This window comes from Vagococcus xieshaowenii, assembly GCF_004792515.1.
In the GTDB taxonomy this organism is placed as follows: domain Bacteria; phylum Bacillota; class Bacilli; order Lactobacillales; family Vagococcaceae; genus Vagococcus_A; species Vagococcus_A xieshaowenii.
This window is the reverse complement of sequence record NZ_CP038865.1, coordinates 1,189,942-1,247,612: the sequence shown is the minus strand read 5'-3', so window position 1 is coordinate 1,247,612 and position 57,671 is coordinate 1,189,942. Positions and strand designations below refer to the sequence as shown.

The following is a 57,671-nucleotide window of genomic DNA, read 5'->3' as shown; positions in this document are numbered from 1 at the left end:
AACTAAACTTGTAAAAGGTTTAAATACAGCATTTACCATCTTATCTACAGTAGGTCTTAAAACCACAATTACGATGATTACAGGCTTTATGGGTCCAGTCGGTTGGATAATCACACTTATCGGAGCATTAACCGCAGGAGTTATCTATTTATGGAAAACAAACGAGAACTTTAGAAATGCTATTAAAAATATTTGGGCAGGTATCAAAAATATGTTCTCGAGTACGATTGATAGCATTGTAGGGCTATTCGATAAGATGGCTGATATTGACTTAATGGAAGCCGGACGAGCGATTATAGACGGTTTCTTAAGAGGTTTAAAAGCAGGATATGAGAAAGTTCAAAACTTCATCGGTGGTATTGCTGATTGGATAGCAGAACATAAAGGTCCTATATCGTACGATAAAAAACTGTTAATTGATAATGGTATGTCTATTATGTATGGATTGGATAAAGGTATCTCAAACGGCTTTGATGATGTTATGAACAATGTAAACGGAATGGCGCAAAACATTCAAGGTAGTTTTTCAAATCCGCAAAACTTAACAGGCACATCAAAAACAAGTGGCGTGATTAACTTAAACTTAGGTGGTCGCAACTATCAAGCGTTCGTTGATGATATTAATAATGTTAGCGGTGCTACAGCAGACTTATATCTACAATCAACATAATTTTAAGCACGTTCTTCGGAGCGTGTTTTTTGTGGGGTGGTCGAAAAATCGGCAGGCTAGAAAGAAATGTAATAATACAGGTAATTTAACCTATACTACAAACTACTACTTTGAGATGGTGGAAAAAGGCGGAATATTATTTTGATTTAGTATGCCAAGAAATGCCAAGGTTTTCTGAGGTAGTTAATAAAGGTGTATTTCCGTTTTTTCCGTCCTTAAAAAGAGATGCTTTTAATTTATTAGGCTAGTAAATGCTAGTAATCTTTTTTAGGTTAAACAATTATTCAGATAGTTACAGATAGTTACAGACAGTTTTAAGAGGGTTTTCGCTCAAACTGTCTGATTGAAAAACGTTGTTATACCAATATCTATAACTATAGTTTTCTTATTTCAGATAGTTAAGATAGTTATTTATAAAAAGTAAAGTAAATAATATAAATATAAAAATATATAAAAGAATAGGGTTTTTGGCAAAACTGTCTGAAATGCAAATTTGGAAGTGTCACAAAGCTTAGAGAGAGTAAGCGTCACGGCACACAGACAGTTTAGCCAAACTATCTTATGAAAATGTGGAATTTGTTGGAAGTTGATTATTTTAATCTAAAAAAAATATAAACAGTTTAGCCGTTCTAATCGGTTACAAAACATGGTTACAGAATTAATAGACATATAACCACATTGTGTCGGCTCTTACTCTCTCAAGGGATACAGCGTTTTTGAAAAGTTACAAAAAAGGTTACAAAAGTCAGAAAATAACCAAAATTGAAAATAAAAAGGTAAAAATCCTGTAACTGTAACCATCTTGTAACCAGTTTTGTAACCTCTGTATCCCTTGATACATAAGGGTTTTAGACCAAAAGTTACAAAGTTACACCTAGTAAATAGAGAATACTTAAATATATAAAAAAAATCTCTATATCCTATTTTTTGTAACTTTAGGATACAGAGATATGGATTTGTTCGATTCGTTACTGATAGTATACCATTTTTGGAAGGTAAGCTCAACATGAAATTAAATAGTGGGATATGGATATATAAGGTTACAGCCGAATGGTTTACTCAGGTATAACTATCAACAAACCGTTTGAAAATATTCTTAATGTACTAAATTAGGGACAGTTGGAGGGTTAGTGGAGAGTTTAAACGCAAACCCTCCCTGTTATAAACCGTTGATACTATTGGGTTTCTAATACCTTAGGGATAGTAGGGATACTTATTTATAAAGATTAAAGTAAATAATATAAATATAAAAATATATAAAAGAATAGGGTTTTGCGGTAAACCCTCCAAAACTATCCCTAAAAAGTGGGTTGAGTCTTACGGAGAGTAAGCGTGGAGGGTTTGAGCAAACTGTCCCTGTTTTGAGGTGAATTATGAAGTTATGAGATGGCTGTAATGTTAAATCATAGAAAAATAGCATCTCTAATCTAACAAATCGGACACCCTAAAAAAGTAGTTGCTATTAGTTGCTTTAGGTGCAGGAGATGGCAAACACAAATAACGGCTAATCTTTTTTAAACTGAGCATTATAGCAAACAGTAGGACTAAACAAAAGTGTGGGATCATATCTAATTTAGGGGTGTGAACACTGTTCATAACCTAGACTAAGAATTGCTTAGTACAGGGATAGCGTGAAAAGTAATGTATCCTAATTGATGAAACGAGGATACCGAAATTTTCGGTGCTGTTATAAATAGGGGTTGCGGAAAACTACGCAGGGTTATAGGAAAAGCCAAAAGTGGCGTGTCCTAATTGAAGAAACGATGATAGCGCAAAAATGCGCAGTCCTAAGTGAAGTTGTCTAGTTTTGGACAGGCTAAGGAGCGAAACAATGTTTCTAACCTTCTGAATGGAACTACTAATACATGCAGGTAAGACCTGATGGAACAATTAATTACCTCAGATACCTAATAGGAACATTATTCCTATCAGATACATAACAGGGTTACAATTTGTATCTTTGTATAGATACCTGAAACGTACATTATACGTATTAGATACCACTCGGATGTTAAAGCTGATACGAACATTATTCTTATCAGATACCACTCGTACAATTAATACGATTCGCAAAAGGTTGCGAAAGTTGTTCTTAGCCTTTAACACGTTAACAAGCTGTTGCAAACAATCCTTGCATGAGGTTATAAGCTGAATAGCGTAATGTGTAACGCAGGTATTCCCCATAAGTGGGGAAAATTAAATTCTGCCAGTTGTGGCAGAAACATATCAGAAGGCAGGTCGAAATAATCGACTTAGTTGTTATTCGCCATAAGTGGAGAAAACAGCCGTTGCCATAAGTGGCAATGATTTAACCAAGCCAAAAATGGACTGGTTAGCCGAAGCCAAAAATGGACTGGGCGCAAAAACACAGCTGATTGACTTGGTAGAAAATATCTACTAAGTGTATTAAGTTAAAGTGAGTACAATTGAGGTATAACAAGCATGAAATAGTAGGTTTTGGAGTTGTTATTATGTAAAGTAATCGAAACTAGTATATTGACTATTTTTGTAATAAATGGTATATTTTTGTTGAAGAAGCAAACTTCTTCTTTTTGGTAAGTTAAACTTACCTCACAACATTTATTAAATTAATATGTGTGTTCGATTTAATCGAAGACTTGATAGTTGGTACGTCAAGTTGCCTGAAGGAGGCCTAGTAACCTTTCGGAAGTCCCAACAGGAGACGCATCCTGTTCGTACCATACGTATGATAATAATTGCCCTTCTATTTTTAGAAGGGTATTTTTTTTAGGGAGAGACTAATGGAATCGTTGCCTACCAACCACAAAGAAGTTATAGTAATCGAATCACTACCAACAGATTATAAAGATGTTAGATTAATAGACATTTTACAAGACTACGAATGTAATTTTCATGGTAAAACCTGCTTAATAAGGACTAATTATTCTGAATTAAAAGAATTTAAGGTTGCGTTTTTTATAGATGGATTACCACATTTATTAGGGTTGCACTATGTTAGTAAGAATAAAAGCGGTACAAAGATACTAGATGAAATTAGAAGATATAAAATGACCTCGTCAAGCATAATGAAGCATCATAATTTTGGGCCACAAGATATTAAGAATCGAATCATGTTATATTCGTTCTTGTATGAAGTGTTTTTAGACCAAAGTGTAAAAGTTTGTATACCTATGGACCATGCTAACCCTAACCCTATGAAATTGGATTGTGTATTTACAAGAATGGGAACAAAAGAAGAAATAGTTCTAGGTCTTAAGAGAGCGAAAGAAGATGGTATATTTAAACCTGCTACCTTACATTCCAATAAGAAGGCTAAATATACTTTGATGAAACGATCTAAAGTAATAAGCATAGAATGGGAATAAAATAAACCGCCATCTCTGACGGTTAATCTTGCTCAGGTCTAAATAAGTTTTTGAATACGATAATGAATACGGTTTTGAATACGGATAGTTTATTTTAGTTTATAACTAATTTTGCTAAATGTTGATAAATCAACGCTAGTTTATACTAGTTTCTACTATATAATATACCTAAAAGTTACACAGATAAATTGTCTATAATAGAAATATAAAAAGAGTTGAGGAGTGACGAACATGGCATTTGAGCAAACAACAGCAGTATTAGGTTCACCTGTTCAATACAAAATGAGCCCCCAAGCGAAACGATATACGTTTAAAGATTTAGGTTTTACAGAAACTAAACAAGGTAATTTACAATTTGATCGCGCCTTAGATATGACCGTGAGCAAAACTGGCCCTCGTTTTAAAATAACGGTTGCTAAAGATTTAGCCACATTTAAAATGAGTGTGACCACACCAAATGGTTTAAAACAAATTAATATTTTTGAAAAAGAAGAACACGCTGAATTACGTCAAAATTTAGAATATATGCTAAATGAGATGGTAAATAGAGACTGCTTTGAAGTAGTGGAATAATTGGTAGCCCATGAAGATCTATTCTTCGTGGGTTTTTATTTTATTAACAATCAAAACGTGCATTTTTTCAGCAAACAGTATATAATGGGTTGACTGAAATTTCCGACCTTCAAATCAGATAGTTTCAGAATCTAGAAGAAATGATGGTGATAAACATGACAGACAACAGCAAGATTCGTGTCGTTGTCGGCATGAGTGGCGGAGTGGATTCTTCCGTTACGGCTCTACTATTAAAAGAACAAGGATATGACGTAGTAGGGATTTTTATGAAAAACTGGGACGACACTGACGAAAACGGTGTGTGTACCGCAACTGAGGATTATAAGGATGTGGCAAAAGTTGCCAACCAAATTGGGATTCCTTATTATTCAGTAAACTTTGAAAAAGAATATTGGGATCGTGTGTTTGAATACTTCTTGGCTGAATATCGTGCTGGACGTACGCCAAATCCTGATGTGATGTGTAACAAAGAAATTAAATTTAAAGCCTTTTTAGACTATGCGATGGAATTAGGGGCTGATTACGTGGCAACAGGTCACTACGCACGTGTTGTTCGCGATGAAAATGGCGTGTCACACATGTTACGTGGCGTTGACAATAATAAAGACCAAACATATTTCTTGAGCCAACTTTCTCAAGAACAATTAAGCAAAACCATGTTTCCATTAGGTCATTTACAAAAGCCAGAAGTACGTGAAATAGCTGAACGTGCAGGGCTAGCAACGGCTAAGAAAAAAGATTCAACGGGAGTATGCTTTATCGGTGAGAAAAACTTTAAAGAGTTCTTAAGTAACTATTTACCAGCAACTCCAGGTAATATGGTGACAGAAGATGGTGAAGTGAAAGGGCAACATGCTGGCCTAATGTACTACACAATCGGTCAACGTCAAGGACTTGGTATTGGCGGTGGTGGTGCCTCAAATGAACCATGGTTCGCTATTGGCAAAGAATTAGCAACGAATACGTTAATCGTTGGACAAGGATTCCATCACCCGACGCTGTATTCAACCCATTTAGATGCCAGTGAGATTCATTTTACTCAAGATAATTGGACGCAAAAAGAATTCAAATGTACAGCTAAGTTCCGCTATCGTCAACAAGATATCGGTGTGACGGTGCAACTAGATGACCAAAACCCAACCAAAGCACGTGTGATGTTTGATGAGCCAGTACGTGCCATTACACCAGGACAAGCAGTTGTCTTTTATGATGGCGAAGAATGTTTAGGTGGCGGTATGATAGACTTGGCTTATGATGGAGAAAAATTACAACAATATATTTAAAGAAATAGTAAAACGACCTATGTTTCTAGTCAAATGACAGAACATAGGTTTTTTTATTGTTAAAAAATGGTAAGAAATCGGTAAAAAATTAGTAGAAAATCATCTAAAAATCTAGAAACTAATGACAAAATGTTTGTTATGAATTATAATAATCCTCGGTTGTTTATTTGAAGGAAAAGGAAGGGAAAGCAGTGTTAAAGAGAAAAAGTACGGTACTCGGTATTATCCAAAAAAACTCTAAGTACCTAAGCATTGTGGAACGCTATAAAATCTATCAATTCAATAAAAAAGTCAATGATAAAGAATACTGTAACCGTGCGACTGAAAAACACTCACGTGGCGTTTCAAGCTTGCATAATGACTGGTCTAAATTATTTGATTAATAACATATTTAATTAAGAAGAATAACTATTTAAGAACAAAGATGTATGGCAATGGTCCATATGTCTTTTTTTATTTTGTAAAAATTAAAAACTAAAGCACTTTCATGTCTATCAACAGTTTATAATGATTATTATCTAGAAACACCCCTGTTTTTAGGCGAAAGCCTTAAAATTACAATGTTTTGAGCGTTCAATCATTGAATTTCATTTTCAATTAAGATACAATTAGTTGTATCACAATGATAAAATATAGTGACAATGGAGGGAAATAATACATGGCAGTTTTAGAAATAAAAGATTTGCATGTTAGCATAGAAGATAAAGAAATATTAAAAGGTGTTAACTTAGTTATTAACACAAATGAAATTCACGCTATCATGGGACCTAACGGAACGGGTAAATCAACATTATCAGCCGCTATTATGGGGCACCCAAACTATGAAGTAACCCAAGGGGAAGTCTTATTAGACGGAGTTAACCTATTAGAGTTAGAAGTTGATGAACGTGCACGTGCTGGTGTCTTTTTAGCAATGCAATACCCAAGTGAAATTCCTGGTATCACAAACGCAGAATTCATGCGTGCGGCAATGAACTCAGGTAAAGAAGATGAAGATAAAATTTCTGTTATGGATTTCATCACAAAATTAGATGAAAAAATGGCATTATTAGACATGTCTGAAGAAATGGCAGAACGTTATTTAAATGAAGGATTCTCAGGTGGCGAGAAAAAACGTAACGAAATTTTACAATTATTAATGTTAGAGCCAACATTCGCTATTTTGGATGAAATTGACTCAGGTTTAGATATTGATGCGCTTAAAGTGGTATCAAAAGGGATTAACGAAATGCGTGGAGAAAACTTTGGTGCGTTAATTATTACCCATTACCAACGCTTATTAAACTACATTACACCAGACGTGGTTCACATCATGATGGATGGACGTGTCGTTAAAACAGGCGATGCTGATTTAGCACGTCGTTTAGAAGCAGAAGGTTATGCAGGTATTAGCGCTGAATTAGGAATCGAATTAACTGAAGAATAAGGAGTGACAAAAATGACAGATACTATCAAACAAACGTATCTTGATCAGGTCAAAGCATTCTCAGTTAAGCAAGGTGAACCTGAATGGATGTTAAATCACCGTTTAGTCGCTTTGGATAAAATCGATGAATTAGCTTTACCTGTAATTGAACGTGTCAAAATGCATCGTTGGGACTTAACAGACATGCGTGGCTGGGAACCAACGGATTCTACAGATGAAACAGAAATCGTAGTAGATGAAAAAACAAACCCAACATTAGTACAAGCGTATAATCAAACATTAATGGCTCATTTACCAGAAGAGTTATCGGCCAAAGGGGTTATCTTTACAGATATCTTTACAGCAATGAACGAACATGCTGATTTAGTTAAAGAAGCGTATATGACATTAGCCGTTAAATATGACGAAGATCAATTAACAGCGTTTCACGCTGCGTTCATGAATAGTGGGATGTTCTTATATGTTCCTCGTAATGTAGCAATTGAAGAGCCTGTTGAAGCAGTCTTCTATCAGTTCGCTGATTCAATCGCTAACTTCACGCATCATGTGTTAGTTTTAGCTGATGAGAATAGCCAAGTGACTTACCTAGAACGTTACGAAACAATTGGTGAAGGTAGTGCTAAAGCTATCGGTAACATTGTTGTAGAAGTAGTAGCTAAGCAAGGGGCACAAGTGAAATTCTCAGCGATTGATCAATTAGGCGAATCAACTAATACGTATATGAATCGTCGTGCACATATCATGCGTGATGCGTCAGTTGACTGGGCGATTGGGGTCCTAAATGATGGTAATGTGGTCGCAGACTTTGATTCAGATTTAGTTGGACAAGGGGCACATTCTGAAGTAAAAGTGGTCGCGTTGAGTGCTGGGCGCCAAATTCAAGGAATTGACACACGCGTGACTAACTATGCGCCACATTCAGTTGGACATATTTTACAACATGGTGTCATTCGTGAACGTGGGACATTAACTTTTAACGGAATTGGTCATATTATTAAAGGAGCAGTGGGCGCTGATGCACAACAAGAAAGTCGTGTGATGATGTTATCAGACAAAGCACGTGGTGATGCTAACCCAATTCTTTTAATTGATGAGAACGAAGTAACCGCAGGACATGCAGCCAGTGTTGGTCGCGTAGATCCTGAAGAGATGTACTACTTAATGAGTCGTGGTTTAGAAAAAATGGAAGCAGAACGTTTAGTCATTCGTGGTTTCTTAGGCAGTGTATTAACCGAAATTCCTGTCAAAGATGTACGTGATGAACTAGCTGACGTGATTGAAAGGAAGTTAATGTAGAATGAAAGCTATTGATAAATTGCGCGAAGATTTTCCTATTCTATTTCAAGAAGTGAATGATGAACCATTGATTTATCTTGATAATGCAGCAACCACTCAAAAACCTAAGCAAGTGTTAGAAGCGTTAAATCAGTACTATCAACAAGATAATGCCAACGTTCATCGTGGGGTTCATACGTTAGGTGAGCGTGCAACTTCTGCATATGAAGGGGCACGTGAGAAAGTCCGCCAGTTTATCCAGGCCCATTCTACAAAAGAAATTCTTTTTACACGAGGCACAACAACTAGTCTAAACTGGGTTGCAAGAAGTTTTGGTGATCAATTTGTTGAAGCAGGCGATGAAATTGTGATTTCTTATATGGAACATCACTCGAATATCGTGCCGTGGCAACAATTGGCAAAACGTAAAGGCGCCATTCTTAAATATATCGCGTTAACCTCTGAAGGAGAACTTGATATGAACGATGCGCGTGAAAAAATCACCAATAAAACAAAAATTGTTTCACTGGCACATGTCTCTAATGTGTTAGGTGTAACAACGCCTATCAAAGAACTTGTTCAACTAGCACATGAAGTGGAGGCTATTATGGTAGTTGATGGCGCTCAAGCTGTTCCCCACATGCCTGTTAATGTCCAAGAATTAGACGTAGATTTTTATGCCTTTAGTGGGCATAAAATGTGTGGACCGACAGGAATCGGTGTCTTATATGGCAAACAACATTGGTTAGAAAAAATCGAACCGATTGAGTTTGGTGGCGAGATGATTGATTTTGTGTACGAACAAGATAGCACGTGGGCTGAATTACCTTACAAATTTGAGGCAGGCACACCTAATATCGCAGGTGCGATAGGATTGGGAGCTGCTATCGATTATTTGACAGCATTAGACATGAGCCAAATTCATGCTTATGAACAAGCTATTGTTGAATACGTCTTGCCTAAGCTTCAAGCAATTGAAGGGGTGAGTGTTTACGGCCCTTCAACGACCGCTAATCATAGTGCTGTCTTATCATTCAATATTGACGGCGTTCACCCTCATGACGTAGCGACTGCGATGGATATGCAGGGAGTAGCGGTTCGAGCAGGGCATCATTGCGCGCAACCTTTATTGAGCTATTTAGAGGTTAAGGCGACCGCTCGTGCCAGTTTTTATTTTTACAATACATTAGAAGAAGCAGATAAATTTATAGACGCAGTGATTGCTACAAAGGAGTTTTTCAACCATGGGATTATCTAGATTAGACATGCTATATCGACAAGTTGTTTTGGACCACTCAAATAGTCCGCGACATTACGGGTTATCTGAAGATATGACGCATCAGTTGGAGTTAAATAATCCAACATGCGGCGATGTGATCACCTTGCAATTAAAAATTGAAGAGGATCGTGTCGTTGATGCGCGTTTTGCCGGAAGTGGCTGTTCAATTTCAATGGCAAGTGCCAGTATGATGACAGAAGTAGTTATTGGCAAAACAGAAAAAGAAGCCATGGCATTAGCCGAGGATTTCTCTGAATTAGTCCAAGGTAAAGAAGTAGCTAATATTCAAGCATTAGGCGACGCCAGTCTATTAAAAGGTGTCTCAAAATTCCCAGCGCGTATTAAATGCGCAACGTTGGCTTGGAAAGCGTTAGAGCGAGGCATTATTGAAAAAGAAGCCGCAACAACTGCTGAACAATCACATTGCGAAGAGAAGGAGTGAAGACAATGACGGATGTACCTGTAGTTGGCGATTACCAATTTGGTTTTCGTGATGATGTCAAACCTGTCTATACAACAGGTAAAGGACTAAGTGAAGAAATTGTACGTGAAATTTCACGTGTTAAAAATGAGCCAGAATGGATGCTTGATTTCCGTTTACGTTCATTAGAAGCATTTAATAACATGGCGATGCAAGAGTGGGGACCTGATTTATCAGATATCGACTTTGATGCGATTACCTATTACAAAAAATCAAGTAACAATCCAGCGCGTGATTGGGAAGATGTTCCAGAAAAAATAAAAGAAACCTTCGAGCGTTTAGGGATTCCAGAAGCTGAACAAAAGTATTTGTCAGGTGCTTCAGCGCAGTATGAATCAGAAGTGGTATACCACAATATGAAAGAAGAATTTGAGAAGATGGGTGTAGTATTTACAGACACAGATTCAGCGTTAAAAGAATATCCAGATTTATTCAAAGAATACTTCTCAAAATTAGTTCCGCCAACGGATAATAAACTAGCAGCACTTAATTCAGCTGTATGGTCAGGTGGAACCTTTATCTATGTACCTAAAGGCGTTAAAGTGGAAGTACCATTACAAACTTACTTCCGTATTAACGACGAAAACATGGGACAATTTGAACGTACATTAATTATCGTTGATGAGGGCGCAAGTGTGCATTATGTAGAAGGCTGTACGGCACCTACCTATTCAACGAATAGTTTACATGCGGCGATTGTTGAAATCTTTACGTTGAAAGACGCTTATTGTCGTTACACAACGATTCAAAACTGGTCAGATAACGTCTACAACTTAGTTACAAAACGTGCGCGTGCAATGGAAAACGCAACAGTTGAATGGATTGATGGTAACATTGGTGCCAAAACAACAATGAAATACCCAAGTGTTCAACTTAATGGCCGTGGGGCTCGTGGTACGATGTTAACAGTGGCCTTTGCGAATAAAGGACAAATCCAAGATACTGGTGCTAAAATGATTCATAACGCACCAAATACGTCTAGTTCGATTGTTTCTAAATCAATCGCACGTGGCGGTGGGGAAGTAAACTACCGTGGACAAGTAACATTTGGTAAAGAAAGCCAAGGATCAATCTCACATATCGAATGTGATACGATTATCATGGATAACTTATCGAAATCAGATACGATTCCATTTAATGAAATTCATAACAGCCAAGTCGCTTTAGAACATGAAGCGAAAGTCTCAAAAATCTCTGAAGAACAATTGTACTACTTGATGAGCCGAGGTTTATCAGAAGAACAAGCAACCGAGATGATTGTCATGGGATTCGTTGAACCATTCACCAAAGAATTACCGATGGAATATGCGGTGGAATTAAATCGATTGATCTCATATGAGATGGAAGGTAGTGTAGGTTAATTTCTAAATAAGCTATAAACGTTGTTAAATCAGAATTTATAGCTTATTTTTTTTGCCTAAAATTACTTTGGATACGCCCTTTGATACATTTGAGTTATATATTTTTAATATAGGGTGTGTCCATTAATAGCTAGTATTATAAATTCTAAGGGTGTAAGAGTTTATTTATTATAGATTAAAAATCGATTATTACTCACACAATTTCTAATTTAACAATCGAATCTTCAGATCAAATAACCCATTAGTTTTTAAACAATCTGTTTACTTTCTTAAAAATACCCGTTATAATGATTTATATAAATAATAAATATTAAATATCATTATCTTTTTGTAGGATAGTAATTGCAAATGCAAGCTGGACCTATTTAGATAAGAGCAACACAAGATTTCTTTGTGTGCTTTTTTCTAGATAGGTCTCTTTTTTTTGAAAGGAGGTTATCATGAGAATCAAAAAGAAGCTAAATAATAATGCGGTTGTAACTATTGATGAATTAGGAAATGAGGTGATTTATACAGGAGTTGGAATTGGTTGGGAGAGAAAAGTTGGAGATCCTGTTGATATCGAAAAAGCAGAAAAAAAATTTACTATTGATAATGATGAAATCAGAAACAAACTACAACATATCTTGGTAGACGTTCCATTAGAAATATTTGATTTGGTTGATAATATAGTCTCGTTATTAAGAGGTAGTTATGGACTTGAAGTTAGTGATACATTATATGTGACATTATCAGACCATTTAACAATGTTACTTAAAAGGAAAGAAATTAATCTATTGATCGACAATCCGATGTTATTCGAAATTAAAAATTTTTATCAAAAAGAGTTTAGTATTGCATTGGATATTTTAGATTTAGTTAATGCTACTCTAGAATGTGATTTTAATGAAGATGAAGCAGGTTTTATTACTTGGCATATAATTACAGCAACTACAAGTTTGGATTTTTATAATGTTCATAAATCCACGAGGCTGATGAATGCAATATTAAATATTATCAAATACCATTTTGAATTAAACTATGATGAAAATTCAATATATTATCAAAGATTTATTACACACCTGAAATTTTTTACAATCCGAGTAATGAATAGTGAAGAATCAACTGAAAAATTTAATGATTTGGCAGAAGTAATTCAAGAAAAATACAAAGAAGCATACTCTTGTGTAGAAAAAATATCCAAATTTATAGAAGAGGAATATTCATATAAAGCAAATCAAGATGAAAAAATATATTTAACACTGCATGTTCAAAGAATATTAGATAAGGAGTAATGAATATGACGAATGAAGAACTAGCAAAAAAAATAATTGTTAATGTTGGTGGGGAAGAAAATGTTTCTAGTGTATATAATTGTGCAACTAGATTGAGATTTATATTAAAAGATAAAAGTAAGTTTAATATTGAAGAATTACATAATGTTAAAGGAATAGTAGGTGTTGTTCAAGCAAATGAAGAGTCTCAAGTAATTATAGGACCAAAAGTAGAAGAAATATTAAGAGAAATAACCAAGCAATATTCAGGAATAAATGATGGTGAATCTAAAAATTCGTCAAAACAAAATGAAGAAAAAAATATTTTTGCGAAAATGTTAGACGCTTTAATTGGAATTTTTGCTCCATTAGTTCCAGCTTTAGCCGGAGCTGGTATGGTAAAAGCTGTTCTAGCTGTAATGGTATTAGCAGGTATGTCTAAAGAAACTCAAAACTACTATATATTGAATTTGATTTCAGATTCAGTTTATTATTTTATGCCAATGTTGTTAGCGGTTTCAGCTGCTAAAAGATTTAGGACTAATCAATACTTTGCTCTTGCTATTGCTGGGGTATTACTACATCCCAATTTTACAGCTTTAGTGACGGAACAAACACCTACTCATTTCTTTAGTATGCCAATTACACTGGTAAACTATGCTTCTACAGCCGTACCAATTATTCTTTGTGTTTGGTTTATGTCATATGTTGAGAGATTTGCAGAGAAAGTTAGTCCTAATATTATTAAAGCGTTACTTAAACCGCTATTAGTATTATTAATTACTGCTCCAGTTTCTCTTATTGTCATTGGGCCAATAGGAACCTGGTTAGGAAATATCTTGTCAGGAGGGATTAACTTCCTGGATGGACATGCTGGATGGTTGGTTCCAACTGTTTTAGGTGCAACAATGCCATTGCTTGTTTCGATAGGTATGCATGTTTCTTTAACGCCTTTAGTTCAATTATCTTTAGCTTCAAAAGGATATGAAACAATCACAGGACCTGCTATGTTAGCAAGTAATATTTCACAAGGTGGGGCTTCATTAGCAGTTGCTTTAAAGACTAAGAATAAAGAGCGAAGACAACTTGCCTTATCATCTGGAATTACTGCCTTGTGTGGTATTACAGAGCCAGCCTTATATGGTGTAACAATGCCGCTAAAACGTCCACTAATTGCTGTAATGATTTCAGGTGGTGTTGCTGGTCTATATGCTGGTATTACGGGAGTAGTTAGAATTAGCTTTGGCTCTCCTGGGTTCCCAACTTTACCAGTCTTTATTACAGAAGACCCTAAAAATCTGATTAATGCTCTTATTACTATGGCAATTGCTTTAGTTCTATCTTTTGTACTTACTTATATTTTAGGGTTTGAAGATGGACAAGAAGAGTTAGTTGATATGAAAGGCAATGAAACAGATACAGAAGTTACTACAAAAGAAATTGATAGTGTTGTAGAAGGTACTGTTGTACCATTAGAACAATCAGGTGATCAAACATTTGCTTCTGGAGTGTTGGGTAAAGGCATTGCTATAGTTCCTAATGATAATAATTTTTACGCACCTGTATCGGGTAAAGTCTCTATGTTATATGAAACGGGACATGCAATAGGAATTCTAACAGATGATGGAGTAGAGCTCTTGATTCATATTGGAATTGATACAGTAAAACTACAAGGAAAATATTTTGATGTTAAGGTTAAAAAAAATCAAAATATAAAAGTCGGAGATCTACTAGTAACAATTGATAAAGAAAAGATTGAAAGTTTAGGTTATAGCCTAACTACACCAGTCATAGTTCTTAATTCTGATAAATACCTTGATGTAATTGAAACCAAGGAAACTTACGTTTATCCAAAAGAAAAGCTTTTAACAATTATAAAATAGGAGTGTTAATATGATTAAAAAATTTCCAGATAGTTTTTTATGGGGTGGCGCAACGGCAGCTAATCAATATGAAGGTGCCTATAATGTTGATGGTAAAGGATTGGCTACATCTGATTTGTTAACAGCAGGGACAGTTGATTGCCCGAGAAGGATTACTAAAAAAGTTGAGAATAATGTCAATTATCCTAGTCATGAAGCAGTAGATTTTTATCATAGATATAAAGAAGATATAGCTTTATTTGCTGAAATGGGCTTCAAAACATTTCGATTTTCAATCGCTTGGAGTCGGATTTTTCCTACGGGACTTGAAGAGAAACCAAATGAAGAAGGTTTAAAATTTTATGATAAAGTGATAGCAGAATTAAAAAAATATAATATAGAGCCTCTAGTGACTATCTCGCATTATGAACCACCATATGAGTGTACCAAAGAATTTAATTCATGGGAAAGTAGAAGAATGATAGATAGTTATATGAGGTTTGCTACGACTATTATGGAACGTTATAAAAATGATGTTCGCTATTGGATTACTTTTAATGAAATTAATGCCTTAATGAGACCTATAGGTGCTTATTTAGAAGCGGGAATGTTAGTAGATGATACCGGAGTTTTTAATAATACAGAGGTAGATAGTAGACAGTTAAGATTTCAAGCTTTACACCATCAATTTGTTGCAAGTGCTAGGGTAGTTGAACTAGGAAAAGAAATAAATAATAAATTTCAATTTGGTTGTATGATAACTTATCATTGTAATTATCCATATACGTGTGATCCTCAGGATGTATTTTTAGCACAACAAGAAGATCAAATGGGAAATTTTTATTGTTCAGATGTTCAGGTAAGAGGAGAATATCCATATTATGCCAAACGTTATTGGAAGGATAATAATATAACTATTAATATGGAGCCTGAAGATTTAAAAATAATAAAAAGAGGGACGGTTGACTTCTATTCAATGTCTTATTATCAGCCAACTACTGTTTCTTCTAAAGATGAAGGGTTAGAAACAGTTTATGGAAACATTGTTGGGGGAATAAAAAACCCTTATTTAGAAGCTAGTGAATGGGGATGGGAAATAGATCCACTAGGTTTACGATATTCATTGAATAATATTTATAGTCGTTATCAAATTCCAATAATGGTGGTTGAAAATGGACTAGGAGCTAAAGATGAATTTATTAACGGAACGGTTCAAGATGATTACCGAATTTCTTATTTAAATGATCATATAAACGCTATGTGGGAAGCTATTCAAGATGGAGTAGATTTAATTGCCTTTACGTCTTGGGGTTGCATAGATCTTGTTAGTGCATCAACAGGTGAAATGGAAAAAAGATATGGCTTTATTTATGTAGATAAAGATAATGAAGGAAAAGGAACACTGGATAGATTTAGAAAAAAATCTTTTTATTGGTACCAAGATGTAATTAAAAATAATGGTTTGTAATACAGAAAGTAGGAGGCTGTATGAATAACTACATTAATAAATTTCTTGAAGATAATGAGAAAAAAATGATTTCTATTAGACGCTATTTACATGAAAATCCAGAACTATCATTTAATGAATTTCAAACATCTAATTATATTTATGATTATTATTCGACCAAAGATTGTTTAGTTGAAAAGGATCCGAATAGTAACGGGATTGTAGTAACAATAAATGGACAAAAACCAGGAAATGTTATTGGAATTAGAGCAGATTTTGATGCGCTAGCTATACTAGAAGAAACAGGATTATCCTTTTCATCAAAAAATAATGGAGTAATGCATGCGTGTGGTCATGATGGCCATACCGCGTACTTAATGGTGCTAGCAGAAGCACTAATTACTTATAAAGATAAGTGGAATGGAACAATTAAAATTATTCATCAAGCAGCTGAAGAAATACCACCGGGCGGTGCACAATCAATTATTAATTCAGGGCTAGTTGACGATGTGGATTTTTTTATTGGAGCACATTTGTGGAGTTTATTACCATTAGGCACTATTTCATGTACTCCAGGTAGTATAATGACTAGACGTGATCATTTTAGTGTTCTCTTTAAAGGGTGCGGAGGTCATGGAAGTGCTCCTCATTTAGCAAAAGATACTAATTTGGCAGTTGCTTTTTTTCAGACAGCTGTTCAATCAATTATTAGTAGAAGAGTTGACCCTTTGGAACCTGCAACATTAACAATTGGAAGTGTAGAAGGCTCTGGAAGTTTTAATGTGATTCAAGAAACTGTCAAAATTTGTGGTGATATTCGAACTTTTAATAGCGCTACAAGCAAAAAAATTAAAGAAGAATTTGTTCGAATATTAAAAGGTATTTCGATAATGTTTGATATTGAATTTGAACTTGATTATAATCATGATTATGAAGAGGTATATAACGATCCAATAAAAATGAGTGATGTCACTAACATAATAAGAGACATTAATATATCAAATCACATTAATATATTGACTGATTATAGAGTTACTGCTTCGGAAGATTTTTGTTACTATCGAACAATTGCCCCGAGTTGTTTCTTGCTAGTTGGAGCCAAGCCAGAAAATGAAATTGGCTATCCTCACCATCATCCCAAATTTAATATTGATGAAGGTAGTCTTTTATTAATATCTCAAGTGATAGGCGAGATAGTTTTAAAATTAATGGAAAAAGTTGATTAAAATATATAAATTATATAATCTTCATATGAATTTGATTTTAATAGACATATTAATCTTATTATTTCAAATAACATCTTTACTAATACTTCAATGAAAGACAGTATGGTTTAATTTTACTATAGCCAAAAACATTATTACTTCAATGTTATTGGCTATTTATTATTGATTAATTGTAATTAGTTACGTTTTAGATTAATGCTACAATAAAAATTATAGGTTAATTCTACTATTAGTAAATTATTTATTATTACAATAGTTTCTTTTGAAAAGGCTTGCAAAAAAATAAAATATTGATATAATGAACGTGTAATGATGTTATTTCAAACATCAATGTACAAAAAAATGTATATTAAGAAAGAGGGATTATTTATGAAGAAAATTGTAATTGGTGGTCAAATCGATAAAGAAGAGGTAAAAAATCTTGTTGAAAAATATTCTGAAGGAAGATTTGAAATCGAAGTTAAAAGTGATCTTGACGCGGCCATGGCAGTAAAAAATGGTCAAGCTGACTATTATTTAGGTGCTTGTAATACAGGTGGTGGTGGTGCCTTAGCCATGGCGTTAGCATTGCTAGGACATGATAATTGTGTAACTGTTTCAATGCCAGGAAATGTGATGTCTGAAGATGATATTAGAGCTCAAATCAAATCTGGAAAAAGAGCATTTGGTTTTACTGCGCAACATAAAGATATCGTTATACCAATCATTATTGATGAGCTTGGTAAATAAAAATAAGGAATAGGTGAAACAAATGACGTCTACGAAAATTATTGAGTTAATCGCCATTGCACTCTTAGGTGGTATGAGTTCGATATTAGCGAACAAGGGTATTGCCGTTTTTAATGATGGCTTAAGACCGATTGTTCCTGAATTTTTAGAAAAAAAGATTGGTAAGAAAGAATTAGCAGCAACAAGTTTTGCACTAAGTTTTGGTTTAGTAATTGGTTTTGGTATTCCTGTTTCAATTGGTGCTTCAATCCTATTAGTTCATAGTGTCTTGTTGATGACGGATATTATTGGTTCATGGGCTCCAGAAGGTAAAAAGGGATTAGTGATATCGGGGATTGTAGGTGCTATCTATGGTGTAGCTTTAGTACTTGGTTTACAAGCAGTTGTTGATTTATTTGCTAAAATGCCAGTAAACTTTATTGATTCATTATCTCAAGTTGGATCACCAGTAGTCATTTCTTTTAGTATTTTTCCAGCGGTAGCGGTAGCTAGTCAACACGGCTTTAAGAAAGGTGCAATTTCATTTATTGCCACATTGTTAACATTATTTGCTGTTAAGCAATATGGTACATTTAATCTTGCAAATGGTGCGTCTTTAACTTTAAGTGCAGAAGGAATGTCATTACTCGTTGGAATGATTTTCATGATCTACTATGCTATTAAAGTAAAAGGTGATGGTAGTAATTCAAATGAAAGTTTAGTAAGTGTATTCTTAGAACGTGTTAATAGAATTAAACGTAATTGGATTTGGTTATCATTGATGGGTGGACTGGTTTCGGCAGCATCTAGTCTATTAATTATTGCAGGGGATCCTATTTCTCTTAACTTGTTATCTGAAGGTAAATACAGTGAGGCTGCATTAGCGGCTTTTGCTCGTGGAATTGGATTTATTCCTTTAGTATTTTCAACAGCTATTGTTACAGGTGTGTATAGCCCAGCTGGTACAACGTTTGTTTTTGTAATTGGTATTTTATTAAAAGATAATCCGATTTTAGCCTTTATAGTGGGTGCGTTAGCAATGTTTATTGAAGTTCAACTGTTATCATTGATGGCAAAAGCATTGGATAAATTCCCAGGTATTAGAGAAATGGGAGAACATATAAGAACCTCTATGAATAAAGTTTTAGAAGTTGCTTTATTAATTGGTGGCGCAATGGCTTCAGAGTCGATTGCACCGGGAATTGGTTATTTCTGGGTTATTGGGTTACTGTTGCTAAATAGAAAAGCTAAAAAACCAGTTGTTGATTTAGCAGTGGGACCTATTGCTGCAATTACTTTGGGTATTATTGTAAATATATTAAACTTGATTGGTTTATTTACCCCAGTAGTTGGTGGATAAGGAGTGTAATTACATGGTACTAAAAAAAGGCATAACATACATGCATGAACATACCACTATCGATTTATCTCGATTAAAAAATATTGATGATACTAATTTAAATTGTTATGAAGAAACTGTAAAAGAATACAAAAAATTGTATTCTAAAGGTGTACGTAATATTGTTGATGTTACCAATATGGATATGAGAAGAAATCCTCAATATGTAGAACGAGTAGCAAAAGAAACTGGTATGAATATCGTTCAAGCAACAGGTTTTTATCAAGATAAGTTTTTACCAGATTTTGTAACTGATTATTCCATTAAAGACCTTTCTGATTTTATGGTAAAAGAAATTAATTGTGGAATTGCTGATACAAATATTAGAGCTCAAATTATTGGTGAAATTGGGACAAGTAAGAACGTCATGACTGAAAATGAACGTAAGGTGTTTTCAGCATCCGTGTTAGCTCATAAAGAAACTGGGGTACCAATTACTACTCACACGACTCTTGGAACTTATGGACATGAGCAGGTTGAGTTTTTCAAAAATCATCAGGTTGAGTTGTCAAAAGTAGTTATTGGACATGTAGATTTAACAGGTGATATTGACTATATTCTACATATGCTGGATCAAGGTGTCTATGTTGAGTTTGACACAATTGGTAAAGAAAATTATCAACCAGACAAATTGAGAACTGAAATGTTACTAGAAATTGAAAAAAGAGGCTTTACTGATAAAGTATTTCTTTCAATGGATATAACAAGAAAGTCAAATTTAGAGTATATGGGTGGCATTGGCTATTCTTACTTGTTAGATACATTTGTGCCATTGGCATTAGAAACAGGTGTTTCAGAATCGTTTATTAATAAAATGCTGGAAGATAATCCAATAGAATTTATGAATAGAGGTTAAAAAATGAATACGTATCCATTGAAAAGTTTAACTTTAGAGGAAGCGACTAATTTACAGTTTAAACTGGTAGATTCAATAACTAGGTTTTTTCCTGGAAATGAAATTCTAACACGGGGTGATTTAGGTGTAGTTAAAGGTTTAAATCAACCAATAACTACTAAAAAAACTGAAGAGACTTTAGCTCACTTTTTCGGTTGTGAATCAGCATTATTGGTACGTGGATCTGGTACTAATGCAATTAGATTAGCTTTACATAGTGCCGTTGGAACTGGTAAAACGATATTGGTTCACCAAGCACCAATTTATCCAACCACTAAAGTATCTATTGATATGTTAGGCATTAATACGATTGAGGCTAACTTTAATGATTTAAGTGAAGTGAAGCAATGTCTGAATAAACATGAGATTGACGGTGTGTTGATTCAAGTGACTCGTCAAAAAATTGATGATTTTTATGATTTAGAAGAACTTATAGGAACTATCAAATCTGTCGATAAAACAATTCCTATTGTGACAGATGATAATTACTCTGCTTTAAAAACTAAAGGAATTGGTAGTCAATTAGGAGGCAATTTAGCCTGTTTTTCAACATTTAAGTTGTTAGGTCCTGAAGGCATTGGATGTATTGTAGGCGATAAAATTTATCTTGATAAACTAAAACAAGAAAATTACTCTGGTGGTGGTCAGGTACAAGGTCATGAGGCTTTAGATGTGTTAAAAGGGCTTATTTACGCACCGGTTTCATTAGCTATTTCTTCAAAGGTTAGTGAAGAATTATGTGATAGAATTAATAAAGGAGAAGTCCCTGGATTAGAAAGTGCCTTTGTTGTTAATGCTCAATCAAAAGTTGTAGTTATCAATTTAAAAGAAAACAACGCCAAAAAAATTATTGAAGCAGCAACAACTTTAGGAGCACTTCCTCATCCGGTGGGTGCAGAATCAAAGTATGAATTTGCGCCGTTAGTCTATCGAGTATCGGGAACATTCCGTTCAGCAAATCCTCTAGCTGAGGACTCAATGATTCGGATTAACCCAAATAGAGCTGGTGTGGATACAATTATTCGAATACTTAAGAAAGCAATGAGTATTGTATAGAGAAGAGGGATCAAATGGGCAATAAGTTCTTAACAAAAAAAGGCATAATTATAAATCAACTTGCTTCAGATTTTCTACAATTAAAAAAAGGGGATAGAATGCCAAGTATTTCGGAATTTCAAGAACATTATGGTGTGGCAAGAGGAACTATTCAAACTGCAATTAAGTATTTAAAAGATGAAAAAGCGATTGCTTTGGTTAGCAGAGGGCATCTTGGTACTTTTATCGAAGAAATTAATTATCCTATTTTGCAAGAATATGCTCTTTCTGAATCTATTTTAGGAACTATGACATTACCTTACTCTAAATTGTATGAAGGTTTAGCCACTGGTATTTATGATGAATTTAGTAAACATAATTCAAAGTTAAATCTTGCTTATATTAGAGGGTCAAAGGAAAGGGTACGTTCAATATTAATGAAAACTTATCGCTTTGCTGTAGTCTCAAAATTTGCTGCCAATCAAGCGATTAACCAAGGTGAACCAGTTTGTATAACGGTTGACTTTGGTGAAAAAACTTATCTTAGTCAGCATGTTCTTTTGTTTTCTGATTCCACGAAAGAAACAATTGAAGATAGTATGCGTATTGCAATTGATTATAGTTCGTTAGATCAGCAGTTATTGACACAAGAAAATATAGTAAACAAACAGGTTGAATTGATTGAAATGCCAGGACATCAAATTATCTATTCATTAAAAGAAGGAATTATTGATGCAGGGATTTGGAATTATGACGAGATAAAGGATAAAAATCTCCATGAACTCAAGGCAGTAATGTTGAAGAACACGCTTATTGAAACAGATTTGAATACTTCTGTGATTATTTGTCATGAAGAAGATAAATCAATGCAAGCTTTTTTCAATAAAATATTTGATAAAGAAAATGTATTGAAAATACAAAAGCAAGTGAAAGATGGAGAAATTATTCCCAGATATTAAAGGAGTGCACAATGATTAAACAGAAACTAGAAATTTTAGTTAGTACAGACGTTATTAGCAAAGAGACACAAGATTATTCCTTAGAAGTTTTAGAATATTTATTGAATAAAGAGATTATTAAAGAATCTGCAGAGGCTGAAGTTTTTTTAACACATTTGGCGATGGCAGATGCTAGACGGGTTAAAAATGAAGCTGTTGCTAGTTTAGATGAGTTTATTATTTCCGATATTATGATGAATCCAAAATATGAAAAAGCAAAAGTTATTTGGTCAGAATTAGAAAAGATTAATGGAAATGAATTTGAAGAATCGGAATTAGATTATTTCTACTTACATATTATTAATATTCTTAAGGAGGATTAATATGTTTTTAGAACTGACTAAACGTAGGAATCCCAAACTTATTGAGGCAGCGTCTCAACTACATAAACAAGGATTAATCTTACCAGATACGTACGTGTTAGATTTAGATATGATTACTCACAATGCTAAGGTGATGAAGGAAAAAGCAGACAAGTATAAATTAGAACTTTTTTATATGACGAAACAGTTTGGGAGAAACCCATTAGTATCTCGGAAAATTGTTGAAGCGGGTATCAGTCATGCGGTGGTCGTTGATTTTAAAGAAGCGCTGATAATGATGGAACATAATTTGCCCATAGGTAATGTAGGTCATCTAGTTCAAGTACCCAAAAACATGTTAGAGAGAATAATTGCGTATGGACCCAAATTTATAACTGTATTTTCTAATGAAATGTTGAACAATATAAATACTGTTGCTCAAAAATTAAATAAAGTACAACAAGTATTAATCAAAGTTGTTGAGCCTACAGATGAAATATATGAAGGACAGTTTGGTGGCTATCATTTAGAGGACTTAGAAGAATTAATAGCTATAGCTAAGAAGTTAGATAATATTAAAATAGCTGGTATTACCTCTTTTCCTTGTTTTTTATTTGATGGTGAAAAAGAGTTGAAGCCCACAAATAATGTGAAAACTATTAATACAGCTAGAAATATATTTAAGAAACATGGCATCGAAGTTCAAGAACTAAATATTCCTTCAGCTACTTGTTGTACTACAATTCCACTAATCAAGGGAATACAAGGAACACAGGGAGAGCCGGGTCATGCTTTAACAGGTACTACGCCTCTTCATGCAAAATTAGATTTAGAAGAATTACCAAGTATGGTATACGTCAGTGAAATCTCACATTCTTTAGATGGTCATTCATATTTTTATGGAGGAGGGTATTACCGAAGAGGGCATCTTGAAAATATTTTAGTAATTGATAAAGATGAAAATTATTCCAAGGATACAGTAGCACCATTTGGAAATGAAAGTATTGATTATTATTTAGAAAGCAATAAAGTTCATCCAGTTGGTTCTACGGTCATCGCGGCATTTAGAACGCAAGTGTTCGTCACTAGAAGTGATGTAGCGGTTGTATCAGGTATCAGCTCGGGAACTCCAAAACTTGAAGGAATATATAACAGTTTAGGGAATTTAATTAGAAGGTGATAAAATGAGTAGATTTATCGTAATAGTTTTGGATAGTTTTGGGGTAGGTGCAATGAATGATTGTATCGAAGTAAGGCCTCAAGATATTGGAAGTAGTACTGCTGGTCACATTATTGAACAAAATATTGAAATTCAGCTACCTGTTCTTGAAAAATTAGGATTGATGAATGCATTGGGATATGAAATCGGTAAACATCATTTCAGCACAACCTCTAATTATGGAACTTCTAACCTTGCACATCATGGAGCAGATTCTTTTTTAGGGCATCAAGAAATAATGGGGACTACGCCGAAAGTTCCTTTAATTCAACCTTTCAATCAAAAAATAGATATTGTTGAAGAAAATTTACACAAGCATGGTTATAAAGTAAGACGTGTTGGAGATAAAGGAACTGAAATACTAGTTGTCAATGAATATGCTACAGTTGGTGACAATTTAGAAACAGATTATGGTCAGGTGTATAATGTAACTGCTAGCTTAGATTTAGTGAGTTTTGAAGAGTTAAAAAAAATTGGATATGCAGTTCGTGAAGTTGTAGAAGTATCTCGAGTGATTACCTTTGGAGGAGAACAAATCACGTTAGATGATATTTTAGCTGCTAGAAAAACAAAAAATAATGAGATAGCAGGAGTAGATGCACCAGAATCTGGCGTCTACAATCATGGATATCAGGTAGTTCATTTAGGTTACGGTATTGAGAAAAATGTTCAAACACCTACAATTCTTGACAAAGCTGGGATTACTGTTTCTTTCTTAGGTAAAATTGCTGATATTATTCAAACGGATAGTAAGCGACTATTTCCAGGAGTTGACTCAGAATATCTTTTTGATTGTTTGATTTCAGAAATTGAATCTATCGAAACAGGTTTTATTGCTCTTAATATTCAGGAAACAGATTTAGCGGGGCATGCTGAAGATGTTAGTAGATATTCAGATCGTCTAGAGCTTAGTGACAAACGAATAGGAGAATTATTACCATTATTAAATAAAGGTGATATATTAATTGTAATGGCTGATCATGGAAATGACCCAACAATCGGACATAGTAATCATACAAGGGAACGCGTTCCGTTATTGATTTATAGTCCAGGAGTTCAAGGGAGAATGATTGGTGAACGATTAACTTTAGCTGACGTTGGTGCCACAGTCTCAGAATTCTTTGGTGTATCATCGCCGCAAAATGGTCATTCTTTTCTTAAAAATATAATAAATAATTAGCTTGGATAATATCCAGGCTTTTTTTGGAGGAATTATGAAGAGGAGAAATAATCGTATTAAAGAATACGCTAAAAAAACATTTGTTGCAATAAGTAATCCATACAAATCAGTAATTAAAACTTACCCTAATTCTATTGATAATATTAGTGACAGTAACGGGTATTATTTTGGCACTAAGAATGTAAGTCTTATTTCTAATGACTTGATTAAAAAAATGGAAACGTTAAATTATTTTCATCATACAGTGGATAAAGCTAGTCATTCAGGAAGAGCTATAGATATTGATTTGAAAAATCCAATTACAGGTAAACCAATGACGGGTTCTTCAAGTGGTACAGCAATAAACGTATTTTTGAGAATTAATGATGTAGGAGTGGGTACGGATGGTGGAGGCTCTGTACTTGCCCCTGCTATGAGTTTAAATTTATTTGGTTTTATTCACCCAACCATAGGTAAAGATCCAAGTTTTCTTTACGAGAAAAAAATTTCAACAGATGGGATTGTATTTGCTCCTTCAATTGGGTTAATTTCAAGAGAATTATTTCATATTGAAAAATTAGTTAGTGGATTATTGGAGATTGAATCTTTTCAATCAAAATTACATAATTCGATAACCGTATTAATGGATGAACAGCTGGATGAAAAATTCATGCAAAAAAGTAATTATAAGATAGAAAAAAAGAATATGAATAATAAATATAAATATTCTAGAAAAGACTTGATTGAAGAGTTAGATTCTTATTTATCTGATTACGATATTGTGATTTCTAAAGAAGGACCAGTTGATCTTAATGGACTTGGTGATACAATTTATGGACATTTCGACAATGAAACAAAAGAAAAACAAAAACTTGCAAATAAAGGTTACATTCGTGTAGCAAATATGCTTAATGTTATTGTTTTGACAGTACCAACTAATGAGCTAAGTACTGGATATGTTATAATGGCTAAAAACAATATAGAGAATATCCAAAAAATATTTGAAATAGCTAATAAATTTCAAATAAATGAAGATGGATTGATTGAAAGTTATTTTGGAAATTTAAAAAACTATTTTGAAAGAGGTATATAAAATTAGTTAGCTAAAATTATGTTTTATATAAATATTAAAAAGGATTCAAACAACTTCTCTACCTGCAAAATTGGATTCGTTTTTGGGTACGTTTTGATTGCTATCAAGCAATATCATGTAGCAATAGTATCAGTATTTTCTAATCAGAGAGTGCTGATATTATTGTCTTTATTAGTTAATTATCTTCCAAGTTTTCATTGGAAGGTAGCGTGGGCTATTTTCTATATATACGCTCTAAACGTTGTTAAATGAACGTTTAGAGTTTTTTTTTGTCTCTTCGTCAAATGGTTTTGGATACGTTTGAGCTACAATCACATGTTTTTGAAATGCCATTAAAAATACAGTCTTGAGTATTTTAAATTTAATCGTTCCTATTTTATCGTTGCTAGTCAAATAATAATGTATGATAATCAATATAATAACAATTGTTTTTTGAGAGGGAGTATAATGATTAATTATTTACAATTATTTGATAAATGGTATCCAAATACTTATGGTTTAAAGTATTATCCAAAAGAATGTACAAAACATTATCTAAAAGAGGAGCGAGATTCTTTATACAATAAATTAACTAAGAATGAGAAACAACTAGTTAATGATCAAAAAAAATATCGATTACGTTCTGTTTTTTCTACGAAAAGGTATTTGGAAAATACAGAATGGGAATTTGATAGATTAGAGGTAGATTGGAATTATCAAAAGAAGGTAAGCAAGAATTTACGGTGCAAATGTGGTTATCCATTAAAGTATCAATACGTAATTAAATCAACTAAATCTAATCAAAAAATGGGTCTTGGAATTACTCACTTTAAGGATCATCTTAATATTTCACAAAAGGTTGCTGATGAAATAAAAAGAGGAATTAATAGAATAGATGTTTCAATGGATGAATTACTTTGGTTAAAAGACAGAAAATACGAATTTCCTGAAGATTTATGGAAAAAATATAATTTTGCTTTATATCGAAATAATTCATACAATGAACCAGTTAAATTGAATAAGACATTAGGAATAAGATTCTCTGAATTTAAACGGACAAATTTTCCGATTTTTACAGCAGATTATCAAGCAATTTTACAAGAAATAAGAAAAGTAGATTTGCATTTGATGGAATACAGTCCAAATTTAAATCCATATAGAAACGTTTTTGAATCGTTTATGCTTGATACCAAAGATAATATGGAACTGGTTCTATTTGAACCAGAAGATGATTTTAAACAGCAGTTGAAACAAAACAAAATCACAAGAAAGGAAATTGAAGCACATATTGAACTAAAATACACGCCTCAATATTTTGAACGCCTAGCTAGAAATTTAGATGGCTGGAATATAAAAAAAGAAAAAGATGTCGTGACTCGCGTGAAATCTTTTTTTAAAATGAAAAAAGTAAAGCTTGATGAAGATAAATTAATTATTGATGTTTTTACAAAGTATAAACAATATGGCTGGTCGGATAATTTTTTCTTATGTTTACCTTTAATTTATAGAACCGGATTAAAGAAAGCATCTAGTAATCTTATAAAGAAACAACCTGTCCAATCTGCAAAAGCTTCTAAAACATTAATTAATCATGAAGTAACAAAGGAATTAAATGAAGAAATCATAATGAATTCAAGAGAAGCATCCATTAATAAATTTAAAATATATCTTGATGAATTTTTAACAGCAATTGAAGATGCTAGAAGTCAAATAATAGCGAATAATATAGGACGTGAAAATTATTTTAAATTGATTGAGAGCAAGAGAGAAACTCTTTTATCGGATATTGAACTAACTAGGGAATTTATGGATGGTCATAATTTAGTAGAATTTCCCTTTATAAAGTTTGGAGATGTTTTCTTGTATTATGATTCGCAAGCAACACTGTATCAAAAAAACTTTGTTCTTCTGTCGACAAGCCATCCCAAACAGTCAATTGGTAATTTTTTAGAAAAAAAATCAATTGCTTCAATGAGGGGGATTTATGATAGTGTATGGCATGTATCATCGAACAAGATAGCATTAGGAAATAGTTATTCTTATGAAAAATTATTTAGTATCTTGGAAAAATTAAATAATGGCAAAAGTCATGTTGATATTAATGAGCAAGAAGTTTTACCTGAGAATGAATCGCTTAAAATAAATGATTCTTTAGAAGAAAAAGAAGGAATACTCGAATATATAGAAAAAACTTTTGTTTCAAAAAATATTATTCTAACAGGTCCTAGTGGTGTTGGAAAAACTTATTTAGCAAAAAAAATAGCCTCTGAAATGATTGGTATTTCAATTGAGGAGTTAAATAATCATGACCAATTTGAATTTATTCAATTTCATCAAGATTATGCTTACGATGATTTTGTTGGCGGTGCAAAATTAATAATTGATGAAGAACAAAAAATGCAGTATAGAATTAGACCAGGCATTTTCACTGAATTTTTAAATCGAGTTAATTTAAACGAAAACCATGTAAGAACAGATTTTTTTGAAGAGTCGTGGGATGCTTTTTTTGAAAAAGTTAAGAATAATTTTAAAAATACAGAAACAGCTTCTTATGAAATAAAGAATACTAGCGGGGAAGTAATTCAAATACAACCTTATTTCCAAGCAGAAAATCAAGGGGTAAGGATTAAAGGGCAAAATAGACATACCTATACTAAAGATGATTTATATCAAATATATTTAAATAATGATTCTCCTTATAAAAATAGAGAAATTGATTATTCAAAACTGATTATAGAGGAATTAAAAAGACATTTTGATTTGAATGATTATTATGACATGGGAAAAATAAGTCAACCAAAACCTTTTGTATTTGTTATTGATGAAATTGATCAAGGTAACTTTATTAATATTTTTGGAGAATTAAGTTTTGCTATGGAAAGAGAGAATAGAGGGGTAAAAGGAAAAATTATTTCAAAATATCAAAAATTATTAGGTAGAAATAATCAGCACTCATTTATTCCAGAAAATGTATACATTATTGGAACTATGAGTAGTATCAATAACTCCCAAGCGAAAAAGCAGGAATTATTTAGGAAATTTAGAGTTTTAACAGTTCCTTCAACCATGCCAGAGCAATTGGAAAAATTAGATTCATTACCTCAAGGAAAAGAAACTATTAATCGAATGCTTTCATTAAATAAAGCTATTAGTTCAACAATTGAATTAGATGAAAAACATCATATTGGTGTCGGATATTTCTTGAAAATAGAGGAACTACAAGGAGATTTTGAATTATTATGGGAAGAATATATAGAACCTGTATTAAAAAATTATTTAGGAACCACTAAAGATCATCAAAAATTATTAGTGAATTTTAAAAAAGCGTATAATAAAGTGTGAAAATTTGGAGGTTGTAATTGTTGTTTTTTAATAACGTTATGATATAAATTTCTTTAAAAAACATCTCTATTAAGCAATATCATACAGCAATAGTATCAGTATTCTCAACTCAGAGAGTGCTGATATTATTGCTTATATCATTTAATTATCTTCCAAATTTTCATTGGAGGGATCAGTGGGCTTATCCTAAACATAATATAAATCAAATAGATCGGAACACTATTAAATCAGTGTTTTGGGCTTTTTTTATATGTTTTGAAAACCACCTGCTATGCGGGTGGTTCAGGGAGCTTCCAGCGTGGTAACAAAAAAAACTCCTAAAATGATAAGATAAAGTTGGTTTCCCGACCACAACATCAAATCATTTAGGAGGTGTCTTTTATGAGAAAAGACAATCAAAGTTTATCACATACAACCTGGAAATGTAAGTATCATATAGTATTTGCACCGAAATATCGACGCCAAATCATATATGGAAAGTATAAAAAAAGTATCGGAGAAATATTAAGAGCATTATGTGACAGAAAAGGTGTAGAAATTATTGAAGCTAACGCATGTAAAGATCATATCCATATGTTGGTAAGTATTCCACCAAAAACGAGTGTCTCGGAATTTATAGGATATTTAAAAGGAAAAAGTAGTTTAATGATATTCGATAGACATGCCGAGTTGAAATATCGTTATGGGAATAGAAAATTTTGGTGTAGAGGATCAATTAACCTTATTCGAAGAATACGATCCGTTTACAGGACAAAAAAATAAGAGAAAATAAAGTGATTCTTTAAGAATCAGTGAGTAAGTGTGGTGCAAAAGGGAGACCAATCGGTAGGCCTTTTAGGCCCAGGCCGGTAAAAGAGGCTTTCAGCCGCAGAGCAAACCTCCAGTTCACACTGGAGGTTTTGATTAAGGCTCTTCGTCAAATGGTGTTGATGGCGTCTAAATCCGATAAAATTAGTTCGTTAGGTGAAGAGTTCGTTCTTCACCTTTTTTGATTTCTTTTTAGGGATTAACTGGAACATTAATCCTTGAATAATATAAATACGATCGCGTAATTTTTTGAAATGACGATAGCCATAAGAAATTCGTTTAATTAGTTTAATCTTATTGTTTAATCCCTTGTTCGTACTTGTTAAAGAAGGTTAATTTCTTTCTGAACCATAAGGGCAATTCTTGAGGTAGCTGAACCGTTTCATAAGCCAATTTTAAATCATCATTATATGTAAGTAATTCATGAATTATTTCTTGTTGAAATAATTCACGTTTGAAGAGGGAATGATAATGTTGAGACGTATTATCTAATGAATCAGTGTCTTTTAAAAGAAGCTTCCAATAGCGTTTTAAGCGGCGATATTTCTTCATATCTTCCGATTGGTGATTATGTAAGCTGTTCATTATTTTTACTCTAAATTGATTGAAAGTACGGTTAATATGTTGGACAATATGGAAACGGTCCGTCACAATTTCAGCGCACGGAAAGACGGTTTTTAGTAATTGTGCATAACTGCCATTCATATCCATCACAAGGTATTTAACTGCTTTTCTTGCTTGACGAGAAAAGGTCATGAAGTAGTTCACTAGTTTTTGTAAACGTCTGTCTTCAAGGATTTCAAACAATTCATTTCTTACGCCATCTACGCAAATAAAACTCATAGAGCCTTCACAAGATTTCATTGATTTAAACTCATCTATACATAGAATACTAGGTAAATAATTCTTATTAACGATGCGTTGTTTAGCTAGTTCTTTTTGTACGCGAAGGATTGTTGTATCTGAAACAAAATAGCAATCTTCGATATCTTTACGTGAAGAAACACGTAGTAATTCATGCATGATTTGGTATTTCAGTTCCCTAGAAATGTGGTGATTCTTTTCTACGATAGGCGTTGAGGCAATAAAAGTAGAACCGCAGGTATAACAACGGAATCTAGAACGTTTAAGCTCTAGATAAGTAAGTTTATTTCTAAAGGGTGAAAGTTGTGTTTTAGTGGTTTTATGGCCATTTTTCACAACAAGTAGGGCGATAGGTTAAAGTTCCTTTAATTTTATTAGCTTGGATAGGTTACACTTATATAGACAGAAAAAATAAGGTGTGTGACAATATAAAAAATACACTGAGGAGAAAAATACCATGTCTAATAAAAGAGAAAGAAGAACCTATTCCAAAAAATTTAAACAACAGATGGTCGATTTATACCAATCAGGAAAACCGCGTACAGAAATTATTAAAGAATATTAATTACCCCCGGTGTTTTATAAGTGTCTGAATCAACTTACAAATCATTCAAAATGAAATTTGTTTATTCTAAAAACTTTAAAACCAAACAAGAATCAGCGGTTGAACTGTTTGATTATGTGAATCGGTGGAAAAACTGGCGTCTGCACGGCGCATGGGTCTATAAAACGCCAGAGGGGTATAAAGAAGAATTTAGTGAAACTTGCTTTGAGGGTGATCACCAATATGATACTCTTCGATGAGCGATTAATATTTATATGGCTTAATCTCATCGCGAATATTTCATATTTGTAGAGTCTCAGGCTCAAGATCAATCGGGTAATAGAAAAATTGAAAAGACACCTAATAAAATTTGTTTAAAAAAGTGTTGCCATTCCAAATTTTATTGGTTATTTTCTCATCCTAGTCCGTTGTTTAAACTTCTTTAATTTATACAAAATGACATTATTTGAAGTTAACTTCAAATAATGATAAAATTAATATTAAATAGAAGTTTACTTCGAAGGAGTGATAGAGATGTTTCAAAGACCTACTTACCTTAAGCAACTTATCCAATTTAAAGATTCTGACTTCATAAAGGTTATTACAGGAGTACGCCGTTCTGGAAAGTCAGTCTTATTAATGCTTTTTAAAGAATACTTACTACAAGAAAATGTACCTGAGGATCACATCATTTACATGAATTTTGAAAGCTTTGACTATCAGACAATTACAACTGAAGAAAAATTTCGTGAAAAATTGAATGAATTAATCCCAAAAGATAATAAAAAAATTTATTTGTTGTTTGATGAAATTCAAGTTGTGGAAGGTTGGCAGCGAGTTGTTAATGGTATTCGAGTTAGTTTCGATAGTGACATTATAATTACAGGTTCAAACGCAAACATGCTATCAGGTGAATTAGCTACACTTTTAAGTGGGCGCTATATTGAAATTCCAATTTATCCATTTTCTTTTCATGAATTTTTAAGCGTAAAAGGAATTGAAGCAGATTCTCGTAGAGTAGATGCTGCTTACGATGAATACGAAAAATATGGTGGATTTCCTAGCGTTGTCATTGCAGAAGAATCCATTAAAGATACTATTTTATCTGGAATTTTTGATACAATCGTTTTAAATGATGTTGCGTTAAGAGCAGGTGTAAAAGATCCTACAGCCTTAAAATCAATCATTAGCTTTTTGTCAGATAATGTTGGTCAGTTAGTTAATGCATCAAAAATTGTGAATACTTTAAAAAGTGAAGGTGTTGAAACAACTACTCATACTGTAAATCGTTATTTAGATTTGCTTGAGAATGGCTATTTATTTTATAGAGCAAAACAATATGACATTCGAGGACGAGAATACCTTAGAACTAATGGGAAATACTTTATTGTAGACTCTGGATTACGTAGAAATGCTGTTGGCAGAAAAGACGGTAATTATAGTAATCGTTTAGAAAATATTGTTTACATAGAATTAAAGAGAAGAGGTTATACTGTAGATGTCGGAAGACTTGATAGTAAAGAAATCGATTTTGTTGCAAGAAAACTAGATGAAACTCTTTACGTACAAGTGGCATATGAATTACCAAATAATACACATGAAACGGATAACCTTTTAAATATCAAAGATAATTATAAAAAAATAGTGGTAACGGGTAGATATCATGATGTAGAGCAAGTAGACGGAATTCCAATTATTTATATTGCAGATTGGTTATTGGCAGAGTAGTCAAGTAACTTTGTTCGGGTGGTATCTAACGGCTTTGACAAGAACAAGCCAGGAAATTACATTATTACATATGAAGTAGTAGATAAACTTGGGGAAAAATATAGATTTAATAGAAAAGTTTTTGTTCTTGAAAATCCAGATAACTTATCAGGTGATACAGGAAGTAATGAGTCAGATAAGGATGGCAACGAATTGTCGGAAAACGGCCCAACAGATGGTAATGATTTATCGGATTCTGTGGGTGTTGAAGATAACTTAGAAGGAAATGAGGGGAATAATAGCTCTGATCAAGCCATGTCAAATGATTTAGAGTTTAGCGAAGTAGGTATTAAAGATAAAAATGTATTAAATGAAAATCTACCTCAGACAAATGGAAAATATAGTAATTTTGCTATATTAATCCTGAGCACGCTAGTCACATTCTTACTTGTTTTGAAAAATAAATTAAAGAAAATGAATAATTAAATTAATTATTGAAATAGCTCCTCAAAAACAAAATGCCATACAAAATGCCATTTGTTTAATTTTACATTAATATTATTGATTTTATGTTTAGACATCGTCCTTAATAAACGCTGATATTAAGCTATTTTTACTCTCTATTAGTATTGAAAAATCTAATGGAAGGCTCCGTGGGCTAGCCTATAGCATGATATAAATAGGCACTATAATAAATAGGACTGCTGATGGATTTTTCCTTCTTCAGTCCTATTTTTGTATTTAGTCAAAACAACAAAAACCATGAAATTAGCTGTCAATTATATGTCAGTTTTGATGATTAAGAAAATGAATGGATCAATTGATATAAAAAATATTAATCAACGAGCAACCGTAACGATTACATTAAAAAATAATTTAGAGAAAGTAAATGAGGAATATAAAAAGCAGTGATTACTTAATAGCTCCTTCCTTCTACAGTTTGTATAATCCCACAATTCTTGATACAATTTATAAAAAGAGGTGGTTTAATGAAGGGTGGAGGGATAAGTTTTATCAACGTTATATTAGCGGCGTTTTAAAAATCATAATTGGAAAAGAGGTTACTTCTTTGAAAAGTAAATTATTAGGTTTAAATATGATATACATGATTATTGGTACATTACTGATTGCATTTGGGATCCAGTTCTTTTTTGTTCCATTTAATATTATTGCAGGTGGGATGAATGGTATAAGTATTTTATTCTATAAGTTATTTGATATCTCTCCAGAAGTTACATTATTTTGGTCCAATTTTCCGTTACTTTTAATTAGCTTTGTATTTTTAGGCAAAAAATATACAGTTAATACAATATTATGCTCTTTTTTACTCCCACTATTTGTTAAGATGGTTAATGTATTGCCAAGTTACCAAGACAACGGACTATTAGCCGCTGTTTTTGGCGGAATAATTTCAGGTTTTGGTATTGGTTTGGTATTTAAGGGAGGAAGTTCAACAGGAGGCACCGCTGTTTTTGAGCAAATTTTCCATGATTATTTACATATTCCACTTGGATTATCAGTTTGGATAGTGGATGGTTTAATTGTATTAAGTTCATTTATCTTTTTTGATACAACGACGGGTTTATATTCATTAATTTCATTATATTTAATTGGTAAGATTGTTGATTTTGTACAGACGGGTGGCTCAGCTGCAAAAACAATTTTTATTGTCACCAAAAATGCAAGCGCATTAATTGATAGACTTTCAACGGAAGACGATATTGGTATTACTAAACTAAATAGTACAGGTGCCTTTGAAAATGCTCAAAGCATGTTATTGATTTGTACCTTAAAAAATGAAAAAATAGTCTCTGTAAAGAAAAAAATTAAAACAGTTGATGAAAAAGCATTCTGTTTTGTCATTGATACAAAAGAAGTATTAGGAAATGGTTGGTAACATTAAATCGGTCCATTAGTCATATGGTGACTTTTATAAGAACACGATTTTACAAGATGTCTGATAGAATTGAAAACTTTTCAGTTTTGTTTTGGGATAATATCGAAGATTACTTTATGGGAATACTACCGGAAGAAGTTAAAGAGTTATTTTCTAAGAAGTAATTAATGATAGTTAAATAATTGTTAGAAGAGTAAGACACAAACGTGCTTTGCTCTTTTTTTAGATTACGTTCAGCTTCCTAGTTAGACGTACTAATATGGTATAATTAATATCAAATATTATCATAAAAATGAGACTAAATAATTTAGGTGGTGAATCTATTGGCTAGAAAACCAGTTTAACAGAAAAAAATTAGAAAAAGCTATTAAAGGGACAGCTGGTGTGGTTACAGTAGTTGGCATGGCAATTCTGGTTAATAATGAAACTTAGTTTATTTTTAAAAATGAAGTTAAAGTATCATGCTAATTGAAAAGTTAGCCCAGTATATTGAGGGATATGGTTGATTTTCAGCAGATAGGGATATTATCGAATCCGGTGATATAGTATTATTTAAGATGAATACTGATTCGATTACTCTAAAAATAGATGATTAAATTTCATTTTATTTCACCATCAATTTAATATATAATATAACGATGCTATAAATTATGAAGGAGTTTTATTAATGAAGAAATTAGTTCGAGTTAGTATGATTTATATGATTACAGGTTTATTTTTTGGTGTGTTTTACCGAGAAATGACTAAAATTTTTGATTACGAAGGGCCTACGCAATTAGCTGGGTTACATACGCATACTTTTACGTTAGGTATGTTGTTCTTTTTAATTGTGTTATTACTTGAAAAAAACTTTCATATTACACAAGAAAAGAATTACAAGAAGTTCTATGCCTTTTACCAAACGGGATTAGGTATGACCTTAACGATTATGTTAGTTCACGGTACCATGAGTGTGATGGGATATGAAAGTTCTCCAGCACTTTCCGGTATAGCAGGCTTAGGACATATTTCTCTAACAATTGGTCTTGGCTTTTTGTTTAATGTGCTATTTTCTGCCGTTTCAAAATTAGAAAAATAAAGAGTGCAATAAAAATAGGATGATGCTTAGGCTTCATCCTATTTTTATATTTAAAGAGAAAACGATAAAATCTCTTATTACTTAACGATGTCTTAAAATTCGTTTTAAGAATGCGCTGAATCTTATTAATATAACAAATAGTTACGATGTTTTTGTTTTTCTATTGATAAACTAGGCTATAATATAATAGGTGTTTTCTCATTTGATAAGTTATTTAAATAATATTAGTTATTAAAATTAGCATGTTGCACTATATTAGTGAGATTTATGGAATTAACAAAGTAAAGAAAGCGTTTTACAATTAACTTGTAATCAAGATGATTATGGCTTTGGAAGGTGATGACAGTGTTACTATCTAGGGAAAAGAAAATATTAGATTATTTACTACTTAATAGGGAAGAAATAATCACAACAACTAAATTAGCTGAAATTGTGGGGTGTAGCGAGCGAACGATAAAAACTTCCATTAAATTGATCAACGATACCTTTGAAGGTGAGCCGTTTAAGATACAAACAAAAACTGGAAAAGGTATGTGGCTCAAATGTGACGAAAAAGATTTGGACAAATTAATGAGTTATATCCAAGAACCTATTTTAGATTCACTGACGATTAGTTTAATCACTATTTTGTTAAAAAGTAGTGAGCCTATATCGATTAAAGTATTAGCTGACAAAACTTATTCAAGTTCTAGTGCGGTTCATCGGGAATTGATAGAAGTTGAAGACTATTTAAAAGGTTTTGACATACAGCTAATGAAAGAATTAAGAAAAGGAATCTCATTAAAGGGAAAAGAAGAAAGTAAACGAAATTTGATGGTCTATTTGACCAAAAAGAAGATTCAGAAACAAAATCAAACTAATTACTTGATTCAAATTCAACAAACCATTCCTAATATAGAAATAAAAAGTGTTCAAGCATGTTTAGATGACACAATAAAAGAATATAAGCTTTTGCTCTCAGATAACACTTATTATGACGTGTTGATTTATACAATGGTTGCCCTTCTAAGAATGAAAGAAAAACAGCTAGTACAAATTGATGACAAAGAAATTCATAAATTAAAAGAGACACATGATTGGAAAGTAGCCGATAGTTATACAAAAAAATTGGAAAATAAATTTAGTGTGACACTCCCAATAGCTGAAATTGCCTTTTTTACTATTCATTTTTTAAGTGCAAAGGCCAGTAAAGTAAGTTTGAATGAGCACGAACTCAATCAATATTTCGTGGATGAAGTGTTAGACGCTCAGTTATTAGAATGGTTAAAGGAAATAGAAAGTCATTATTCTTATAATTTGCATGAAGATAAGTATTTCATCAAAAGTTTGTTAATGCATTTGAAACCTTTATTAAATAGGGCTTACTATGGAATAACTATTTCGAATCCCTGGCTTGAACAAATGAAATCTGTTTACGGTGAATCGTTTGAAATGGCCATTGAATTAGTAGTGAAAATCGAAACGGCATACGGCTACAAGATTAAAGAAGAAGACATTGCTTATATCGCCATGCATATCGAGGCGGCAATCACGAGATTAGAACAACTGAAATATAAGAAAAAGAAATTATTAATTGTCTGTGCCTCAGGTATTGGCATGAGTAATTTCATTAAAGCAAAAGTAGAACAATTATTTGGTAATTATATAGAAGTTTTAGACACGGTATCTAGTGTTGGCACCGACTTTGACAGTTATGCGAGTGATCTAATTATTACAACAGTCCCATTAGAAGTGAACGGGAAAAAAGTGATTCAAGTTAGTCCACTGTTAAATCAAATGGAACAAAAAAACATCATGAATGCGTTGGATATTTCAAAGCAGAGTCAATCAGTTTTAAGCCAATTTGTCACAACAGAATTAATAGAAACAAAGATCAATGCTAAAACGGTTGAAGAAGCAATCAAAGCAGCTGTCACGCTTCTAGAAAATAGTCAATGTGTAACAGAAGATTTCTATGAAAAAGTGATAGAAAGAGAAGATATTTCGCCTACAGCAATCGGGAATAAAATAGCCATTCCTCATGCAAGTAATGATGCAATCAAAAAAGAAGGGATTGTCTGTATCACGCTAAATAAGCCAATTAAATGGGGAAAAGAATCTGTTCAAATTGTCTTCCTTCTAGCCTTAAGTACAAAGAGTAAAAATCAATTTACTGATATTTTTAGCGAACTATTAACGATTTCTCAAGATTCAAAAAAAATAAAAAAAATAATTGATGCACAGAGCGCTGAAATTATTGAAAGCATTCTTGCATAATAGGAGTTGTGTAATGGATATTAAAGAAATGTTGGAACCAGAACTAGTTAAATTCTCTTTTAAAAGTGATACAAAAGAAGAAGCAATCGAAAAAATCGTTGATTTGATGAATGAGAACGGCTACTTGTCAGACAAAGAACAGTATCTAAAAGATGTATACGCAAGAGAAGCTGAAACAGCCACTGGAATGGGAATGGGATTAGCCATTCCTCATGCTAGAAGTGCAGGCGTTAAGAAAACATGTTTCTCTTTGATTCATTTAGAAAAGAAAATCAAATGGGAGTCACTAGATGATCAACCAGTAGAGTTCATCATTATGTTAGCGGTTCCTAAAGATGAAAATAGTGAGTTTTTATCGTTATTATCGGGTCTTTCAATGAAATTAGTAGACGATGAATTTAGAGAAAATTTATATGCTGCACAAACAATTGAAGACGTTTACCAAATATTTGAATAAAAAATAAATCATATACATTCAGGAGGAAATTATAATGAAAATAGTCGCAGTTACGAGTTGTCCAGTAGGAATCGCCCATACATACATGGCGGCAGCAAATTTGAAAAAGGCAGCTGAAAGCAAAGGCATTACGATTAAAATTGAAACACAAGGAGCTCAAGGGCCAGAAAATGTGATTACAGATGCAGATATTGCACAAGCAGATGCAGCAATTATCGCATCAGATGTTTCTATAAGAGATTCAGATCGTTTTGATTCATTACCAACGTTAGAATGTGGCGTTCAAGAGGCTGTGAAAGATGCTAATGGCATTATAGAAGAGGTTATGGAGGCGATTTCTTAATGGCTAAAATTGAAAGAAAGAAAAAGCAAGTAAAGGTTAAATGGACCACGCAAATGAAGAATTCTTTCATGACCGGTGTGTCCTATATGATTCCTGTCATTGTGGCAGGAGGAATTATTACAGCCATAGGTAAAGCAATTGGTGGGTATGATATTGCCACTAATCCAGATATGATTGGTACGTTTGCGTATAAAATCAACTTTATTGGTGTTGAAGCGATGCTGTTTGCGGTGCCAGTTTTATGTGCGGGTATTGCCTATACAATAGGTAATCGTCCAGCCATTGCACCAGCCCTTGCGATTGGGTTGCTTTCTCAAGAGATTAAAGCAGGGTTTATTGGTGGGATGCTTGGTGGGTTTTTAATTGGTTACATGGTTAAATGGATTAAAACATGGAAAGTGCCAAGTTGGTTAACAGGAATGGTGCCAATTTTAATTATTCCAGTATTTGTAACATTAACAGTAGGGGCATTATTCCAATTCGTTTTAGGTGCTCCCATTGCATTATTCACTAAAGTTATTGAAGATTTCCTGAATTCATTACAAGGTGGTTCTAAATTCATCTTTGGTTCAGTGTTAGGTGGTTTCTGGGGAGTAGACTTTGGTGGTCCGATTACCAAGATTGCCTCATCTTTTGCCACAGCCTTGAATGCACAAGGAAACTATGCATCAACAGCAGCAAAAATGGCAGCGGGAATGACACCACCACTTGGTATGGCTTTAGCCGTATTCTTCAATAAGAAAAAATTTACACAGGCAGACATTGAAAATGCTAAAGCAGCAGTACCACTTTCATTCTGTTATATTACTGAAGCAGCAATTCCTTTTGCTATGCAAGATCCAATTCGCGTACTTTGTTCAACAATTCCAGGAGCAGCACTAACAGGTGGCTTAGGAATGTTATTTAAAACTGAATCACCAGCGGTACATGGGGGCGTGTTTGTTATTCCTATGATGACGAATCCTCTAGGGTTTATCTCAGCTTGGTTGATAGGTTCAGTGGTTACCGGTTTAATTTATGCAACAATTAAGAAACCATTACAACCAGCAGAAGTATTAGCTTATGAAACGAAACAAAGAAAATTTTTCGGATTAATGCCTGCTAGATAAAAAGGAGCAAGAATATGAAAAAAGTAAACTATGGTATTGTCAGTACAGCTACCATCGTGCCACGTTTTGTTGAAGGCGTTCGACAAAGCGAGCATGGTGAAGTGGTGGCCATTGCGGGACGTTCGATTCAAAAAGCTAAAGAATTTTCTGAAGAATTATCTATCCCTAATTATTACGGTAGTTATTCTGAAATTATGGATGACCCAGAAGTAGATGTCATCTATATTGCAAATTACAATGGCGGCCATTATGAAGTTGCAAAGGAAGCCTTAAATAAAAGAAAAAATGTCTTATGTGAAAAACCAATTTGTAGTCATCCAGAAGAAGTCATAGAATTGTTCGATCTCGCTGAAAAAAATAATGTCTTTCTAATGGAAGCTCAAAAATCAGTCTTTTTACCGGTTCATCAATACGTTAAAGAATTGATTGATGATCAAGTACTTGGTAACATCCAGTGGGTAAATATTATTAGTTGTCATACGGGAGCTAAACGTGGAGAATGGTTTAAATCCCTAGATAATGGTGGTGGCATTCTAAATGGTGCAGGCACTTATGCACTTGAATTTATTTTATCAACATTTGGTGAAGCTTTCACAGATATCAAAGGCGTCATGACGATTAAGCCACCTATTTCTGACGATGGTGTAGTAATTAACGGTAGAATTGGCGAACAAACAATGGTCAGTATTTTAATTAGTAAAGATATCGTGGTGGATAGTAGAATAGAAATATATGGCGAAAAAGGAAAGATAACGATTCCTAATTTCTGGAAATCAGATAACTGTCAAGTTGAGTTATACGACAAAGAAACCATTAACAAAAAATTTCCAATGAAATCAGAATTTTTATTTGAAATCAATCATGTTAATGAGTGTCTTTTACAAAATAAACAGACGAGTCCTATTATGACGCCAGCTATTTCAATTAAAGCGAGTCAAATTGTAAACGCTATTTATAAAGAGCAATTACCTAAGTTTATAGAAAAAGAGGATAGAAGCGTATGAAACAACAAGTTGGTGTAGTCGGTATGGCGGTTATGGGAAAAAATTTAGCTTTAAACATTGAAAGCAAAGGCTATCATGTGGCGATTTATAACCGAACAGCAGAAAAAACAAAATTAGTCATTGAAGAAAATTCAGATAAAAATCTATGGGCGGCTTATGACATAGAGGAATTTGTTAATAACTTAGAAACACCTCGACGTATTATTTTGATGGTCCAAGCAGGAAATCCTACCGATCAAATGATCAATCAACTTCTTCCATTTTTAGAAAAAGGGGATATCTTAGTAGATGGCGGTAATACATTCTTCCAAGATACTAGAAGACGTCATAAGGAATTAGCTGATTCTGGTATTCATTTTATTGGAATGGGTGTCTCTGGTGGCGAAGAAGGTGCATTAAAAGGACCTGCTTTGATGCCAGGAGGAGAAGAAGAAGCCTATCGTTTAATTGCCCCAATGTTAGAAAAAATCGCTGCAAAGGCAACAGATGGGAAACCTTGTGTCGCTTATATGGGTGGAGATGGCGCGGGTCACTTTGTTAAGATGGTTCATAATGGGATTGAATACGGCGATATGCAGCTAATTGCTGAGTCTTATGACTTACTTCGTAAATTAAGGGGTGTCTCAATAGAGTCAACTGCCGATATTTTTAAAGAATGGAATGAGGGAGAATTGGATAGCTTCCTAATTGAAATCACCTCTAACTTATTAACTAAACAAGACGAAAAGGCACAACAGCCGTTAGTTGAAATGATTTTAGATAGTGCAGGTAACAAGGGAACAGGTAAATGGACAAGTCAGAGTGCATTAGATTTAGGTGTAGCGTTACCTCTGGTTACTGAAGCCGTTTTTGCACGATACATTTCTACGATAAAAGACGAGCGAGTCATTGCTAGTAAGTTATTATTTGGCCCAACAATTGTAGAAGACAAAGATAATGATGAATTGGTCGAAAAAATTAGACAAGCGTTATATTTCAGTAAGATCATGAGCTATGCTCAAGGGTTTGCCCAATATAAAGTGGCTAGTGAAACGTACAATTGGCAGTTGAATTTTGGCGAAATTGCTCAAATATTTCGTGAAGGTTGCATCATTCGTGCCCGATTCTTACAAAAAATTACAGAGGCCTATGAACGTAATCCTGAATTAGATAATTTATTGTTAGATGAATACTTTATCGATATCACGAAACGTTATCAAGAATCTGCAAGAGAGGTAGCAAATTTAGCAATTGCATCAGGAATTCCTGTGCCAACATTAAGTTCAGCTATTTCTTATTATGATTCTTATCGCAGTGCTCAATTACCTGCTAATATTATTCAAGCACAAAGAGATTATTTTGGCGCACACACGTTTAAAAGAGTCGATATGCCAGGCGATTTTCATGCTAATTGGTATTAATGATTAATAATATAAAAACCAGAAGTGTTGTGAATTCAATTCTTCTGGTTTTTATATACACATTTTAATATTATGTATCGATTAAAAGCTAAATGTTTGCGTTTTCATTCTTAATGAGGGTAAAATGAATATATAGTTAGGATAGATAAACGCCAATATTCACGTTTAATTTGAGGAAATAGGAGGGATATTATGGGGCTTGTTTGGTCATTAATTGTAGGTGGTATCATCGGAGCAATTGCAGGTGGAATAACTAATAAAGGTCAATCAATGGGGTGGATAGTTAATGTTATCGCAGGATTGATAGGTAGCTCAATTGGACAATCTATATTAGGTTCGTGGGGACCATCGCTTGCTGGAATGGCATTGATCCCTTCCATTGTAGGTGCCGTTATCTTAGTTGCGGTTGTTTCTTTCTTTACAGGACGTAAATCATAAATAGAAGAAATGGAGGAATCATCATGACAGATAGAGGGACAGTAGATAAATTAAAGGGTAAAGCTAAAGAAGTTGCAGGAGATATTACAGGGAATGATAAACAAAAAGCAGAAGGATTGGTAGATCAAGCAGTTGGGAAAGTAAAAGAAGTGGCATCAGAAGTGAAAGATAAAGTCGAAGATGTTAAGGATAAGTTTGAAAAATAATTTTTAGCTTACTAATTAACTACGTGCTAATCTAAAGAAATAAACTAAATGAGGGATCTTCTATTGAAAAACTAAGCCTATTTGTTGAAACTGCATTCAAATTGCTCCACTAAGGAGTAGTGTGCCAATTTTCAAGATGGGTGAATATTTTTCGGTAGGGGGTCTTTTTTGTCTTCTTACTGGATCTTTTTTTAATCGTTTGGAATTTTTCTTAGGGAAAAGATGGAAAAGGATATGTTTAATATTAAAATAAAAATCCGTCTCTTTCATGCTACTAAAACATGAAAGAGACGGATTTTGTTAGCTGCTAATTTATAACTAAAAGTCGAAATTATCGGGATCAGCACTTACTCGAGTATTTGTATTTAAACTATTCATTATATTCATTTCTTCATCTGTCAGTTTAAAATCAAAAATTTCTCCATTTTCAATAATACGTGATTCTGTGATGGATTTTGGAAGTGCAATAATGTCTCGTTGAATAATCCATCGTAAAATAATTTGGGCAATCGATTTGCCTTTATTAGAGGCTATTTCTTCTATAGTAGGATGGTTAAGTAATTTTCCATGTGCTAAAGGTGAGTATGCTTCAACAACAATGCCTTTAGCTTTACAATAATTAACTAATTCTTCTTGGCTTAATTCAGGATGTAATTCAATTTGGTTAACCATAGGAACAATAGTCGCGATCTCTAACACATCTTCTAAATGATGTTGATGGAAATTTGAGACACCAATTGCCTTAACTAAACCTTCTTTATAAAGAGTTTCCATAGCGCGCCAAGTTTCAACATATTTACCTGCTGTTGGCCAGTGAATGAGATATAAATCTAAATAATCAAGTTGTAAACGTGCCAAACTATCTTTACAGGCTTGAATCGTTGTATCATATCCTTGATCAGAATTCCAAACTTTACTAGTAACAAAAATATCTTCACGAGCGATGCCGGATGCTTTGATACCAAGACCTACTGCTTCTTCATTTTGATAAATAGCAGCAGTATCAATTAAACGGTAACCGTTTTTTAAGGCGATGGTGACGGCATTACTTGCTTCTTCATTGTTTTTTACTTGCCAAGTACCTAATCCAACTTTGGGAATGTTTAATTCATTGCTTAATTTAAAATATTCAGTCATTATTACTCTCCTTTAATCTTTTTCTCATTTAATCATAACTTTTAATAGGAAAACTAGCAATTCTTTTACATAATAAAATATTAGTAAAAAATACTTTTATTTGTTTTAATGGCGCTTACATTGTGGTAGACTAATTATATGGACATGTAAGGGTTTACTTTTAACAAAAAATAGGAGGTAATGTATATGAAATTCTTTTTAGACACAGCAAATGTAGAAGATATTAAAGAGATTAACGCGTTAGGATTGGTAGATGGTGTGACAACTAATCCAACAATCATTGCTAAAGAGGGCCGTGATTTTGAAGAAGTGATCAAAGAAATTTGTAGTATTGTGGATGGACCAGTCAGTGCGGAAGTTATTGGCTTAACTTCTGAAGAAATGATTGAGGAAGCACGCTCCATTTCAAAATGGGCAGATAACGTCGTAGTAAAAATCCCAATGACACAAGAAGGACTAAAAGCAGTTAATGTACTATCTAAAGAAGGAATTAAGACGAACGTTACATTAATCTTTACGGTTTCACAAGGCTTGATGGCGATGAAAGCAGGAGCAACTTTTATTAGTCCATTTGTTGGTCGCTTAGAAGATATTGGTGTTAATGCAAATGAGTTGATTGAATCTTTAAGAGATATTATTGATATGTACGGATTTGATACAGAAATTATTGCTGCAAGTATCCGTAATACAACACACGTTGAGAATGTTGCATTATTAGGGGCTCATATTGCGACTATTCCTAGCAGTCTATTTGCTAGTATGATGCATCATACGTTAACTGATTCAGGGATTGCGACCTTTTTAAAAGATTGGGAAACATTTAAACAACAATAATGATAGTCTAAAGGAATCATGAAAATCATGATTCCTTTTTTGTCATTTAAATGTAAATAGCTTATGATAGAAGTAGTTAAGTCAATAGGAGCGACGATAGGAAGGTAGACGAATTATATTGAAAAAAATTATGAACAAAATCAGGGGCTATTTTACTGGAGAAGGCGTCACAAGTAGTGAAATTTTTACTATATTATTACCGGTGATGATTGATCAGTTTTTTTTAGTTAGTTTTAATTTTATCAATACCGCGATGATTAGTTCTTCTGGACAAGAGGCCATTAGTGCGGTCAATATGATTGGGAGCCTTAATATTTTTCTAGTTCAAATTTTTTCAGCTATTGGACTGGGAGGAACGGTATTAATTGCCCAGACTTTTGGGAAAAAAGAATTCAAAAAATTAGGAAAGCTAAGTGCGGGTGTTATTCATTCAACATTTATTGTCGGAAGTATCATTATGTTATTATTTTTGATTTTTCATCAGTTTATTTTAGGTTTGTTATTTGGTACTGCTGATGATTTGGTGATGCACAACGCACGTATCTATTTTATTGGGATATTATGTAGCTATCCGGCTCACAGTATTATAGAAGGAATTAATGGTAGCTTAAGAGGGATTGGAAAGACCAAAGAGTCCTTAAAAAATTCTTTAATTATGAATACTCTTTATTTAGCCAGTAATTTTGTCTTTGTCATTGTGTTACATCAGGGGATAAGTGGTTTAATTATTTCACTGTTACTTTCGCGTTATTTGACGTTAGGCGTCGCGGGTATGAATTTATATCGTCAGAGCCATCAATTTAATTTAACGAAACAAGATATTTTATCAATCCAACCGAAAGAAGATAAAGTGATTATTCAAACGGCGATCCCTTTTGCTGCTGAATATATGTTTTTTAACGGTGGTAAAATTATCATGCAAATAATGATTGTCAGTCTAGGGACTTCTTATATAGCTGCAAATGCGATATCTGTTTCATGGATACAAATGGCCGAAATTATCCCCAGTGCCTTATCTACTGCGTTAGTGCCAATTATAGGGCAAGCGGTAGGAAGGGGGAGTATTCACGATATAAAAAAATTAACGAAAACTTTTGTTCTTACAGGAATGGGATCGTTTGTCCTTATTCATTTGGTTATGTTGCCACTATTTCCATTTGCGATGAAGTTATTTAATGCTCCGTCTGAATTGATTCCGTTAATTTTTAGGATATATATTAATACCTTGATTATGCACGTTTTATTTTGGAGTCCAAGTTTTATCTTACCTTCAAGTTTGAGAGCTATTGGTGATGGTGTTTTCACCACAAAAGTTTCATTACTCACTATGTGGTTATTTAGAGTAGGCGTGGGTTATGTAGTGGGCATTAAGCTAGGGTATGGTTTGATAGGATTATTTGTTATTATGACGTTGGAATGGGGGATTAGAAGCATCGTCTTCATGTGGCGCTTTAAGACAGGTAGATGGCAAAAAAATATTAATTAATAAGAAAAACTCTCGTATAAACAAAATAATAACGAGAGATTTTTTTGTATCCCCTTACAAAGTTGTTTGATATAATAAAGTATACAAATTTTTAAAGGAAAATAGGCATAATATTTTGTAAGAATAGATGTTACTAAAACTATTTTGAAAGCGTAAACAAAACGCTGGTAGTGTAACTTACCCATGCTGATGAATTTGATGTAAGAAAAATTAGGAAGAGTAATTAAATGGAGGGATTTAACGATGTATCAACCTAACAGTAAACGATATGATCATATGACGTACCGTAATCTTGGAAACTCTGGATTAAAGGTATCTGCTATCTCATTAGGATTATGGCATAATTTTGGTGACGTGGATAGCTTGAATAATCAGAAAAATATTATTATGAAGGCCTTTGATGAAGGCATTACACATTTTGATTTGGCTAATAATTATGGGCCACCTGCAGGTTCGGCAGAAATTAATTTTGGTCGCATATTAAGAGAAAACTTGAAAGGTTACCGAGATGAACTTATTATATCATCAAAAGCAGGTTATTATATGTGGCCAGGGCCATACGGAGAGTGGGGATCAAAGAAAAGTTTAATTGCTAGTTGTGATCAAAGTTTACAACGAGTTGGGGTAGATTATTTTGATATTTTTTATCACCATCGTCCAGACCCTAACACGCCACTTGAAGAAACAGCTCATACGCTAGACTTATTAGTGAGACAGGGGAAAGCCCTATATGTAGGTGTTTCAAATTATCAACCAAAAGAAACAAAAGAAATAAGCAAATTATTAAAAAAATTAGGCACGCCTTTTGTTGTTCATCAACCTAAATATAATATGTTCAATCGTGAAATTGAAGATGAGTTATTGGATGTGTTGGAAGAAGAAGGACTAGGAGCGGTAGTATTTAGTCCATTAGCTCAAGGCTTATTAACAGATCGCTATTTACATGGTATTCCTGATAATTCAAGAGCTGCCCGTGATGATAGTCCTTTTTTAGATGAAGAGCGTGTCTTGGATACGTTGTATAAAGTGAAGGCTTTAAACGAGGTGGCACAAAATCGGAACCAAACATTAGCAGAGATGTCCCTTGCTTGGAATTTGAGAAAAGAGGGTGTATCAAGTGTAATTATTGGTGCAAGTAAAATGTCTCAACTTGAGAGTAATTTGAATGCTTTGAATAATTTGTTATTTAGTGAGGAAGAAGAGCGTAAAATTGATCAAATATTAATGGCTTAAATAAATAAACAAAGGGAAGTAAGTACACAAGAGACTTTCCTTTGTTTATTTTTTATAATTATACTTCCGTTATTTGATTAGTTATGATTTTCATGTCATAATAACGATAAGATTAAGTATACAGGGGGAAATAATGATGAAACGTACAAAAATGATTAAAAATATTCTTAGCTTAGTGCTAGTTGCAGTAATAGCTGTAATAGCAGCTTTTGTTTTGTTTGAAAGAATTGAGAATGGTTATGTAGGGGTTCGCTACTCAATCAATGGTGGGGTTCGAGATGAAACATTAGGTCAAGGAATTAAATTCGTTGGACTAGATAAAGTGACACAATATCCAATTCGTCTGCAAACAATTCAAGCTGAAAATATGTCAATTGCTACATCAGATGGAAAAAAAACAGCTGTAAATATTAAATATGATTATAAAATTGACCCAACAAAAACTTCAGCAATGTTTAAAGAATTTGGTAACATTACCTCAGCGGATATTGAAGAAGGTTGGTTAAAATCTAAGTTACAAAAAGAGGCACGTGAAGTTTATTCCAAATATACTATTTTAGATATTCTTTCAGGGAAATCATCGGAAGCAGAAGCACAGTTATTAACTAATTACTCAAAAGCAGTAGAAACTAAAGGTTTTGTTGTTGAAGATGTTACAGTTGGTGTTCCTGAAATTGATGAGGAAACACAAAAATCAATTGATGCGATTGTCTTATCTGGACAAGAAAATGAAAAAGCTAAACTTGATGCAGAAACGAAAAAAACACAAGCAGACGCTAAAGCATATGAAACGACAAAACAGGCAGAAGCAGAAGCTGCATCAAACAAGAAAATTGCCGATTCAATTACTGAGAATTTGATTAAGTACGAAGAAGCACAAGCCCGCAAAGAACATGGATGGGTAACAGTAAATGGGGCAAGTGCGGTTATAAAAGAAGGTGAGTAAGCATGTTGTTCTTTATTGGTAAACTATTTGTTTTACTTTTATTAATGATTGCCGTAGTGAATATCATTCTAATGAATAAAAAAGAAAAAAAGAATGAAAAAAAAGAAGATAACACCGACTCTTCAGAAGATGGTTGGTCAGATTTTTAACTAAAAAGCCAGAAAAGATGGAATATGATATGCTCCCTATAAAGTAGACACGGAAAAAAACAAAATTCCAAATCTACTTTATAGGGAGTTTTTTTATGGTTAAAAGAAGACGTTATTCGAAAGAAGAAAAATTACGTGTTTTAACAGAAATCAGGAAAAATAATCATAGTATAAGCGAAGTGGCAAAAAAATACGCGATACATTATACCACTATTGTAAAATGGTTATATCACTATGAAATGTTTGGTTTTCAAAGATTAAAAAATTTTTCAAGTAGGAAAGCATATACTAACGAAGAAAAACTTGAAGCTGTTTTAGCAGTAGTAGAGGGCAATATGTCTATTAGACAAGCTACAAAGACGTTTCAAATATCTTCCCATTCTGTACTAAGTAATTGGATTTTAAGCTATGCTAATAGTGAAATATTAAAAACTACTAGTAAAGGATGTCCATCCAACATGCCAATTAAAGGACGAAATACAACGTATCAAGAGCGAATTGAAATAGTTCAATACACTATAGCAAACGATTTAAATTACAATCAACGGAAACCTACGGTGTCTCTTATCATCAAATTTATTCTTGGGTAAAGAAATATCAACAATTGGGAGAACAAGGTCTTAAGGACAATCGTGGGCGTAGTAAATCAGTTGACTCGTTAACCGAAGAAGAATGTCTAAAATTACGTATCAAAGAGCTAGAAACAAGAAATAACTATTTAGAAATGGAAAATACCTTCGCAAAAAAGTTACAAGAGATACAACGAAGCAATCAAAATTAACATTAGTACGTAACGTTGATCTCTATCAAACTATCTTTAGCCTAAATAAAGATAAGAACTACTCAATTACTGATTTATGCCAAATAGCTGGAGTCTCTCGTTCAGCTTATTATAAATGGCTTAAATGGACACCGTCACAGAAAGAACGTGAAGATGAACAATTAGCAAAAGAAATTAAGAAAAAATATGATAGTAAAAAAGGAGCCATTGGTTATCGACAAATTAGAATGCAACTGAATCACTCTAATAATAACCCATTGGTTATGGAGACCGTGGAAAAAGCATTTAAAAAGAATCCTGGAGCTAAAGCACTTCTTCATAGTGATCGTGGTTTTCAATATACGTCTCATATGTATCAGCAACTATCTGAAAAATATCAGTTTGCCAAAAGTATGTCTCGAGTAAGTCGTTGTTTAGATAATCAACCTATCGAGCGCTTTTGGGGAACTTTTAAGGAAGAAAAATTCTATCGAGAAAGTTATTTGGATTTCAAGCAATTGAAGCGGTCAGTTAGTGGATATATCCGATATTATAACAATTATCGTTATTCAGAAGGATTGAACGAATTGGCACCAAATGAATTCAGAAAGCAAGTAGCATAAAAAAACAGGAATCGAAAATTTCGATTCCTGTCATAAAATATTTTTTGTTTTTTCTACTGTCCACTTGACGGGGAGCATATCAATACTAGTCTTTTCTGGCTTTTTAATTTTTTTAATCTAATGACCCAGTACCAAAAAAATATGATATACTAATGCATAGTAATGTAAAAGATGTGAAATGGAGGGTTACTAAATGTTGAATTTTTATTGGTATCCAAAATGTAGTACGTGTAAAAAAGCGAAAGCATGGTTAGATGAACATCAAGTTGACTATCACTTAATCGATATGATTAACGATCAAACACCTACAAAAGAACAAATTTTACACTGGATGGATAATAATGATGCTGAAATACATCGCTATTTTAATACATCAGGAGTTATCTATCGTACAGAAAACTTAAAAGAAGTCATTTATACAATGCCTAAAGAGGAAGCAGCACAAATGTTATCAGAACGAGGCATGTTAATTAGACGACCTATTCTAGAAAATGGCGATAAAGTGTTCTTAGGTTGGAAAGAATCGGAATACGAAACATTACTGTAGGAGACTAAAAATTATGGAAAAGAAAATTGCAGATAAATATTTATGGATTACTAAAGAAGAACAAGGCTACCGTTTAGGTTTTACCAACGAAGGCCAAGAAGAGTTAGGAAATATTACTTTTGTTTCACTCCCTAAAGTTGGACGTGAGCTAGTTCAAGGGGAACCTTTTGCTGATGTAGAAGCTGAAAAAGCGGTGACGGAACTAGTGAGTCCTGTTTCAGGAAGAGTAATTGAAATCAATGAAGCAGCGTTAGATACACCGTCTATTTTAGATAGTGAAATGGAAGCCACTGCATGGTTATTGGTAGTAGCTGATGTCGATGATACAATTTTTGCAAGTTTATAATTGACTTAATGAGAAATTATTGATAGAATGATTAAAAATTAATGAAATGCAGTGAAAAGAAAAGTACAAGTAAATGAAGTTTATAGAGAGTCCTTTGTTGGTGAAAGAGGATAATGACGTTATCTTGGAAAATGGTCTTTGAGCAGAATGGATGAGCTGATAAGTAAATCCATTACGGTAACATCCGTTAACATGTCACAGTATTTAAAGAATGATTCTTGCGTACTGGTTGAGGTTGCTTTCGTGAGGAAGTAACGAATTAAGGTGGTCACACGAATACTCGCTTTCGTCCTTTTACTTTTTTTATAAGTAAAGGGACGAAAGCTTTTTTTATTAGGTTTAGGGGGGATTTAAATGCCAATTATTGAGTTAAAGAATATTACGAAACAATATGAGAGCAAAAAACGAAATGTTTTAGCGGTAAATCAAGTAGATTTTAAAGTTTATAGAGGTGAAATTTTTGGAATGGTAGGCTATTCAGGGGCTGGAAAAAGTACCTTGTTGCGTTTGTTAAATGGACTAGAAAAGCCAACTTCAGGCGATATTCTAGTCAATCATCAACCGGTAGCTAAGTTGAAAGGGAAGATGCTTCGTAATTTCAGACAAGAAGTCGGTATGATTTTCCAACATTTTAATTTGTTATGGTCACGTACAGTTTTAGAAAATATTATGTTGCCAATGGAGTTAACAAAAGTACCTAAAGCAGAACGTCAAGCTAGAGCGATGGAATTAGTTGAGCTTGTAGGACTTAAAGGTCGCGAGCATGCCTTTCCAAATGAATTATCAGGTGGGCAAAAACAACGTGTGGGAATTGCTAGAGCCTTAGCTAATAATCCTAAAATTTTACTATGCGATGAAGCAACTAGCGCTCTAGATCCACAAACAACTGACGAGGTGTTAGATTTATTAAAAAAAGTTAATGAAGAATTAGCCATTACAGTTGTCTTGATTACGCATGAGATGCATGTCATTCGTAAAATATGTGATAAAGTTGCTGTCATGGAAAATGGTAAAATTGTTGAATCCGGTAGTGTAATAGAAGTGTTTAGTCATCCTAAAAAAGACGTGACTAAGCGATTTGTTCAACAAGAAACAGTGCCCGAAGTAAGTGAAGAAAATAGTCTAGCGTACTTTGAAAGGAATTATCATGAAGGCAAAGTGGCAAAATTAACCTTTACTGGTGAAAAATCAAAATTACCGATTCTATCAAAAATAATTCGTGAATTTCATGTGGACATTAATGTCATTCAAGGGCAAATTCAAGAAATTAACCAATCTTCTTTTGGTACACTAATTGTTCAATTCGTGGGAGAAGAAAAAGAAATCGAACGATCAATCGTAAAGTTAATTTCAGAAGGTGTGAATGTGGAGGTAAATCAAGATGCAAACTAAAAGCTTTATGGAAACATATTTTGACTTAAGTAAATTAGATGGCGAAAAGTTTCTAACGGCTTTCAAAGAAACGTTTTATGTGACCGCTATCTCTATGATTTTTATTATTATATTGGGATTACTATTAGGACTGCTATTGTTTGAATTTTCTAAGAAAGAAGGAAAAGTAGCGAACATTCTTTATACAGTGTTATCGATCATCAGTAATATTTTTCGTTCGATTCCGTTTATTATTTTAATTATTTTGTTAATTCCCTTTACTCGTGCAATTCTTGGAACATTCTTAGGAGCCAAAGCAGCTATTCCAGCATTAGTTATCTCTGCGACACCATTCTATGCACGTTTAGTTGAAATGGCCTTTAGAGAAGTGGATAGCGGGGTTCTAGAAGCATCTGAAGCAATGGGCGCAACTAAGTGGCAAATGATTAGAAAAGTATTGCTACCAGAAAGTTTACCAGCGTTAATTTCGGGTGGAACAGTGACAACAATTACGATGATTGGTTTTGCGGCAATGGCAGGAGCAGTTGGTGGTGGTGGTTTAGGTCAATTAGCCTATTACCAAGGTTACATGCAAGATGATTTAACGACCACTTTATTTGCAACAGCTTGTATTTTAATATTAGTGTTTTTAATCCAATTTATTGGTGATACGCTAGTAAAACGTATTGATAAACGTTAAAAAAGAAAGGAAGATTATATATGAAGAAAAGAGTATTAACATTTTTAAGCTTAGCGGCCTTAACAATTGGTTTAGCAGCTTGTGGTAGTAATAATAAAGAAAAATCAACAGATGATAACGTCTTGAAAGTGGGCGCTTCGCCGACTCCTCATGCAGAAATTTTAGAACATATTAAACCTAAATTAGCTCAAGAAGGTGTTGAACTAGAAATAGTTGAATTCCAAGACTACATTTTGCCCAATAAAGCCCTATCTTTAGGCGAACTTGATGCGAATTATTTTCAGCATATTCCTTATTTTGAACAAGCAGTGAAAGATAATGGCTATGATTTTACTAATGCTGGTTCAGCCCATATTGAATTAATGGCTTTTTATTCACAATCTTTGAAAGATATTAAAGAATTAAAAGATGGTGCGACCGTTTTAGTAAGTAATTCGTCCACTGACTGGGGACGTGTGATTACGATATTACAACAAGCTGGATTGGTCAAAGTAAAAGACGGTGTGGATTTACTAACAGCAACGTTTGATGATATTGAAGAAAATCCCAAGCAGTTAGTTTTCAAATATGATGTCAACCCCGAGCTATTGACCACAGCGTACAAAAATAATGAAGCAGACTTAGTAGCAATCAATGCGAACTTTGCTGAAACAATCGGCTTAGCACCAGAGCAAGATGGGGTGTTAGTTGAAGAAAATAATTCTCCATATGCTAATATTGTGGCCGTTAATACAAAAGATAAAGATAATGAGAAAATTAAAAAATTAATGGATGCATTACACGATGAGGATACACAAACATGGATCAAAGAAAAATGGAATGGAAAAATTATGCCTGTAAAATAATTTTTCAAGGGAGTGACAAATAAAGTCGCTCTCTTTTTCTTTTTATTTGTTAAGGGAGCGTTTTAAAAATAGGATGAACTGCTTGCTTTTTTTTGATAGGTTATTTAAACTGACAGTAATAGATTGAAAATTGAGGGTGAATAAATGAGTTATCAGGTAATCGAGATGTATGGTGAAAATGAGCCCTGGTGGTTTTTTAAAGGGTGGGAAGACGATATTGTCAGTCGACATGAGTTTGTGACATTTGAAGAAGCAACTATCTATTTACATAAAATTATGAAACAATTAAATGAAGATTATGAACAGATGACGTTTAAACCAAATTTTATGGTAGCGTTCTGGAATGAAGATGAAGTACGTTTTTGTGAAGAATGTGATGACGATTTACAATTATATCGTGGAGTTTTAATGTTAAAAGATGGAGAAAAAATAGTTGTTGATGGAAAGGAACAAAATGAAAAAATTAGTATTAGCGGAGAAGCCAAGTGTTGCAAGAGATTTGGCTAAAGTTCTCGGCGCAAATGAAAAACATAAAACATATATAGAAGGTAAACACTACATTGTGACATGGGCTTTAGGTCACTTGTTAACCTTGAAAATGCCTGAAGATTATCAAAAAGAATGGCGCGAGTGGTCGTTTGATACGTTACCAATGATCCCTAAACGCCATGGAATTAAACCGTTACCAAAAACGACAGGTCAATTAAAAAGTTTTCAGCGGTTAGCCAATCGTTCAGATGTCAGTGAAGTGATTATAGCAACCGATGCTGGAAGAGAAGGAGAACTAGTAGCACGTTGGATTCTAGAATATGCCAAAGTCAAACAACCAGTTAAACGTTTATGGATTTCTTCTCAGACTGAAAAAGCGATTAAAGATGGGTTTAATAAGCTTCAATCAGCAAAAGCCTTTGATGATTTATATGAATCAGCTGTCGCTCGTTCTCAAGCAGACTGGCTAGTAGGCTTGAATGTGACACGTGCGTTAACTGTTAAATATGACGATAATCTTTCAGCAGGAAGGGTCCAAACCCCTACACTAGCTTTAGTAGATAAACAAGATCGTAAAATCGATACGTTTAAACCAGCCACGTATTATGTGATTCAAGCTAGAAGTCAAGAGTTAGAAACGAAAGTGATGCAATCAGAGCGAGTTCTACAAGCAAACGAACGAAACCAAGTAGAAGCCATTCTAAAAAAATTACCTGTTACTGCAACGGTTAATCAGATTAAAGAGAGCGTTAAGAAAGAAAAAGCACCGCTTCCCTATGATTTAACCGAGTTACAGCGTGAAGCGAATCAACGATATGGCTACTCTGCAAAAAAAACACTGTCTATTATTCAACGATTATATGAAATTCATAAAATTGTCACCTACCCACGTACCGATTCAAAATATTTAACTAATGACATGCAATCATCTATGAAAGAACGTGTGTTAGCCGTTAAAGGTTATTTTTCAGAAGAAGTACAACCAATTATTAAGAATCACTTCAAAATTGAGCAACCCGCTGTATTCCAAAATAACCGTGTTACCGATCACCATGGTATCATCCCAACGGAACAAGTGGCTCGAAGTGAAAAATTGGACTTAGAAGAAAATCGTGTGTATCAATTAATTTGTAAACGATTTTTAGCGCTATTCTACCCTGCGTATGTAGAAAAACGTCAACAGCTCTTTGTTTCTCTAGGTGAGTATTCATTACAATTCAAACAAACAGCAGTTGTTGATAAAGGATGGAAGCTAGATAATACAACAGCTAGTTCGATGACACAGTATGAAAAAGGCCAAACATTGTCTCTTAGCTATCAAGTGAAAGAAGAAATCACAACAGCGCCAGCTCCTATGAACGAAGGACAATTACTAGGGAAAATGGAGCACTTTAATTTAGGAACACCTGCAACGCGAGCGGAAATTATCGAACGTTTGATTTCAAGTGAGTTAATAGAACGTCAAAATAATCGTTTACGTGTGACACCAAAAGGTAAACAAGTCTTATCATTGGTTAATCCTGCTTTAGTATCACCTGAATTGACCGAAAAATGGGAAACTAAGCTAGAAGCAATTGCTAACGGCGAATTGAAACGTCAAGCGTTTATTAAAGAAATCGAACAAGAAACAACTCGATTAGTTTCTGAAATTAAACAAAGTGATAAAACTTATAAAAATCATGCCATCACTTCCAAAAAATGTCCTGAGTGTGGGGAGTTATTAAAAGAAAAGAATACAAAAAACGGTAAACTATATGTTTGTACAAACCAAAGTTGTTCTTACAGTAGACGAAAAGATCCAAAATTAAGTAATAAACGTTGCCCACAGTGTCATAAAAAAATGGAAATTCATTCAGGTAAAACAGGGGACTTCTTCAAATGTAAGTATTGTGTGATTACAGAGAAAGTTTCGAGTAAACAAGAACGTAAAAAGAAAATGAGTAAACACGAAGAGCGCAAATTGGTGAAAAAATATAGCCAAGCGCAAGAGCCTGAAGAAAGCCCATTAGCATTAGCATTAAAAGCGGCAATGAAAGAAGACTAAAGAATGAAGGGACTGTGTATATTTCTATACGCAGTCTTCTTTTATGATATAATGAGTAAGAAATTAAAGGTTAAGGAGGCTGACATTTGAGCAATAAAAAAAAGAATACACTTTATATAGGTATTGGGATATTGTATGTTTTATTTGGGATACTAAGTTTTTTTTCGATAGGATTTGTTGGCCGATTAATGACAAATGTTTTACGTTTTTTTGTTGGTGAAGCATATGGTGTACTAGCGGTTATTAGTATTTTATACGGCTTGTTATTAATGTTATTAAAGAAGGAACTTCATTTCAAAAAGAAATCATTGTTTTGGGGAGCTTTTTGTTTGTTGTTAGCTATTATTTGTTGGCAGCAATTACATATTCCTGGAGCAAAAGAAAATAGTTACATTTTATCTGATGTTTTCAATGGTTTATACCGAGATATTCAATTAAA

Annotated in this window: 57 protein-coding genes, 1 pseudogene and 1 other annotated feature (2 of these 59 only partly in view); of the genes and pseudogenes, 55 read left to right on the top strand and 3 right to left on the bottom strand. The window is 33.4% G+C overall.

Annotation, left to right across the window (positions count from 1 at the left end):
• The 26 genes and pseudogenes from E4Z98_RS05990 to tnpA all read left to right on the top strand — a co-directional run.
• On the top strand, positions 1-670 hold the final stretch of the coding sequence (locus E4Z98_RS05990) for a tape measure protein (protein WP_135253342.1). The gene continues 1,025 nt to the left of window position 1, outside the view; only the last 670 of its 1,695 coding nucleotides appear in the window; its start codon lies beyond the left edge, outside the window; its stop codon occupies positions 668-670.
• Positions 671-2,942: 2,272 nt separating this feature from the next.
• A complete protein-coding gene (locus E4Z98_RS10255) occupies positions 2,943-3,071 on the top strand; it encodes a hypothetical protein (protein ID WP_280529203.1) in 129 nt (42 codons plus the stop codon).
• Between the two features lie 361 nt (positions 3,072-3,432).
• Complete coding sequence (locus E4Z98_RS05985; RefSeq protein ID WP_135253341.1) at positions 3,433-4,017, top strand: PBECR4 domain-containing protein; 585 nt, start codon at positions 3,433-3,435, stop codon at positions 4,015-4,017.
• Positions 4,018-4,248: 231 nt separating this feature from the next.
• Complete coding sequence (locus E4Z98_RS05980) at positions 4,249-4,590, top strand: cysteine desulfurase (RefSeq protein WP_135253340.1); 342 nt, start codon at positions 4,249-4,251, stop codon at positions 4,588-4,590.
• Positions 4,591-4,745: 155 nt separating this feature from the next.
• Positions 4,746-5,873 carry a tRNA 2-thiouridine(34) synthase MnmA gene (mnmA, locus tag E4Z98_RS05975; protein ID WP_135253339.1) on the top strand — a complete coding sequence of 376 codons (1,128 nt, stop codon included), beginning with the start codon at positions 4,746-4,748 and terminating at the stop codon, positions 5,871-5,873.
• A gap of 191 nt (positions 5,874-6,064) precedes the next feature.
• Positions 6,065-6,256: a hypothetical protein gene (locus E4Z98_RS05970; protein WP_135253338.1), complete on the top strand. Its 192-nt coding sequence runs from the start codon at positions 6,065-6,067 to the stop codon at positions 6,254-6,256.
• 275 nt (positions 6,257-6,531) lie between these two features.
• Complete coding sequence (sufC, locus tag E4Z98_RS05965) at positions 6,532-7,299, top strand: Fe-S cluster assembly ATPase SufC (protein ID WP_135253337.1); 768 nt, start codon at positions 6,532-6,534, stop codon at positions 7,297-7,299.
• 12 nt (positions 7,300-7,311) lie between these two features.
• Entirely contained in the window at positions 7,312-8,595 is a 1,284-nt protein-coding gene (gene sufD, locus E4Z98_RS05960) for a Fe-S cluster assembly protein SufD (protein WP_135253336.1), read from the top strand.
• Between the two features lies 1 nt (position 8,596).
• On the top strand, positions 8,597-9,832 hold the full coding sequence (locus tag E4Z98_RS05955; RefSeq protein ID WP_135253335.1) for a cysteine desulfurase: 1,236 nt from the start codon (positions 8,597-8,599) through the stop codon (positions 9,830-9,832).
• A complete protein-coding gene (sufU, locus tag E4Z98_RS05950) occupies positions 9,819-10,295 on the top strand; it encodes a Fe-S cluster assembly sulfur transfer protein SufU (protein WP_135253334.1) in 477 nt (158 codons plus the stop codon). Before E4Z98_RS05955 ends, sufU begins: the two co-directional genes overlap by 14 nt.
• A 5-nt stretch (positions 10,296-10,300) precedes the next feature.
• A complete protein-coding gene (gene sufB / locus E4Z98_RS05945) occupies positions 10,301-11,695 on the top strand; it encodes a Fe-S cluster assembly protein SufB (protein ID WP_135253333.1) in 1,395 nt (464 codons plus the stop codon).
• A 440-nt stretch (positions 11,696-12,135) separates the two neighbouring features.
• Positions 12,136-12,969 (top strand): PRD domain-containing protein, encoded by an 834-nt coding sequence (locus E4Z98_RS05940; RefSeq protein ID WP_135253332.1) that lies wholly within the window; start codon positions 12,136-12,138, stop codon positions 12,967-12,969.
• Entirely contained in the window at positions 12,969-14,831 is a 1,863-nt protein-coding gene (locus E4Z98_RS05935) for a beta-glucoside-specific PTS transporter subunit IIABC (protein ID WP_241856674.1), read from the top strand. The genes E4Z98_RS05940 and E4Z98_RS05935 overlap by 1 nt, the downstream gene beginning before the upstream one ends.
• Before the next feature lie 10 nt (positions 14,832-14,841).
• On the top strand, positions 14,842-16,278 hold the full coding sequence (locus tag E4Z98_RS05930) for a glycoside hydrolase family 1 protein (RefSeq protein ID WP_135253330.1): 1,437 nt from the start codon (positions 14,842-14,844) through the stop codon (positions 16,276-16,278).
• 20 nt (positions 16,279-16,298) lie between these two features.
• The gene (locus tag E4Z98_RS05925) at positions 16,299-17,483 is read left to right on the top strand and encodes an amidohydrolase (protein WP_135253329.1); all 1,185 of its coding nucleotides are present in this window, start codon (positions 16,299-16,301) and stop codon (positions 17,481-17,483) included.
• 369 nt (positions 17,484-17,852) lie between these two features.
• Complete coding sequence (locus E4Z98_RS05920; RefSeq protein WP_135253328.1) at positions 17,853-18,212, top strand: DUF2620 domain-containing protein; 360 nt, start codon at positions 17,853-17,855, stop codon at positions 18,210-18,212.
• A 22-nt stretch (positions 18,213-18,234) separates the two neighbouring features.
• Positions 18,235-19,551, top strand: coding sequence for a YhfT family protein (locus E4Z98_RS05915; RefSeq protein ID WP_135253327.1), 1,317 nt, complete (start codon positions 18,235-18,237; stop codon positions 19,549-19,551).
• A 13-nt stretch (positions 19,552-19,564) separates the two neighbouring features.
• Positions 19,565-20,446 (top strand): phosphotriesterase family protein, encoded by an 882-nt coding sequence (locus tag E4Z98_RS05910; RefSeq protein ID WP_135253326.1) that lies wholly within the window; start codon positions 19,565-19,567, stop codon positions 20,444-20,446.
• A 3-nt stretch (positions 20,447-20,449) separates the two neighbouring features.
• Positions 20,450-21,541 (top strand): aminotransferase class V-fold PLP-dependent enzyme, encoded by a 1,092-nt coding sequence (locus E4Z98_RS05905; protein WP_135253325.1) that lies wholly within the window; start codon positions 20,450-20,452, stop codon positions 21,539-21,541.
• Positions 21,542-21,555: 14 nt separating this feature from the next.
• Entirely contained in the window at positions 21,556-22,479 is a 924-nt protein-coding gene (gene yhfZ, locus E4Z98_RS05900) for a GntR family transcriptional regulator YhfZ (protein ID WP_135253324.1), read from the top strand.
• 11 nt (positions 22,480-22,490) lie between these two features.
• Entirely contained in the window at positions 22,491-22,841 is a 351-nt protein-coding gene (locus E4Z98_RS05895; protein ID WP_135253323.1) for a PRD domain-containing protein, read from the top strand.
• A 1-nt stretch (position 22,842) separates the two neighbouring features.
• Entirely contained in the window at positions 22,843-24,000 is a 1,158-nt protein-coding gene (locus E4Z98_RS05890; protein ID WP_135253322.1) for a YhfX family PLP-dependent enzyme, read from the top strand.
• Between the two features lie 4 nt (positions 24,001-24,004).
• The gene (locus E4Z98_RS05885) at positions 24,005-25,219 is read left to right on the top strand and encodes a phosphopentomutase (RefSeq protein WP_135253321.1); all 1,215 of its coding nucleotides are present in this window, start codon (positions 24,005-24,007) and stop codon (positions 25,217-25,219) included.
• 34 nt (positions 25,220-25,253) lie between these two features.
• Positions 25,254-26,291: an amidase family protein gene (locus E4Z98_RS05880; RefSeq protein WP_135253320.1), complete on the top strand. Its 1,038-nt coding sequence runs from the start codon at positions 25,254-25,256 to the stop codon at positions 26,289-26,291.
• Between the two features lie 447 nt (positions 26,292-26,738).
• Positions 26,739-29,612 (top strand): AAA family ATPase, encoded by a 2,874-nt coding sequence (locus E4Z98_RS05875; protein WP_167790858.1) that lies wholly within the window; start codon positions 26,739-26,741, stop codon positions 29,610-29,612.
• 381 nt (positions 29,613-29,993) lie between these two features.
• Positions 29,994-30,323 (top strand): annotated as a pseudogene (tnpA, locus tag E4Z98_RS05870) (IS200/IS605 family transposase); the annotation flags it as partial.
• 248 nt (positions 30,324-30,571) lie between these two features.
• Here tnpA and E4Z98_RS10315 read toward each other — a convergent pair.
• Together E4Z98_RS10315 and E4Z98_RS05860 are read right to left on the bottom strand one after the other, a co-directional pair.
• Positions 30,572-30,694, bottom strand: a complete 123-nt coding sequence (locus E4Z98_RS10315; RefSeq protein WP_425353664.1) for a hypothetical protein — start codon at positions 30,692-30,694, stop codon at positions 30,572-30,574.
• A gap of 19 nt (positions 30,695-30,713) precedes the next feature.
• A complete protein-coding gene (locus E4Z98_RS05860; RefSeq protein WP_167790853.1) occupies positions 30,714-31,619 on the bottom strand; it encodes an ISL3 family transposase in 906 nt (301 codons plus the stop codon).
• A gap of 249 nt (positions 31,620-31,868) precedes the next feature.
• On the opposite strand from E4Z98_RS05860, the gene E4Z98_RS05855 reads away from it, so the two are divergent.
• The 13 genes from E4Z98_RS05855 to E4Z98_RS05795 all read left to right on the top strand — a co-directional run bounded on the left by E4Z98_RS05855 (position 31,869) and on the right by E4Z98_RS05795 (position 43,722).
• On the top strand, positions 31,869-32,087 hold the full coding sequence (locus E4Z98_RS05855; RefSeq protein ID WP_135253273.1) for an IS3 family transposase: 219 nt from the start codon (positions 31,869-31,871) through the stop codon (positions 32,085-32,087).
• A gap of 274 nt (positions 32,088-32,361) precedes the next feature.
• Complete coding sequence (locus tag E4Z98_RS05850; protein WP_135253274.1) at positions 32,362-33,555, top strand: ATP-binding protein; 1,194 nt, start codon at positions 32,362-32,364, stop codon at positions 33,553-33,555.
• Between the two features lie 18 nt (positions 33,556-33,573).
• Positions 33,574-34,020 (top strand): DUF5011/hyalin repeat domain-containing protein, encoded by a 447-nt coding sequence (locus E4Z98_RS05845; RefSeq protein ID WP_135253275.1) that lies wholly within the window; start codon positions 33,574-33,576, stop codon positions 34,018-34,020.
• A gap of 583 nt (positions 34,021-34,603) precedes the next feature.
• Positions 34,604-35,431: a YitT family protein gene (locus E4Z98_RS05840; protein WP_167790854.1), complete on the top strand. Its 828-nt coding sequence runs from the start codon at positions 34,604-34,606 to the stop codon at positions 35,429-35,431.
• Positions 35,432-36,098: 667 nt separating this feature from the next.
• A complete protein-coding gene (locus tag E4Z98_RS05835) occupies positions 36,099-36,509 on the top strand; it encodes a DUF2871 domain-containing protein (RefSeq protein WP_135253277.1) in 411 nt (136 codons plus the stop codon).
• 339 nt (positions 36,510-36,848) lie between these two features.
• The gene (locus E4Z98_RS05830; RefSeq protein ID WP_135253278.1) at positions 36,849-38,765 is read left to right on the top strand and encodes a BglG family transcription antiterminator; all 1,917 of its coding nucleotides are present in this window, start codon (positions 36,849-36,851) and stop codon (positions 38,763-38,765) included.
• Positions 38,766-38,778: 13 nt separating this feature from the next.
• Positions 38,779-39,222, top strand: coding sequence for a PTS sugar transporter subunit IIA (locus tag E4Z98_RS05825; protein ID WP_167790856.1), 444 nt, complete (start codon positions 38,779-38,781; stop codon positions 39,220-39,222).
• Positions 39,223-39,256: 34 nt separating this feature from the next.
• Complete coding sequence (locus E4Z98_RS05820; protein WP_135253280.1) at positions 39,257-39,565, top strand: PTS fructose transporter subunit IIB; 309 nt, start codon at positions 39,257-39,259, stop codon at positions 39,563-39,565.
• Positions 39,565-40,674: a PTS fructose transporter subunit IIC gene (locus E4Z98_RS05815; RefSeq protein ID WP_135253281.1), complete on the top strand. Its 1,110-nt coding sequence runs from the start codon at positions 39,565-39,567 to the stop codon at positions 40,672-40,674. The genes E4Z98_RS05820 and E4Z98_RS05815 overlap by 1 nt, the downstream gene beginning before the upstream one ends.
• A gap of 14 nt (positions 40,675-40,688) precedes the next feature.
• A complete protein-coding gene (locus tag E4Z98_RS05810; protein ID WP_135253282.1) occupies positions 40,689-41,678 on the top strand; it encodes a Gfo/Idh/MocA family protein in 990 nt (329 codons plus the stop codon).
• Positions 41,675-43,078 carry an NADP-dependent phosphogluconate dehydrogenase gene (gndA, locus tag E4Z98_RS05805; protein ID WP_135253283.1) on the top strand — a complete coding sequence of 468 codons (1,404 nt, stop codon included), beginning with the start codon at positions 41,675-41,677 and terminating at the stop codon, positions 43,076-43,078. Before E4Z98_RS05810 ends, gndA begins: the two co-directional genes overlap by 4 nt.
• A 192-nt stretch (positions 43,079-43,270) precedes the next feature.
• Entirely contained in the window at positions 43,271-43,516 is a 246-nt protein-coding gene (locus tag E4Z98_RS05800; RefSeq protein WP_135253284.1) for a GlsB/YeaQ/YmgE family stress response membrane protein, read from the top strand.
• A gap of 23 nt (positions 43,517-43,539) precedes the next feature.
• A complete protein-coding gene (locus E4Z98_RS05795; RefSeq protein ID WP_135253285.1) occupies positions 43,540-43,722 on the top strand; it encodes a CsbD family protein in 183 nt (60 codons plus the stop codon).
• Positions 43,723-44,040: 318 nt separating this feature from the next.
• Here E4Z98_RS05795 and E4Z98_RS05790 read toward each other — a convergent pair whose 3' ends face one another.
• Positions 44,041-44,859 (bottom strand): aldo/keto reductase, encoded by an 819-nt coding sequence (locus E4Z98_RS05790; protein WP_135253286.1) that lies wholly within the window; start codon positions 44,857-44,859, stop codon positions 44,041-44,043.
• A gap of 186 nt (positions 44,860-45,045) precedes the next feature.
• Here E4Z98_RS05790 and fsa point away from each other — a divergent pair, with 186 nt between their 5' ends.
• The 16 genes from fsa to E4Z98_RS05715 form a co-directional block, all read left to right on the top strand.
• Positions 45,046-45,693, top strand: a complete 648-nt coding sequence (gene fsa / locus E4Z98_RS05785; protein WP_135253287.1) for a fructose-6-phosphate aldolase — start codon at positions 45,046-45,048, stop codon at positions 45,691-45,693.
• A gap of 130 nt (positions 45,694-45,823) precedes the next feature.
• Positions 45,824-47,179 carry an MATE family efflux transporter gene (locus E4Z98_RS05780; RefSeq protein ID WP_135253315.1) on the top strand — a complete coding sequence of 452 codons (1,356 nt, stop codon included), beginning with the start codon at positions 45,824-45,826 and terminating at the stop codon, positions 47,177-47,179.
• Positions 47,180-47,422: 243 nt separating this feature from the next.
• Positions 47,423-48,412, top strand: a complete 990-nt coding sequence (locus E4Z98_RS05775) for an aldo/keto reductase (protein WP_135253288.1) — start codon at positions 47,423-47,425, stop codon at positions 48,410-48,412.
• A gap of 136 nt (positions 48,413-48,548) precedes the next feature.
• Positions 48,549-49,358, top strand: coding sequence for an SPFH domain-containing protein (locus E4Z98_RS05770; RefSeq protein ID WP_135253316.1), 810 nt, complete (start codon positions 48,549-48,551; stop codon positions 49,356-49,358).
• Between the two features lie 2 nt (positions 49,359-49,360).
• On the top strand, positions 49,361-49,507 hold the full coding sequence (locus E4Z98_RS10035) for a hypothetical protein (RefSeq protein WP_167790857.1): 147 nt from the start codon (positions 49,361-49,363) through the stop codon (positions 49,505-49,507).
• A gap of 95 nt (positions 49,508-49,602) precedes the next feature.
• Positions 49,603-50,097, top strand: coding sequence for a transposase (locus tag E4Z98_RS05765; RefSeq protein ID WP_135253289.1), 495 nt, complete (start codon positions 49,603-49,605; stop codon positions 50,095-50,097).
• A gap of 14 nt (positions 50,098-50,111) precedes the next feature.
• Positions 50,112-50,288 carry a coiled-coil domain-containing protein gene (locus E4Z98_RS05760; protein WP_241856672.1) on the top strand — a complete coding sequence of 59 codons (177 nt, stop codon included), beginning with the start codon at positions 50,112-50,114 and terminating at the stop codon, positions 50,286-50,288.
• Positions 50,289-50,560: 272 nt separating this feature from the next.
• On the top strand, positions 50,561-50,890 hold the full coding sequence (locus E4Z98_RS05755) for an IS3 family transposase (RefSeq protein WP_168182764.1): 330 nt from the start codon (positions 50,561-50,563) through the stop codon (positions 50,888-50,890).
• Between the two features lie 193 nt (positions 50,891-51,083).
• The gene (locus tag E4Z98_RS05750; RefSeq protein ID WP_135253292.1) at positions 51,084-51,437 is read left to right on the top strand and encodes an arsenate reductase family protein; all 354 of its coding nucleotides are present in this window, start codon (positions 51,084-51,086) and stop codon (positions 51,435-51,437) included.
• A gap of 13 nt (positions 51,438-51,450) precedes the next feature.
• Entirely contained in the window at positions 51,451-51,783 is a 333-nt protein-coding gene (locus tag E4Z98_RS05745) for a glycine cleavage system H family protein (protein ID WP_135253293.1), read from the top strand.
• 42 nt (positions 51,784-51,825) lie between these two features.
• Positions 51,826-52,080: a binding site (T-box leader), on the top strand.
• A gap of 57 nt (positions 52,081-52,137) precedes the next feature.
• Positions 52,138-53,175: a methionine ABC transporter ATP-binding protein gene (locus E4Z98_RS05740; RefSeq protein WP_280529202.1), complete on the top strand. Its 1,038-nt coding sequence runs from the start codon at positions 52,138-52,140 to the stop codon at positions 53,173-53,175.
• The gene (locus tag E4Z98_RS05735; protein WP_135253294.1) at positions 53,165-53,854 is read left to right on the top strand and encodes a methionine ABC transporter permease; all 690 of its coding nucleotides are present in this window, start codon (positions 53,165-53,167) and stop codon (positions 53,852-53,854) included. The genes E4Z98_RS05740 and E4Z98_RS05735 overlap by 11 nt, the downstream gene beginning before the upstream one ends.
• Before the next feature lie 20 nt (positions 53,855-53,874).
• Positions 53,875-54,699 carry a MetQ/NlpA family ABC transporter substrate-binding protein gene (locus tag E4Z98_RS05730; protein ID WP_135253295.1) on the top strand — a complete coding sequence of 275 codons (825 nt, stop codon included), beginning with the start codon at positions 53,875-53,877 and terminating at the stop codon, positions 54,697-54,699.
• A 144-nt stretch (positions 54,700-54,843) separates the two neighbouring features.
• Complete coding sequence (locus tag E4Z98_RS05725) at positions 54,844-55,206, top strand: DUF1033 family protein (RefSeq protein WP_135253296.1); 363 nt, start codon at positions 54,844-54,846, stop codon at positions 55,204-55,206.
• Complete coding sequence (locus tag E4Z98_RS05720; protein ID WP_135253297.1) at positions 55,154-57,232, top strand: DNA topoisomerase 3; 2,079 nt, start codon at positions 55,154-55,156, stop codon at positions 57,230-57,232. Before E4Z98_RS05725 ends, E4Z98_RS05720 begins: the two co-directional genes overlap by 53 nt.
• 86 nt (positions 57,233-57,318) lie before the next feature.
• Positions 57,319-57,671 carry the 5' portion of a hypothetical protein gene (locus E4Z98_RS05715; protein ID WP_135253298.1) on the top strand. It continues 145 nt past the right edge of the window, so only the first 353 of its 498 coding nucleotides appear in the window; its start codon is at positions 57,319-57,321; its stop codon lies off the right edge, out of view.

Excerpts from the sequence above, each read along its gene's own strand:
- E4Z98_RS05885 (WP_135253321.1), top strand. The coding sequence starts at position 24,005 with ATGAGTAGATTTATCGTAATAGTTTTGGATAGTTTTGGGGTAGGTGCA.
- E4Z98_RS05735 (WP_135253294.1), top strand. The coding sequence starts at position 53,165 with ATGCAAACTAAAAGCTTTATGGAAACATATTTTGACTTAAGTAAATTA.
- E4Z98_RS05820 (WP_135253280.1), top strand. The coding sequence starts at position 39,257 with ATGAAAATAGTCGCAGTTACGAGTTGTCCAGTAGGAATCGCCCATACA.
- E4Z98_RS05725 (WP_135253296.1), top strand. The coding sequence starts at position 54,844 with ATGAGTTATCAGGTAATCGAGATGTATGGTGAAAATGAGCCCTGGTGG.
- E4Z98_RS05775 (WP_135253288.1), top strand. The coding sequence starts at position 47,423 with ATGTATCAACCTAACAGTAAACGATATGATCATATGACGTACCGTAAT.
- E4Z98_RS05720 (WP_135253297.1), top strand. The coding sequence starts at position 55,154 with ATGAAAAAATTAGTATTAGCGGAGAAGCCAAGTGTTGCAAGAGATTTG.
- E4Z98_RS10035 (WP_167790857.1), top strand. The coding sequence starts at position 49,361 with ATGTTGTTCTTTATTGGTAAACTATTTGTTTTACTTTTATTAATGATT.
- E4Z98_RS05825 (WP_167790856.1), top strand. The coding sequence starts at position 38,779 with ATGGATATTAAAGAAATGTTGGAACCAGAACTAGTTAAATTCTCTTTT.
- E4Z98_RS05915 (WP_135253327.1), top strand. The coding sequence starts at position 18,235 with ATGACGTCTACGAAAATTATTGAGTTAATCGCCATTGCACTCTTAGGT.
- E4Z98_RS05980 (WP_135253340.1), top strand. The coding sequence starts at position 4,249 with ATGGCATTTGAGCAAACAACAGCAGTATTAGGTTCACCTGTTCAATAC.
- E4Z98_RS05905 (WP_135253325.1), top strand. The coding sequence starts at position 20,450 with ATGAATACGTATCCATTGAAAAGTTTAACTTTAGAGGAAGCGACTAAT.
- E4Z98_RS05935 (WP_241856674.1), top strand. The coding sequence starts at position 12,969 with ATGAATATGACGAATGAAGAACTAGCAAAAAAAATAATTGTTAATGTT.
- E4Z98_RS05850 (WP_135253274.1), top strand. The coding sequence starts at position 32,362 with ATGTTTCAAAGACCTACTTACCTTAAGCAACTTATCCAATTTAAAGAT.
- gndA (WP_135253283.1), top strand. The coding sequence starts at position 41,675 with ATGAAACAACAAGTTGGTGTAGTCGGTATGGCGGTTATGGGAAAAAAT.
- sufD (WP_135253336.1), top strand. The coding sequence starts at position 7,312 with ATGACAGATACTATCAAACAAACGTATCTTGATCAGGTCAAAGCATTC.
- E4Z98_RS05920 (WP_135253328.1), top strand. The coding sequence starts at position 17,853 with ATGAAGAAAATTGTAATTGGTGGTCAAATCGATAAAGAAGAGGTAAAA.
- E4Z98_RS05895 (WP_135253323.1), top strand. The coding sequence starts at position 22,491 with ATGATTAAACAGAAACTAGAAATTTTAGTTAGTACAGACGTTATTAGC.
- E4Z98_RS05770 (WP_135253316.1), top strand. The coding sequence starts at position 48,549 with ATGAAACGTACAAAAATGATTAAAAATATTCTTAGCTTAGTGCTAGTT.
- sufU (WP_135253334.1), top strand. The coding sequence starts at position 9,819 with ATGGGATTATCTAGATTAGACATGCTATATCGACAAGTTGTTTTGGAC.
- E4Z98_RS05910 (WP_135253326.1), top strand. The coding sequence starts at position 19,565 with ATGGTACTAAAAAAAGGCATAACATACATGCATGAACATACCACTATC.
- E4Z98_RS05765 (WP_135253289.1), top strand. The coding sequence starts at position 49,603 with ATGGTTAAAAGAAGACGTTATTCGAAAGAAGAAAAATTACGTGTTTTA.
- sufB (WP_135253333.1), top strand. The coding sequence starts at position 10,301 with ATGACGGATGTACCTGTAGTTGGCGATTACCAATTTGGTTTTCGTGAT.
- fsa (WP_135253287.1), top strand. The coding sequence starts at position 45,046 with ATGAAATTCTTTTTAGACACAGCAAATGTAGAAGATATTAAAGAGATT.
- yhfZ (WP_135253324.1), top strand. The coding sequence starts at position 21,556 with ATGGGCAATAAGTTCTTAACAAAAAAAGGCATAATTATAAATCAACTT.
- E4Z98_RS05795 (WP_135253285.1), top strand. The coding sequence starts at position 43,540 with ATGACAGATAGAGGGACAGTAGATAAATTAAAGGGTAAAGCTAAAGAA.
- E4Z98_RS05750 (WP_135253292.1), top strand. The coding sequence starts at position 51,084 with ATGTTGAATTTTTATTGGTATCCAAAATGTAGTACGTGTAAAAAAGCG.
- E4Z98_RS05745 (WP_135253293.1), top strand. The coding sequence starts at position 51,451 with ATGGAAAAGAAAATTGCAGATAAATATTTATGGATTACTAAAGAAGAA.
- mnmA (WP_135253339.1), top strand. The coding sequence starts at position 4,746 with ATGACAGACAACAGCAAGATTCGTGTCGTTGTCGGCATGAGTGGCGGA.
- E4Z98_RS05880 (WP_135253320.1), top strand. The coding sequence starts at position 25,254 with ATGAAGAGGAGAAATAATCGTATTAAAGAATACGCTAAAAAAACATTT.
- sufC (WP_135253337.1), top strand. The coding sequence starts at position 6,532 with ATGGCAGTTTTAGAAATAAAAGATTTGCATGTTAGCATAGAAGATAAA.
- E4Z98_RS05925 (WP_135253329.1), top strand. The coding sequence starts at position 16,299 with ATGAATAACTACATTAATAAATTTCTTGAAGATAATGAGAAAAAAATG.
- E4Z98_RS05800 (WP_135253284.1), top strand. The coding sequence starts at position 43,271 with ATGGGGCTTGTTTGGTCATTAATTGTAGGTGGTATCATCGGAGCAATT.
- E4Z98_RS05875 (WP_167790858.1), top strand. The coding sequence starts at position 26,739 with ATGATTAATTATTTACAATTATTTGATAAATGGTATCCAAATACTTAT.
- E4Z98_RS05740 (WP_280529202.1), top strand. The coding sequence starts at position 52,138 with ATGCCAATTATTGAGTTAAAGAATATTACGAAACAATATGAGAGCAAA.
- E4Z98_RS05810 (WP_135253282.1), top strand. The coding sequence starts at position 40,689 with ATGAAAAAAGTAAACTATGGTATTGTCAGTACAGCTACCATCGTGCCA.
- E4Z98_RS05815 (WP_135253281.1), top strand. The coding sequence starts at position 39,565 with ATGGCTAAAATTGAAAGAAAGAAAAAGCAAGTAAAGGTTAAATGGACC.
- E4Z98_RS05790 (WP_135253286.1), bottom strand. The coding sequence starts at position 44,859 with ATGACTGAATATTTTAAATTAAGCAATGAATTAAACATTCCCAAAGTT.
- E4Z98_RS05835 (WP_135253277.1), top strand. The coding sequence starts at position 36,099 with ATGAAGAAATTAGTTCGAGTTAGTATGATTTATATGATTACAGGTTTA.
- E4Z98_RS05985 (WP_135253341.1), top strand. The coding sequence starts at position 3,433 with ATGGAATCGTTGCCTACCAACCACAAAGAAGTTATAGTAATCGAATCA.
- E4Z98_RS05830 (WP_135253278.1), top strand. The coding sequence starts at position 36,849 with ATGACAGTGTTACTATCTAGGGAAAAGAAAATATTAGATTATTTACTA.
- E4Z98_RS05890 (WP_135253322.1), top strand. The coding sequence starts at position 22,843 with ATGTTTTTAGAACTGACTAAACGTAGGAATCCCAAACTTATTGAGGCA.
- E4Z98_RS05780 (WP_135253315.1), top strand. The coding sequence starts at position 45,824 with ATGAACAAAATCAGGGGCTATTTTACTGGAGAAGGCGTCACAAGTAGT.
- E4Z98_RS05930 (WP_135253330.1), top strand. The coding sequence starts at position 14,842 with ATGATTAAAAAATTTCCAGATAGTTTTTTATGGGGTGGCGCAACGGCA.
- E4Z98_RS05940 (WP_135253332.1), top strand. The coding sequence starts at position 12,136 with ATGAGAATCAAAAAGAAGCTAAATAATAATGCGGTTGTAACTATTGAT.
- E4Z98_RS05730 (WP_135253295.1), top strand. The coding sequence starts at position 53,875 with ATGAAGAAAAGAGTATTAACATTTTTAAGCTTAGCGGCCTTAACAATT.
- E4Z98_RS05955 (WP_135253335.1), top strand. The coding sequence starts at position 8,597 with ATGAAAGCTATTGATAAATTGCGCGAAGATTTTCCTATTCTATTTCAA.